Raw genomic sequence first — 57185 nt, 5'->3', positions numbered from 1 at the left:
GCGGTCGATATGCAGGGGCGAGGAGGTGCGGGTTTCCACGCCGGTGAGCATGGCATCGGCCCAGTCGTAGTCCCGGATCTTGCGACCGAAGGCCGGCAGGGCCTCGCGCATGGCCTCGGTGGCATAGGCGGGCAGGGCGTGGGTCAGGTCGGTGAGCGTCACGCCCGGACGGTACGAAGGGGACACCTCGCCGAGACGGGTGGACGGGCGCTGGGCCAGAAAGTCCCCCACGGTCTGGGCCGGGGCCTTGTAGCAGCTGCCTCCGAGCACGTAGGCCTGGCTTTCCAGAATGCGCTGCAGCGCAATGCCGGCAAGCGGGTGGGCGGGCGTGCGGGCATCGCCCACGCCATCGCGCTCCAGCACGGAAGCGGGCAGGGCTTCGGCCTGTGCCAGAGCCTCGTGGGCCGGGATGTCGGTGCGCAGCACGGGAAAGTCGGCCGGGGTGATGCCGACGACCATGCCGGCGTTGGCATTGCGCTCGGCGCGGCTGTACTGGCTCATGCCGTTGGTGACCACGCGGCCCGGTTCGCTGGTGGCGGCCACCACGGTGCCGCCGGGACACATGCAGAAGCTATAGACGGCGCGGCCGTTGGCGGCGTGATGGACCAGCTTGTAGTCGGCGGCACCGAGCAGCGGATGGCCGGCATGCACGCCCCAGCGGGCGCGGTCGATGAGGCCCTGGGGATGTTCGATGCGGAAGCCGACCGAGAAGGGCTTGGCATGCATGGGCACGCCCTGCTCGTGGAGCATGGTGAAGGTGTCGCGTGCGCTGTGGCCCAGGGCCATGACGGCCTGCCGTGCGGGCAGCTCATAGGCACTGCCCGTGGATGCGTCGAGCACCTGCAGGGCACGCAGGCTGCCGTCGGCAGCGGTCACGAGGCCGGTGACGCGCTGCTCGAACCGGATTTCGCCGCCGAGGCGCTCGATGTCGTGGCGGATGTTCTCCACCACCTTGACGAGCCGGAAGGTGCCGATGTGGGGGCGGGCGACGTAGAGAATGTCCTCGGGAGCTCCGGCGCGGACGAATTCCTCCATCACCTTGCGGCCGAGGTGGCGCGGGTCCTTGATCTGGCTGTAGAGCTTGCCGTCGCTGAAGGTGCCGGCGCCGCCTTCGCCGAACTGTACGTTGCTCTCGGGCGTGAGCTCCTGGCGGCGCCACAGTCCCCAGGTGTCCTGCGTGCGCTGGCGCACGGTCCGGCCGCGTTCGAGCACGATGGGGCGCAGGCCCATCTGGGCCAGACACAGCGCGGCGAGCATGCCGCAGGGGCCGAAGCCCACCACCACCGGCCGGTCCTGCAGCGCGGCCGGCGCCGTCACGGGCATGTGCCACGTCATGTCGGGAGTGGGCTGCACGTGCGCATGAGAGGCAAGGCGGGCCAGCACCGTGGCCTCGTCCTCGGGGCTGTCGGCCGCGAGGGCCACGTCGAGGATGTAGACCTTCTGCAGGTGCTTCTTGCGCGCGTCGAAGCTGCGCTTGTGCACCTGCACGGTGGCAAGGGCCGTGGCAGGCAGGGCGAGCACGGCAGCGGCAGCGTCGCGGAGCGCGGCGTCGTCCGCGTCGAGGGGAAGACGGATTTCGGAGAGTCGGATCATGGCAATGCGGCCCGTGTCGATCGGGCAGGGCAAAGCAAATGATGATGGCACAGGCCTATCGTTTTGTCACGCGCTGAGGGATAATCTGCCGCCGTGAAGCCCGCCAGACCGCCGCTGGTGCCATCGTGGAAACACGGCACTGGAGGAACGTCCGGACTGCACAGGACAGCGCAGGAGGTAACACCTCTCCACCGAAGGCCGCAAGGCGCAAGGTGAGGATCAGAGCAACAGAGACGAGTCCGGGCTTCGGCCCGGGGTGAAACGGGCAATCTCTGCGCGCAGCAATGCCAAGTAGGCCAGCGTCGATGTGGTTCCGCAGAGCTGGCGGGTAGGCAGCACCGAGCCGGTGGGGTGACCCCCGGCCCAGATGAATGGCGGTCACGCGCGGGGCAACTCGCGTGCACAGAATCCGGCTTATCGGCGGGCTTCACTTCTTCGTTTTTTCTTTTTTCCCGTTCCGGGCCCGAGGGGGCGGAACGGTTTGTTGTTCCCGGAGCGGCCTGACGCGGCTGCTTTCCCGGCATCGAGGTTGCGCATGGCAGTCCCCGGTGGGGCAGGAACGGCCGGTCTTCCTATTCCGGCTGGGGCCGCCCCTTCTTCTTCCGATTCTTCCCTTTCATTCCATGATGCTGTTCCGCCGCAGCCATCCGTGTCGGGTCTGCAGGTGGCGGTTCTGCTCTTGGTGTTCGGGCTGGCGTGGCTGGCTGTGCTGGGGGGCACGGCGCTGGTGCCGCCCATGGACAACATCGAGCAGCTCGACTGGGTGCGCTTGCTGCAGTGGGGCTACTACAAGCATCCCCCGCTGCCCACGGCGCTGCTCTGGCCCTGGGTGCAGCTGTTCGGGCTGAACGGCTGGGTGACCTATGTGCTGGGCACCGTGGTCACCCTGCTGGCGCTGGGGCTGCTGTGGCGGATGCTGCGGGACATGGCGGGCAGCCGCCTTGCCACGCTGGCCCTGCTCGCGGTGCTGTGCATCACCTTCTATGCCGGACGCCTGTACTACTACAACCACAACACGGTGCTGCTGCTGGGCACGGTGGCCAGCGCGGCCTGTGCGTGGCAGGCCTTCGGCGGGACGGGGCGGCGCCTGGGCTGGTGGCTGCTGCTCGGGCTTGCGCTGGGCATCACGGCGCTGGGCAAGTACCAGATCGGCCTGAGCGTGCTGAGCCTGATCGCCTTCGCGCTGCATGAGCGCTCCTGGCGCAGGCCGGAGCAGCTGCGCGGGCTGCTGCTGGCTGGCGGGGTGTCGGCTCTGGTGTTCGTGCCCCATGTGCTGTGGCTGGTGCGTTCGCACGGCGAAGCGATGGACTATGCGCTGAGCACGTCGGTCGCGGCCACGGCCTATGGCTGGCGCAGCGTGGGCGAGAGCCTGCGCTGGCTGGCCGACCAGCTCTTCAACCGGGCGCTGGGGGCGTGGCTGCTGCTCGGCATCGGCGTCTGGCGCTGGCGCCGGACCCGTTCGGCCGAGGCGCCACGACAGATGGTCACCGTCCAGGAAGGTGCCGAGCCTGCCGGGGACGATGCCCTGGCGCGGGCGCGCGTCTTTCTGCTGCTGTGGGGGGCGTTGCCGCTGGGGCTGATGGAATGCATGGGGCTGGTGCTGGGCAGCGACCTGCAGCTGCACTGGGGCGTGGCCTACCTGCCGCTCCTGGTGCCGGCCGTGATGCTGTGCTGGCGTGGGGTGAACTGGAGCGCCGTGCTGGCCCAGCCGGCCGTGATGCGCAGCTTCGTGGTGCTGCAGGTGCTGCTGCTGACGCACACGGTGCTCACCTCTTCCTTCGGCCCCGAGCGGCTGCGCAGCAGGCACTGGCGCACCTTCGATGCGCCCCGGGTGGCGGCGGCCCTGGCCGGCCCGGCCCGGCAGGCGCTGGGACATCCGGTGGCTGTGCTCATCGGTGACAGCGGGGTGGCTGGTGCCCTGGCGCTGCAGCTGCCCGAGCGCCCCCTCGTACTCATCGGCAACAACTACACCTGGAGTGTCTGGGTGCCGCGAGACCGCGTGGCCCGCTGCGGCGCCGTGCTCATCGAGACGGGTGACCGCCAGTGGGACAACACGCCGCGCAGCGCCTCGGCCGAGGAGGCCCACGCGGAGCTGACGCAGGACTCCCACCCGGTCACCAAGCCGGTGCAGGCGGTGACTGGCACGGTGAGACAGCCGGGCGGCAGTATCCCTTCGGTGACGTGGACCGTGATTCCACCGACCCTCCCCGGGGGCTGCCCTGCGCTATGATGCAGGGCCTGGAGGCCCGTGACTGGCTGGTGCCCGTGCGGGTGCCCCGGGTGCATTCCTGCGTGCAGGCCCGGACCGGTCGGTCCCTGTGACCGTCATGCGATTCCGTTTTTCCTGCCGGCGTCCGACCATGCCCACCGCTACTCCTTCCTCCCTTTCTGCCTCTGCACGCGAGGCTGCCGTCCGGCGCCAGACCATCTCCTGCATCGTGCCGGCCTACAACGAGGCCGAGAACCTGCCCCGGCTGGTGCCGCTGGTGGCGCAGGCGCTCGAAGCCACCGGCCATCCGTTCGAGATCATCGTGGTCAACGACGGCAGCGCGGACGACACCTCGACCGTGCTCGCCGGGCTGTGCGAGATCCATGCACCGCTGCGGGCGCTCGACCTGTCGCGCAACTTCGGCAAGGAGGCCGCGCTCACCGCCGGGCTCGATGCGGCCCGGGGCGATGCCGTCATTCTCATGGACGCCGACCTGCAGCACAGCCCGGATCTCATCGGCCAGATGCTGCAGCACTGGTACGAGGGCGCCGAGGTGGTGTATGCCGTGCGCCGCAACCGCCAGGACGAGGGACTCTTCAAGCGTCTCGGAACGCGGCTCTTCTATGGCATGGTCAACCGGGGGGCACGCTTCCGCATCCCGCCCGATGCGGGCGATTTCCGGCTCATGGACCGCCGGGTGGTGGCCGCACTGCGCCGTCTGCCCGAGCGCAACCGCTTCATGAAGGGGCTCTATGCCTGGGCGGGATTCCGCCACGTGGCGCTGCCCTACACCCCGCAGGAGCGGCATGCCGGCCGAACCCACTACAGCAAGTGGCGGCTGCTCAACCTCGCGCTCGACGGGCTCACCGCCTTTTCCACCTGGCCGCTGCGGGTGGTGACGGGCACGGGCGTGCTGTCGGCCGTGGTGGCTTTCCTCTACGGAGCCTGGGTGGTGTTCGACTACTTCATGTGGGGCAACCGGGTGTCGGGCTGGAGCACGCTCATCGTGTGCATCCTGCTGTTCTCGGGGCTGCAGATGATCTTTCTGGGCATGCTGGGCGAATACATCGGCCGCATCTTCGAGGAGGTCAAGCGCCGTCCCGTCTACATCGTGGCCGAGGAGGCCGGTCTGGGACTGCCGCGCCGCCGCCAGCGTGCCAGCGTGGCCGATCTCACCGGAGCCAATACGGCGCAGCCCGATCTGCCCGACGAGCTGCCTCCGGGCGTGACCTGGCAATAGGGGCGCGACCGGCGGGGAGGAATATGCAGGGGACGAAGGGTCGCCCCCTGCGATCAGGAGGCCGTGCCCCGGAAGGCCCAGAGCTTGCTGAGCACGTAGGTGCCGACGGCCACGCCCACCAGCACCAGCGCGAGCAGCACGTCATAGCGCCACGGCGAATAGCGCAGTGCGAACGCATAGGCCAGCTCGTTGAGGGCAAAGCCCGAGGCCGACAGCAGAAAGAAACGCGGCAGTGCGTGCCGCCAGTGTGTCTGCTGATGGGCGAAGGTCCAGACGTAGTGCCCTCCGAACGACACGCCGAAGGCCGTGAGCCAGCCGAGCACATTGGCCACCAGCGGGCGCATGCCGGTGCCGTCCACCAGCAGTTTCACCACCGCAAAATGCACGGCCGCAGCTGCGCAGCCGGTGATGATGAAGCGCAGGGGAGGGGGCAGGGCGGGCATGGCCGCCATTGTAGTCGGCCCGCCGCCGGCAGCCCGTGCCACAATGGGCCGCAGTACCGCCCGCCGATTTGCCTGCATGACTGCTTCTGCCCAGCCCCTTTCCCCCGATTCGATGCCTGTGTCGCGCAGGGTGTGCCTGTGCGTCGACGATTTTGGGCTGCATCCCGCCATCAACCAGGCGGTGCTGGCGCTCGTGGATCGGGGCCGGATCGGGGCCACCAGCGCCATGGTCGACGGCGTGGCATGGACCGAGGGCGCGGCCGCGCTGCGCCAGGTGCCTGCGGCCACGCTCGACGTGGGGCTGCATCTCGACCTCACCGAACCGCAGACACGCCCCGGCCTCCTGCCGCGCCGGCCGCTGCGCCAACTGATTCTGGCCAGCTACGGCGCCCGGCTCGATGGCCGCCTGCTGCGGCGCGAGATCGCGCGGCAGCTCGACGCCTTCGAGTCCACCCTGCGCCGGCCACCGGCGTATGTGGATGGCCACCAGCATGTGCACCAGCTGCCGCAGGTGCGCGATGCACTCCTGGAGGTGCTTGCCATGCACTACGCGCCCGGCGAGCGGCCCTGGCTGCGCCACACCCAGCCGCTGGCGACCCCCAGCGGAGGGGTGGGCAACCGGTTCAAGGCCTGGGTGATCGCGGCACTCGGGTCGGTGCCGCTGCAGGCCATGGCGCGGCGGCAAGGCTTTCCCATGAGCCATGCGCTGGCCGGGGTGTACGACTTCTCGGGCGGCGTGGACGCCTACCAGCGCCTGCTGCGCGACTGGCTCGTGCATGCCGAGGCGGGGGATGTGCTGATGTGCCATCCTGCCGTGGATGCCGTGCCGGCCGATCCCATCGCCACGGCCCGGGTGGTCGAGTTCCATGTGCTCGCCTCCGACTGGATGGGCGAGCTGCTGTCGCGGGAGCGCATTCGGCTCGCTCCCCTGTCGCCCTGGCTGCGCGAGCACGCGGCCTTGCGCGCCGCGCTCGATGCGCCGGCGGCCGAGCCCGAAGAGGCCGACATCCATACGCGCATCTGAACCTGTCGCCCGCTCTGCGTCTCTGCGGGGCTCTGTGCGTGTCAGGCCGAAGGTGCCCGTCCGGTCATGCGCAGGTGTTCCACATGCGCGAGCAGCGAGCGGCGTGCCAGCGGCCACAGCGTGGCGGGCGTGTCGGAGTAGGCATGGGCCACCCAGTCGTCGAGCGAGCCGGAGGGCGACCCCTGCATGGCGGCGAGCACCCGAGCCTCGCGGGCCAGGCGGTGCGCCCGCAGCCCTGCGATGACGGCCCGGGCGTGCTGCATGGCATAGCCGTGCGCGGGCAGGATGAATTCCAGCCCGTGGCGGACGCAGGCCGCGTCGAGCCGTTCGAGCGAGGCGAGGTAGTCCCCCATGGCCCCATCGGGCGGATCGACGATGGTGGTGCTGCCGTTGAGGATGTGGTCGCCGCTGAACAGCAGGCCATCTTCCTCCAGCGCCAGACACACGTGGTTGGCCGTGTGCCCCGGGGTGTGCAGCGCCGTCAGGGTGTGGGTGGTGCCGTCGGGTTCGTACAGCACCAGTGCGGCGCCGTCGGTCAGCTCCTCGTCGGGCACGAAGTGGCTGTCGAGCCGGGCGTGGGGGCCGTGGTGCAGCCCCAGCACCGGGGGGCGGTGGTGAGCGCCGGCACGCGCCGCGCTCAGTGTCTGCAGCACAAAGGCGCCGGGGCTGTGATCCGGATGCGAATGGGTGCACACGATGAAGCGCACATCGCCGCCCGTGGCTGCCAGGATGCGGCCCAGGTGCTCGCCGTCAGCGGGCCCCGGGTCGATCACCGCAAACCCGCTCGCGGCCGTGCCCACCAGATAGGTGTTGGTGCCGGGGCCGGTCATCACGCCGGCGTTGGGCGCCGTCAGCCGCAGCACGTTGCGTAGCAGGGGCACCGGGTGTTCATGCTGCCAGACGATGCTGTGGGCTACCTGCCCGTAGGGCGTCACCAGCCCCAGCTCCCCGTAGGCGAGATCCTCGTTGACCAGCCGCACCTCGTGTCCAGCCGCATCCAGGGCGCCGCGCGGGCAGTATTGCCACAGAGGGTGGCCAGCGGCACAGGCGTCGAGCATCGCATCCACCGACGGCTGCGCCGCCAGGCGCTCCAGCGTGCGGACCGTGGGAAACATCATCGGGAACTGCCCCTGCGCATGCAGTGCCACGGCCTCGGCCGGGCGGACCCAGCGGATGTCGACCTGCTCGTGGGCGTCGGCGTGCGGGGTCTGGTCACGGGGCATGCGCGCCACCAGAAACGGGGTGTCGAAGCGCTTGGGCAGATCCAGGGGCGCCAGCCAGCGGGCGAGCACGCGCACCGCATCGGCGGCGGGGTGCAGCCCCAGCGAGACGCAGGCGGCATGGAAGGTGGCGGCATCGCTGCGCCGGCCGATGGCGGCTTCGAGCGCCGTGACATCCGCCTGCGTGGCGGGGGAGCCGTCGGCGCGGTGGGCCAGCAGCACCCCCACTTCCTCGTAGCTCTCGCGCAGTGCCGCCAGGGCCCAGACCCGGGCCTCGCCCTGCTGGTCGTCGCGGAAGCGGGCCCCATCGGGGGCTTCGCTGGCCGCCTCGTCGGCGCTTTCCACCGCACCGCCGGGAAAGACATACAGGCTGGCCGCGAATCCGGCCTGTCCCGAGCGGCGGGTCATCAGCACCTCGGGGCCCTCCGGCCCGTCACGGAACAGCAGCACGGTGGCCGCAAGGCGGGGCGTGACGGTGGAAAGGGGAGGGTGGAGCAGCTGGCTGGAACGGGGCATGGGCAGAAAACGGCAGCGGGCGCCAGCACGTCGGGCAACCGGGCCATGCCGGATTGCACCGGGGGCAGGGGGCATGGCGGGCCTGCCCGGGCGGGGTCATTTTGTCATAATGCCCCCATGCGCATACCCTTTACCAAGATGCAGGGGGCAGGCAACGACTTCGTGGTGCTGGACGAGACCCGCGCCCCGCTTGGCCTGCAGCCCGAGCATTACCGTTTCCTGGCCGATCGGCGCTTCGGTGTCGGCGCGGACCAGATCCTGTCCGTGCGTCCCCCCGTCGGGGAGGGCGCCGATTTTGCCTACGTCATCCACAACGCGGACGGCGGCGAGGTCGAGCACTGCGGCAACGGCGCGCGCTGCTTTGTGCGCTTCGTGCGCGAGCAGGGCCTCACCGACAGGGACACCATCACCGTGCAGGTGCGCCGCGGCACCATCGTGCTGCATGCCCTGCCCGATGGCGAGGTCACCGTGGATATGGGCGCGCCCGTGTTCGACCTGCCCGCGCTGCCCTTCGAGCCGGGCACCCTGCCCAGCCGGCAGCAGGGCGAGGCCACGCTGTGGCGTCTGCCTCTGGCCGATGCCGAAGCCCAGGCCGGCGCCCCGGTCGAGGTGGCGCTGGTGTCCATGGGCAACCCCCATGCCGTGCTCGTGGTGCCGGACGTGATGGCCGCCCCCGTGCATCGGCTGGGCGCCGCCATCCAGGCGCTGCCGGCCTTTCCCGCAAGCGTCAACGCGGGCTTCATGCAGATCCTCGATCGCGGCCATATCCGGCTGCGCGTCTACGAACGTGGCTCGGGCGAGACACTGGCCTGCGGCACGGGGGCCTGTGCCGCCGTGGTGGCCGGCATCCGCGAAGGCCTGCTTGCCTCCCGCGTGCAGGTCGATGCCCTCGGCGGCACCCTGTACATCGCATGGCAGGGCGCCGGTACGCCGGTGCGCATGACGGGCCCGGCCACCACCGTGTTCCACGGCGAGATCGACCTGCCGAAGCACCCGCCGCAGCTCCCCGGCATTCCTGCTGCCTGAATCCAGCCCGTCGGCCGCCCGGTGTGCGGCGCCGACAGGCTTCCTCCACTGTCTTCCCCGACTCCATGCAACCTCATGAACTGGCGCCCCTGACCGAGCGCGACATTGCCGAATACCTCATCCAGAACCCGGGCTTCTTCGAGCGCAACGCCGAGCTGCTCGCTGCCGTGCAGCTCGGCAGCTCCCACGGCCGCCGGGTGGTCAACCTGCAGGAACGACAGGCCGAGATGCTGCGCGAGAAGATCAAGGTGCTCGAACACCGCCTTGTGGACATGATCCGCCACGGCAGCGACAACAGCATCACCACCAACCGCCTGCTCAACTGGACGGTCCAGCTCCTGCTCGAACACGACCCCGCTGCCCTGCCCGAAGCCATCTGTGCGGCCATGATCGACGACTTCCGCGTGCCGCAGGCAGCCCTGCGCGTCTGGAACGTGGCCAGCCCCTATGCCGGCCTGCCCTTCACCCAGGGCGTGAGCGGCGATTCGCGCAGCTTTGCCTCGTCTCTCACCTCGCCCTACTGCGGCATGCATGTGGGCGTGGAAGCCGTCAAGTGGCTGCCGGAACCCACCCAGGCGGCCTCGCTGGCCCTCATTCCGCTGCGTCCGGCCGGCAAGTCCACGGCGCCTGCCTTCGGCCTTCTGGTGCTGGCTTCGCCCGATTCGCAGCGCTATCAGGACGACATGGCCACCGACTTCCTCGAACGCATCGGGGAGCTGGCCAGCGCCGCACTCTCGCGCCTGATGATCGAGCCGCCCGTCCTTCGCGATTCCCTGGCCGATCCTGTTCCCCACACCCCGGCATGACCGATTCTGCAGCCGCTCCTGCCCCCGCGGCGCCAGCGCCCGACCCTCTGGTGCTGCGCTATCTGGAGCATGTGCGCTCGGGCAAGCGGCTGGCGGCGCGCACCGTCACCCTCTACGGTGAAGACCTCGCGCGCCTGCAGGCCCAGGCAGCCGGGGCGGGCCTCCCGCTGGATGCCGTGCAGACGGCCCACGTGCGCCGCTGGCTGGCCACGCTGCGCAGCGCCGGCTACAGCCCGCGCGGACTGGCCCGCATCCTCTCGGGCTGGCGCGGCTTCTACCGCTGGCTGGTGCAGGAACGTCTCATTGCCCACAACCCCGTGCAGGACGTGCGTGCTCCCCGCGCCGGCAAGCCCCTGCCCAAGGCCCTGTCCGTCGACGACGCCATGCGGCTTGCCGACCATCGCGGCAACGCCACTCCCGATCCCCGCCACCCCGATGCCGCCTGGCTGGAGCTGCGCGACCGCTGCCTGGTCGAGCTCCTTTACGGCAGCGGCCTGCGGGTGAGCGAGCTCGTCGGACTCGACATCCACCCCGGCCCGGAGGCCCGTGGCTGGTGCGATCTCGACGCCGCCGAGGTGCACGTGCTCGGCAAGGGCGGCAAGTGGCGCACCGTGCCGCTCGGCCACCAGGAGCTCGAAGCCCTGAAGCCGTGGCTCGACGCGCGGGCCCTGCTGCCCGTGGCCCGCGCCACGCCCGCCCTGCTCATCGGGCGCCGGGGCACCCGGCTGACCCCCCAGTCGGTGTGGCAGCGCCTCCAGGCCCGCAGCCGTGCCGCCGGGCTCGATGCCCCCGTGCACCCGCACATGCTGCGCCACAGCTTCGCCAGCCACCTGCTTCAGTCCAGCGGCGACCTGCGTGCCGTGCAGGAGCTGCTCGGCCATGCCCACATCGGCACCACCCAGATTTACACCCGGCTCGATTTCCAGCATCTGGCCAAGGTGTACGATGCGGCGCATCCCCGGGCTCACGGCAAGAAATCCGGTTCCTGACCCGTTCCGGCCGGCTGCCCCCCGCAAGAGCGGGCGCCCGCCCGTGCTGGAAAAACCGGCACGCGCCCCCATGTACCCGGCAGTCTCCCGCATCGGGCGGTGCGCATCCGTGCGTGCATCCAGGCGCCGGGCATCGCAGCTTTTTTTCAGGACTCCATTTCCATGGCACTCATTCCCGCCACCATCGTTACCGGCTTCCTGGGCGCCGGCAAGACCACACTGCTCAAGCGCGTGCTCACCGAGGCCCATGGTCAGAAAATCGCCGTCATCGAGAACGAGTTCGGCGCCGAGAACATCGACAACGACATCCTCGTCTCCGACACCAACGAGCAGATCATCCAGATGAGCAACGGCTGCGTGTGCTGCACCATCCGCGAGGACTTGCGCAACACCCTGCAGCTCCTGGCTGCCAAGCGCCGCAAGGACATGGTCAAGTTCGACCGCGTCATCATCGAAACCACCGGCGTCGCCGACCCCGGCCCGGTGGCCCAGACCTTCTTCATGGACGACGAGATCGCCGAGAACTACCTGCTCGACTCCATCATCACCCTCGTCGATGCCAAGCACGCCATGCAGCAGCTCGACGAGCGCCTCGAAGCGCAGCGGCAGGTCGGGTTCGCCGACCAGATCTTCATCAGCAAGGCCGACCTCGTGAGCAAGGACGACCTGCGTGCCCTGCAGGAACGCCTGCACGCCATGAACCCCCGCGCCACCCAGAAGATCGTGCATTTCGGCCAGGTCCCTCTGGGCGATGTGCTCGACCTGCGCGGCTTCAACCTCAATTCCACGCTGGACCTCGACCCCGACTTCCTCGCCGAGGAAGAGCCCCATGACCACGCGCACGACCATGCCCATGACAGCTGCTGCGGGCACGACCATGGTCATGACCACGACCACGGCGCGTGCTGCGGCCATGACCACGAGGCGCACGACCACGCGTCGCACGCAGCCGACTGCGATCATCACCATGCCGAGGGCGAAGCCTGCAACCACCATGGCCATGGGCACGCCCATCACCACCATTTCGACGACGACGTCAAGAGCTTCGTCTACCGTGCCACGCGCCCCTTCGATCCCGTCAAGCTCGAAGACTTCCTCGGAGCCATCGTCCAGATCTACGGCCCCAAGATGTACCGCTACAAGGGCGTGCTCGACATGAAGGGCACCAGCCGCAAGGTGATCTTCCAGGGCGTGCACCAGCTCATGGGCAGCGACCTGGGCCCCGAGTGGGGCAAGGACGAGCCGCGCTCCAGCAAGATGGTGTTCATCGGCGTCGACCTTCCGCGCGAAATTCTGGAACAGGGCCTCGACCAGTGCTGCGTCTGACAAGACGCGGCGCGCGTGGCCCCGTTTCCTGAAGCGGCTGCCCGCCCTGCCGCGCACTGCTCCCTTGACCGGGGTGGTGCGGCAGCGGGGGCAAGCGTAAAAAATTCCCTTTTCTGCGACAAAACACCTACAATCCGTGCGCTTCCCGAGAGCGAACGAGGGTAAATTGAGAACTTCGCGTCGATCGTGAACCGTCCAGATGGCGGTCCATGGCGTCCGGACTTTCAGGGGAGCCCTGCAGATTCCTTCGTGCCTTTCCCATCCTCCTTTTCGGGGACAGAGAGCAGCCAGGGGAATCCGTCATCTGCCCGCATGTTCGTTCCAGGATCGTGCCCGCCTGTCCGGGGCATGGAAACCGCCGCTGCGCCGTGTGCGCGTGCATCCTTTTTTCCTTGATACGACCCAGACCGACATGACCGCCGCGACTACTCCCAAGAAAGACACCAAACTGGCCAACAACTGGAAGAAGAAGCCGCCCCAGGAGCTCTCCGATGCCGAAGTGCTGGCCATGCCCGAGTCCGAGTACATGAACGATGTGCAGCTCGCGTTCTTCCGCCACCGCCTGCAGCAGCTGCGTGCCGACATCCTGAACAACGCCGGCGCCACCGCCGAGCACCTGCGTCAGGATGCCGTGGTCGTGCCCGACCCGGCCGACCGTGCCACCATCGAGGAAGAGCACGCTCTCGAACTGCGCACCCGTGACCGCGAGCGCAAGCTGCTCAAGAAGATCGACCAGTCCATCGCACAGATCGATTCGGGCGACTACGGCTACTGCACCGAGACGGGCGAGCCCATCGGCATCGGTCGCCTGCTGGCGCGCCCCACGGCCACCCTGTCGCTCGAAGCCCAGCAGCGCCGCGAACTCAAGCAGAAAATGTTTGGAGACTGATTCCCCGCTGCGCCGCCGTTCGCGGGCGGGGGGATGTCCACACCGATCCTGATACACCCATGTCGCAGCCCGCAGAAAAGCTTCCCTTCTTCAACAAGCTCGCCCGCTTCGTGGCCAACCCCACGACGGACTGGAAGGCACTCGATACCCTCCCGGCCGCCGATGCGGCCGGAGCCACAGCCGGCGCCGAGGAAATCACCGCCGAGGAGCTGGCCCAGCTTCACCGCCAGCGGCGCCGCTACAACCGCAAGGTGCGCGAGCGCGAATTCGATGCCCTGCGGCAGCTGCGTTCCGGCGGGACCGAGGCGGCCCAGCCGGGAGCCGACCTCAACAGCACGCTGCTGCTGCGCCCCTCGTCCAGCGGGGCAGCCAGTGCCCTCATGACGGACACGCCCGAGAGCAGCAACTTCGATGTGAGCCAGATCAACAGCATCGAACAGCAGATGACCGACCAGTGGTGGAACAAGAACGGTCCCCTCTCCGTACCACCGCCCGACAGCACCCTCAAGACCCAGATCATGATCAAGGACAAGGTCGACCTCCTGCCCGATCTGGCGCTGGGGGATGAGTCGGTGGTGCCCTTCGAGACCGTGGACATGCCGGAGGGCAGCCAGCCGGCCACTTTCGCGCGCAAGCCGGCCGCGCCCGATGCCTTCCATTCCATCCAGGGCACCAGCAACCCGGAAGGCAGCGGCGCCTCGATCGATTCGGAACTGGCCCCCGATACCCAGCCTGGCCTGATCCAGAGCATCCCCTCGATGGACCTCGGGGTCCCTCTCATCGATGCGCTCGTTCCCGTGGGCGACAGCCGCATGGACGAAGTGGCCTCCGACAGCCGCTTCGACGAAGCCCTGCAGGCCCTTCCGCTCGAAGACCTCGCCGGCGGCGAGCCCCGTGCCATCACGCGGGTCGATGCCCTCAGCGACACCCTCAACGAGCCTGCCATCCTCTTCTCGCAGGGGCAGGATGGGGCAGCGGAAACCCGCCTGCGCGATCTGGTGGCGCAACTGCCGCAGGGGCAGGGCGGAACCAGTGCCATTGCCGACGAGGAGCCCGACGCCCTGCTCGCGCTTCTCGACCTCTACCGCGCCACCGCTCAGGAGGAAAAGTTCGATGCCACCTGTCTGGAGCTGGTGCAGCGCTTCGGCCGCTCCGCGCCCCAGTATGCCGGTGACGATCCGTGGCTGAGCCAGATCGGCGGCACCACGTCCTTCATGGGCGTGACCCGCATTGCCCAGGAGCTCTCCGGGCACGCCTGCTGGAAGGCACCGGCCACCATCGATGTGCCCGACCTGCTGTCCCTGCAGCAGGTGCTGGCAGCCGACGCCGATGCCCTGATCGACTGGCGCGGGCTGCAGGCCCTGACACCCATGGCCCTGCCAGTGCTGCTGGTGGTGCTGCGCGAGCTTGCAGGGCGCCGCATGCGGCTGGTGATGTGGGGACTGCCGCAGCTGGTGCAGCACCTGGAGCAGGGCTGCGCCGCAGCAGACCGCACCACCCAGAGCCTGAGCTGGATGCTGCGTCTGGAGCTGCTCCGCATCACCGGCGCGCAGGAAGCCTTCGATGCCCAGGCGCTCGACTACTGCATCGCCCTGGAGGAATCCCCGCCTTCGTGGACGCCTGCCCGCTGCACCTATGTCGATGCGGATGCCATCGACTGGCAGATGGCGGGTGCCGCGTCGGCCCTCACCGTCTCTCCCGCGAGCAGCCTGCCGCCCCAGGGGGTGAGCAAGGGTCAGCTGGCCCACCCGTTCGAGTGGAAGGGAGCCTTTACCGGCAGCATCCAGCCCCTGCTGCAGGTTCTGCAGGAATCCGTCGGCTCTCAGGGCTGCACCATCGACTGCAGCGCCCTGGAGCGCATGGACTATGCGGCTGCAGCCGAACTCCTCGCCTGGCTGCTTGTGCGCAAGCCCGAAGACGGGGCGATCCGCTTCATCCAGGTGCAGCGGCTCGTGGCCGTGTTCTGGCGCATCATGGGCATCACCGGCCAGGCGCAGGTGGAACTGCGGCGCGACTGAAGCGACCGAAGGAGGCGAGCGGCCTGTCGCGCGACGCTGCCCCGGGGGTGGGGCGCAGTGTCGGCGTGTCTTGCGGGTGAGACATCCTGTCTTGCAATGGCTGCAGCTGCCCTCATCTGCCGGAACTGTCTTCTTTTTCAGTGCGCGGCAGCCGCTGCCGCGCCCGAGCCGCATGGAACAATTTCACGGAACCACCATTCTGAGTGTCCGGCGCCAGACGCCCGAAGGCGTGCAGGTCGCCATCGGTGGGGACGGCCAGGTCACCCTGGGCCACATCGTCGTCAAGGGCACGGCCCGCAAGGTGCGCAAGCTGCATCATGGGCAGGTGCTGGCCGGGTTTGCCGGCGCCACGGCCGATGCCTTCACGCTCTTCGAGCGCTTCGAGGCCAAGCTCGACAAGTACCAGGGCAATCTGGCACGCGCCGCCGTGGAGCTGACCAAGGAATGGCGCACCGATCGCGTGCTGCGCAAGCTCGAAGCCATGCTCGCCGTGGCCGACCGCACCTCGTCCTACATCATCACCGGCAATGGCGATGTGCTCGAACCCGAACACGGCATCGTGGCCATCGGGTCGGGCGGCGCCTATGCCCAGTCTGCCGCCAAGGCGCTGCTCGACCATACCGATCTGTCCGCCGAGGAAGTGGTGCGCAAGTCGCTCGCCATCGCGGGCGAGCTGTGCATCTACACCAACATGCACCACACCATCGAGGTGCTCTGAGTCCCCGCCGCCCGGTTCCTGCCTGATCTGCGCACTTTGGCGCGGGGGCAGGGGAGGCGGGCGGACGCTTTTCCGATTCTTTTCTGCGCCCCGTGGCGCCCGTATGCCATGTCGTCCATGACTCCCCAGGAAATCGTTTCCGAACTCGACCGCCACATCGTGGGCCAGAACGCAGCCAAGCGTGCCGTGGCCATCGCCCTGCGCAACCGCTGGCGGCGCCAGCAGGTCGACGCCAGCCTGCGCGCCGAGATCACGCCCAAGAACATTCTCATGATCGGCCCGACCGGTGTCGGCAAGACCGAGATTGCCCGTCGCCTGGCCCGGCTGGCCGATGCGCCCTTCATCAAGGTCGAGGCCACCAAATTCACCGAGGTCGGCTATGTGGGCAAGGATGTCGACTCCATCATCCGCGATCTGGTCGAAGTCTCGGTCAAGCAGACCCGCGAGGCGGCCATGCGCCGCATGCGTGTGCGGGCCGAGGACGCCGCCGAAGAGCGCATTCTCGATGCTCTCCTGCCGCCGGCCCGTTCCGCCTCGGGCGAACCGATCGCCACTCTGTCCGGGGACAGCGCCACCCGCCAGGCTTTCCGCAAGAAGCTGCGCGAAGGCCAGCTCGATGACAAGGAGATCGAGATCGACCTCGCCGACGCAGCCCCCACCATGCAGGTCATGGGGCCCGCTGGCATGGAGGAGATGACCGAGCAGCTGCGCGGCATCCTCGGCTCGATGGGGCAGGAGCGTCGCCGCACGCGCCGGGTGCGCATCGCCGATGCCCTGCGCCAGCTCGTCGACGAGGAGGCGGCCAAGCTCGTCAATGAAGAGGAGATCCGTGCCCAGGCCGTGGACAATGCCGAACAGAACGGCATCGTCTTCCTCGACGAGATCGACAAGGTGGCCGGCAGCGCCGAGCGCAGCGGGGCCGACGTCTCGCGCCAGGGGGTACAGCGCGACCTGCTGCCGCTGGTCGAGGGCACCACGGTGCACACCAAGCACGGCATGATCCGCACCGACCACATTCTGTTCGTCGCTTCGGGGGCCTTTCACCTCTCCAAGCCGAGCGACCTGATCCCGGAGCTGCAGGGGCGCTTTCCCATTCGCGTGGAGCTGCAGAGCCTGTCGGAGGCCGATTTCGAGGCCATTCTCACCCAGACCCAGGCCTCGCTCATCAAGCAGTACCAGGCCCTTCTCGCCACGGAAGGGGTGACGCTGGAGTTCGCACCCGAGGCCATCACCTGCCTTGCGCGCATCGCCGCCGATGTCAACGAACGCACCGAGGACATCGGTGCCCGCCGCCTGGCCACCGTGATGGAGCGCCTGCTCGACGAGGTGAGCTTCGATGCCGCACAGCGCCAGGGGCAGACGCTGACCATCGACGCCGCCTATGTCCAGGAGCGTCTGGGCGCGCTCAGCCAGAACGAGGATCTCTCCCGTTTCATCCTCTGAGGCCGGGGCCGGATGGCATTCCGGCCCTTCTCCTGAGCCGGGATGCCGGCGAACAGGTGTGCACTTTTGCATCAATTCGTGCTGCAGTGCATGCAGGCACGGGACGTTCACGCTCAAGCATTACATCCATAGGACAATTTAAGTTGTTATTTTTGAAGGTTTTTTGGGTTCACAAGCCTTCAGGATGGATGCTAACTGCTTGATTTCATTCGAAAAACATCTAAGCGCCGGTTTGTGAAGCAGATTGTTTCCTGCTACAGTGTCGAAAAGTGGGGAATGGTGGTAAAAACTGCCCTTTCCCTTACGTCCAGACTGTCTTTCCAGGAAACCCCAGCGTGTTCGAAGGCGCCTCGTCCCTCTCGGTGGATGCCAAAGGCCGGATTGCGATACCTACCAAGTACCGCGCCGACCTGATGGATGCTGCCCAGGGCCAGCTGCACATCACCCGGCATTTCCAGGAAGACTGCCTGCTGCTCTTTCCGGAGTCCGAATGGGTGCAGTTCCGCACGCGGGTGGCCCAGTGGCCTGCCTCTGCCGCCTGGCAGAAGCGCATCGTGCTCGGCAATGCCGTGGCACTCGACATGGATGGCGCCACCGGGCGCATCCTGCTGTCGCCCGAGCTGCGCGAGGCCGCCATGATGGGGCGCGAAGCCCTGCTTCTGGGCAACGGCAGCCACTTCGAGCTCTGGGACAAGGCACTGTATGCGGCCAAGGAGGCCCAGGCCCGTCAGCAGCCGCTGCCGGATGCCTTGCAGGATTTCGTGTTCTGAAAGGTCTGAGGAAGTGAGCTGGAAGCACACCACAGTCATGCTGCGGGAGGCGGTCGACGCCCTCGTGCACGACCCCCATGGCACCTACGTGGACGGCACCTTTGGCCGGGGCGGGCACAGCCGCGCCATCCTGGAGGAGCTCGACAGCGACGGTCGCCTGATCGCCTTTGACAAGGACCCCGAGGCCATCGCCAGCGCCCACGCGATCGAGGACGAGCGGTTCTCGATCCGGCATGCCAGTTTCACCGCCATGGCCGAGCTGCCCGCAGCCAGCGTCGATGGCGTGCTGCTCGATCTGGGTGTGAGTTCCCCCCAGATCGACAACCCTGCCCGGGGATTTTCCTTCCGCAACGACGGGCCCCTCGACATGCGCATGGACCCCACGCGTGGCGAGAGCGTGGCCGATTGGCTCGAAAGTGCGGAAACGGACCAGATTGCGGAGGTGATTCGTGACTACGGAGAAGAGCGGTTTGCTGGGCAGATTGCAAAGGCGATTGTGGCTCGCCGACAGGAGCTTGGCCCTCTTGCCACCACCGCGGAGCTCGCGCAGCTCGTGGCTGGTGCGGTCCGGACCCGCGAGCCGGGGCAGGACCCCGCCACGCGCACCTTTCAGGCATTTCGGATTTTTATCAACGCCGAACTGGAAGACCTGCAGCAGACCCTGAAGCACACCCTGCGCATCCTGCGTCCTGGGGGCACGCTGGTGGTCATCAGCTTCCATTCGCTGGAGGACCGCATCGTCAAGCAGTTCATGGTGCAGCATTCGCGCGAGGTGTATGACCGGCGCCTGCCGGCGGCCTTTGCCACCGCGCCCGCTCCCATGCCCCTCACAGACGTGCAGCGCGTGCGCCCCACCGCCGACGAGGTGGCGGGCAATCCGCGCTCGCGCAGCGCCATCCTGCGCTGCGCCGTCCGCACCGAGGTGCCTGCATGATGCGGCTGGTTCTGCTTCTGCTGGCGGCTGTGCTCGGCAGCGCGTTCTATCTGGTGCATCTGCGCTACGAGTCGCGCACGCTCTACACTGCGCTCGACAAGGCGCAGACCTCGGCGCGCAAGCTCGAAACCGAGCGCGATACCCTGGAGGTGGAAAAACGCGCCCAGACGGCCGCCCTGCGGGTGCAGGGCATCGCCCATGACCAGCTCGGCATGCGGGAATCCACGCCCGACATCACCCAGTACGTGACCGTGCGCGACGGCGAGGTCAAGGTCAGCACGCCGGTGGCAACCGAAGGCACTGCCTCCGCACCCGTGGCTGCAGCAGGCCGGAGGGTGGCGCCATGAAGTGGATCACCCGTCAGGAGCGCCACGAAAAGGCCCTGCAGAAGAGCCTCAAGGGCGTCACCAGTGCCAAGGGAGTGCGCGACAACGCCGTGGGGGTCAATCCGCTGCTCACCAGCCGCACCCCCGTATGGCGCAGCCGCCTGCTGGTGGCCGGGCTGGCGCTCGGGTTCACCGGGCTGGTGGCGCGTGCGGCCTATGTCCAGATTTTCGACAACGCCTTCTTCCTGCGGCAGGGGCAGGTGCGCTATGCCCGTACCATCGAGATGCCGGCCAACCGCGGGCGCATCCTGGACCGCAACGGGCTCATCCTGGCGTCGAGCGTGCCGGCGCAGAGCATCTTCGCCTTTCCGTCCGAAATCGACCGCGAGGGCGATGCCGCCAAGCTGCACCGCATGGCGCAGCTGCTGGGCATGAGCGACCAGGAGCTCGGCACCCGGCTCGGCAGCGCCAAGAACTTCGTGTATGTGAAGCGTCAGGTCGACGAAGGGGTGGCCGAGCAGATCGCGGCCCTGGGCATCAAGGGCATCGACCATCGCAAGGAATACCGCCGCCAGTACCCCGAGGGCGAGGCGGTCTCGCACATCGTGGGCTTCACCGACGTGGAAGACAAGGGTCAGGAGGGGATCGAGCGCACCTTCGACCAGCAGCTTGCCGGCAAGCCCGGATCGCGCCGCGTCATCCGCGACCGCCTGGGGCGCGTGATCGAGGGCGTGGGCGAGCAGGTGCCTCCGGTCGACGGCAGGGACATCCGTCTCACCATCGACAGCAAGATCCAGTACTTTGCCTGGCAGAAGCTGCGGGATGCCGTCAAGGCGCAGGATGCCAAAGGGGGCAGCGTGGTGGTGCTCGACGTGCGCACGGGCGAGATCCTGGCGCTCGCCAACTATCCGAGCTACGACCCCAACGACCGGCGCGACCTCACCGGCGAGCAGCTGCGCAACCGCGCGCTCACCGATACCTACGAGCCCGGCTCCATCATCAAGCCGCTGACGGTGGCCCTGGCCCTGCAGGAGCGCAAGGTCACCCCCAACACCATCATCGAGACCAGCCCGGGGCGTCTGACCATCGCCGGTGCCACCATCGGCGACACCCACAACTACGGCACCCTGACCGTCGAGGGCGTGGTGCAGAAGTCGAGCAACGTGGGCACGGTCAAGATTTCCGAGCGTCTCGAAGCCCACGACATGTGGGACAACTTCATGAACATGGGTCTGGGCCAGAAGCCCGACCTGCCGTTCCCCGGCATCGGACGGGGCCGCGTGCGGCCCTGGAAAGCCTGGCGTCCGATCGAGAAGGCCACCATGGCCTATGGCTACGGGCTGTCCGCCAGCCTGTTCCAGATGGCGCGTGCCTACAGCGTGTTTGCCCATGACGGCGTGATGATGCCCATCACGCTGGTGCAGGACAACATGGCCGACGCCAGCGGCCGCCTCCATCCCGTCGACAAGTCGCGTGGCGTGCGTGTCTACAGCCCGGCCGTGGCGCGGGAGATCCTGCACACCTTGCACCTCGTGACCCTGCCCGGCGGCACGGCCCAGCAGGCCCAGACCGTGGGCTATTCGGTCGGCGGCAAGACCGGGACGGCGCGCAAGCTCGACGGCACCCGCTATTCGACCAGCCGTTACCGTGGCTCCTTTGTGGGCATCGCTCCGATCGAGGCTCCCCGCATCGTGGTGGGCGTGATGATCGACGAACCCAAGAGCAGCATCTACGGGGGCCTCACGGCGGCGCCCGTGTTCAGTGACGTGGTGCAGCAGACCCTGCGCATCCTGGGCGTGCAGCCCGACATGTCGGTGCGTCCCGGCGTCATCACCGATGAACCGGAGGAATCCCTGTGAGCACCCCGATGCTGCCCCTTCTGAGCACCCCGGCCGAAGCCGCCGCCTGGCTGCGCGCGCACGGCAGCCGCCTGCAGACGGACAGCCGCAGGCTGGAAGCGGGCGACCTGTTCGTGGCCTGGCCCGGCGCCGCCCATGATGCGCGCGTGCACGTGCTGGCCGCGCTGCAGCACGGAGCGGCGGCCTGCCTGGTCGAGGCCGATGGCATGGACGCCTTCGACTTCGCTCGCCCTGCAGCGGCGGATGTCGCAGCAGGGCGTGTGGCGGCCTATGCCGGGCTCAAGTCCGCCACGGGCCCGATCGCTGCCGCGTTCTACGACACGCCCTCGCGTCGGCTCGACGTGGTGGCCGTGACCGGTACCAATGGCAAGACCACCAGCGCCTGGTGGCTGGCCCAGGCCCTCTCGCATGGTGCCCGGGGCTGTGGCCTCGTGGGCACCCTGGGCGTGGGCCGCTTCGTGGGTGGGCAGGCCGAGCTGCGCTATACCGGCATGACCACTCCCGACCCCGTGCTGCTGCAGCGCGAGCTGCACCATTTCGTCGACGAGGAACTGGGGGCCTGCGTGATGGAGGCTTCCTCCATCGGCATTGCCGAGCACCGGCTCGACGGCACGGCGATCCGCGTGGCGGTGTTCACCAACTTCACGCAGGACCACCTGGACTACCACGGCACCATGGAAGCCTACTGGCAGGCCAAGCGGGCCCTGTTCGACTGGCCCGGCCTGCAGGCTGCGGTGGTCAATCTCGATGATGCCCACGGCACCCTGCTGGCGCAGGAGCTGCAGGGAGGGGCGCTCGATCTCTGGACCCTGTCGTGCCTGCCGCCGGCGGCTGGTGCGGCTCCGGCGCGTCTGCAGGCCAGCGGCGTGCGCTATGGCGACCACGGGCTGGCGTTCGAGGTGACCGAGGCCGGGGGGGGCATCGCCTCCATGTCCACGGCCACCATCGGACAGTACAACGTCTCCAATCTGCTCGGGGTGCTGGGCACGCTGCGCGCCCTGGGCGTGCCGCTGGCCGAGGCGGCACGGGCCTGCGAAGGGCTGCTGCCGGTGCCGGGCCGCATGGAATGTCTCACCCTGCCCGGGCAGCCGCTCGTGGCCGTGGACTTTGCCCACACGCCCGATGCGATCGACAAGGCCCTCGAAGCCCTGCGCCCGCTCGCCCGCCAGCGCGGAGGGCGCCTGTGGTGCGTGTTCGGCTGCGGAGGGGACCGCGATCCGGTCAAGCGGCCGCTCATGGCACAGGCTGCCGAGCGCCAGGCCGACCGTGTGGTCGTTACCAGCGACAACCCGCGCAGCGAGGCCCCCGAGCGCATCGTGGCACAGGTGGTGGCCGGTCTGGCCGCGCCTGCACAGGCCTGCGTCGAGGTCGATCGCGCCCGCGCCATTGCCCTCGCCATCGCCGGAGCCGACCGTGCCGACGTGGTGCTCGTGGCCGGCAAGGGACACGAGGATTATCAGGAAATACACGGGGTACGCACCCCGTTCAAGGATCAGGAGCACGTGCGCATGGCACTGCAGAACCGGGCTGCGGCCCGCGCGGAGGGCGTCGCATGAACACGCCCATGCATATGACACTGGCCCAGGCGGCCCAATGGCTGTCCGACGCCACCGTGGTGGGCGATGGTGCCGTCACGGTCGACCGGGTGCATACCGACACACGCACCCTGCAGCCGGGCGACCTGTTCGTCGCGCTGCGGGGCGAGCGCTTCGATGCGCATGATTTTCTGGCGCAGGCCCGCGCGGCCGGGGCCACGGCCGCCCTGTGCGAGCGTGCCCACCTGGCTGCGCTGGGCTGGCAGGGCATCGAGGTGGCCGACAGCCGCCGCGCCCTTGGCGAGCTGGCCGCTGGCTGGCGCCGCCAGTTCGTTCTGCCGCTCATTGCCGTCACCGGCAGCAACGGCAAGACCACCACCACCCAGATGATCGCCAGCATCCTGCATGCGGCTGCGGGCGAGGCGGCGCTGGCCACGCAGGGCAATCTCAACAACGACATCGGTGTGCCGCTCACGCTGCTGCGGCTGCGTCCGTCCCACCGGCTGGCGGTGGTGGAGCTGGGCATGAACCACCCCGGCGAAATGGCGGTGCTTGCCGCCATGGCGCAGCCCACCGTGGCACTGGTCAACAATGCCCAGCGCGAGCACCAGGAATTCATGGGCACGGTCGAGGCCGTGGCCCGCGAGAACGGCGAATCGATCGCCGCACTGCCTGCCGACGGCGTGGCGGTCTATCCGGCCGACGAACCCTATACCGGCATCTGGAAGACACTGGCGGGTGCCCGCCGCAGCCTGACCTTCGAGGCCGACGCGGCGAGCGGTGCCGATGTGCACGCCGTCGAGGCCGTCTGGCAGGACGCGGCCTGGCAGGTCCGTGCGGCCACGCCGCAGGGGCTGCTGCACTTCCGCCTGCAGGTGGCGGGACGCCACAACGTGCGCAATGCGCTGGCCGCCACGGCCTGTGCGCTGGCTGCCGGTGTGCCGCTGTCCGCGATTGCGGCCGGGCTCGACGGCTTCGCTGCCGTGCAGGGCCGCTCGCGGGTGGTGGCGGCCCGCTTCGGCGGGCACGCGCTCACCGTGGTGGACGACACCTACAATGCCAACCCCGATTCGGTGCGCGCCGCCATCGACGTGCTCGCCGAGCTGCCCGGGCCGCGCGTGCTCGTGCTCGGCGACATGGGGGAAGTGGGCGATCAGGGGCCGGCCTTCCATGCCGAGATCGGCGCCTATGCGGCCACCCGGGGCATCGACCACGTGCTCACGCTCGGCGCCCTGGCGCGCCATGCGGCAGCCGCCTGCCCCGGAGCCCGCGCCTGTGGCGACGATGCCGAGGCAGGACTGTCCGTGCTGCTCGACGCGCTTCGTGGACTGCTGCCCGGCTGCGCGAGTGTGCTCGTCAAGGGCTCCCGCTTCATGCGCATGGAGCGCGTGCTCGCCGTCTTCGATCAACCCGCCCAGCACAAGGATGCCCCATGCTGCCTGCACTGACCCAATGGCTCATGGAGCACTACCCGCAGTTCGGTTTTCTGCGGGTGTTCCAGTACCTCACCTTCCGCGCCGTCATGGCCGCCATGACCTCGCTGATCATGGGCCTGCTCTCCGGGCCCTGGGTGATCCGCAAGCTGCGCGAGCTCAAGATCGGCCAGCCGGTGCGCGGCTACGCCATGGAGACACACCTCTCCAAGTCGGGCACCCCGACCATGGGCGGGGTGCTCATCCTGCTGTCGATTGCCCTGTCCACGCTGCTGTGGTTCGAGTGGAGCAACCGCTTCGTGTGGATCGTGATGGTCGTCACCTTCGGCTTCGGGGCCATCGGCTGGGCCGATGACTGGCGCAAGGTCGTGCACAAGGACCCCGAGGGCATGCCCTCCCGCGAAAAGTTCATGTGGCAGTCGATCATCGGGCTGGCGGCGGCGCTGTACCTGGTGTTCAGCATTTCCGAGACCAGCAACGCGCGTGTGCTCCAGCTCGTGATCGACTGGGTGCGTTCGGGCTTCGCCATCGACCTGCCACCCAAGGCGGGCCTCATGGTGCCCTTCTTCAAGGAGGTGAGCTATCCCCTGGGCGTCTGGGGCTTCGTGGCGCTCACCTTCTTCGTCATCGTCGGCGCGAGCAATGCTGTCAACCTCACCGACGGGCTCGACGGGCTCGCCATCATGCCTGTGGTCATGGTGGGCTCGGCGCTTGGCGTCTTTGCCTACGTCACCGGCAGCAAGCTGTATTCGACCTACCTGTTCTTCCCCTACATCCCGGGCTCGGGCGAGCTGCTGGTGTTCTGCGCGGCCATGATGGGCGCGGGGCTGGCCTTCCTGTGGTTCAACACCCATCCGGCCCAGGTCTTCATGGGCGATGTGGGCGCGCTCGCGCTCGGCGGGGCGCTCGGCACCATCGCAGTCATCGTGCGGCAGGAGATCGTGCTCGGGATCATGGGCGGCATCTTCGTCGTCGAGGCGCTCTCGGTGATGCTGCAGGTGGGCTACTTCAAGTACACCAAGAAACGCTACGGCGTGGGGCAGCGGCTCTTCAAGATGGCGCCGCTGCACCACCATTTCGAGAAAAAGGGCTGGCGTGAGACGCAGGTGGTGGTCCGCTTCTGGATCATCACCATGCTGCTGTGCCTCGCCGGCCTGTCCACACTCAAGCTGAGGTAAGGGAAGAACGCCATGCAGGGCCATACCCTCGATCAACAACCGGTGCTCGTGCTCGGCCTGGGCATCTCGGGCCTTGCCATGGCGCGCTGGTGCGCGCGGGTGGGTGCGCGGGTCACCGTGGCCGACAGCCGCGAGGCACCGCCCCATCTGGAGCGCCTGCGCGCCGAGCTGCCGGAGGTGCAGTTCATTGCCGGAGCCTTCGACGCTGCGCTGCTGGCTTCCACGGGAGCCCGCGCGGTGTTCGTGAGCCCGGGCCTGTCGCCCGCAGTCGCTGCCCCCGTGGTCGATCCTGCCCGTGCGCAGGGGCTGTGGGTGGGTGGTGAGCTCGACCTGTTCGCCCAGGCCCTGCGCCTGCTCGACGAGCAGCAGGGCTATGCCCCCCGGGTGATCGGCATCACCGGCACCAACGGCAAGACCACCGTCACCTCGCTCACCAGCCAGCTGCTCGAACGCGCAGGCTTCACGGTGGGCATGGCCGGCAACATCGGTCCCAGCCTGCTCGATACCCTGGCCGCCGCGCTCGACGCGCAGGCGCTGCCGCAGGCGTGGGTGCTGGAACTGTCGAGCTTCCAGCTCAACGACTGCACCTGGTTCGAGCCCACGGCCGCCACCATTCTCAACATCACGCAGGACCACCTCGACTGGCACGGCAGCATGGAGGCCTACACACAGGCCAAGGCCCATGTGTTCGGCCACGCCGGGGCGGCCGTGCTCAATCGGGACGATCCGCTCGTCATGGGCCTGCTGCCGCAGCTCGTGCCTGCGGTTTCCGGCAAGGGGGCCGCGCCCGCGCGTGCCTGGTGCAGCTTCGGGGCCGATCTGCCACGGCGCCCGGGTGACTGGGGGCTCGAAGAGGTCAACGGCATGGTGTGGCTGGTGCGTGCCGAGGCCGCCGAAGAGGCCGGCACGCCGCGGCGTGGCCGGGCCGGTGCCCCGCAGTCCGCCGAGGTCGAGCTGCGCATGCAGCGCCTCATGCCCGCCGATGCGCTGCGCATCCGGGGACGGCACAACGCCTGCAACGCGCTCGCGGCCCTGGCACTGGCCACTCTGGCGGGGGCAGAGCTCGCCCCCATGCTGTTCGGCCTGCGCGAGTACCGGGGGGAGCCCCATCGCGTCGAGCCGGTCGGCATGATCGGCGAGGTCGAGTACTTCGACGACAGCAAGGGCACCAACGTGGGAGCCACGCTGGCTGCTCTGGGCGGACTCGGTGCCGATCGGCGGCTGGTCGTGATTCTGGGCGGGCTGGGCAAGGGGCAGGACTTTTCGCCTCTGGCTCCTGCCGTGCGGCGGACCTGCCGGGCCGTGGTGCTGCTCGGGCGTGATGCGCCGATCATCGAGGCGGCCCTGCGCGACTGCGGCGTGCCGCTGCGGCATGCGGCCGACATGCCCGCTGCCGTGGCCGAGGCCGCAGCAGCGGCCCAGCCCGGCGACGCCGTGCTGCTGTCGCCTGCCTGTGCGAGTTTCGACATGTTCACGGGCTACGCCCAGCGCGCCGAAGTCTTCCGTGCCGCCGTGGCGGTGCAGGCCGAGGCGGCCGGCACTCCGCTGGAGGGAGTGGCATGACCACCGCTGTGCCCGGGCAAGCTGCCTCTCTCGGTTCGCGCGTCAAGGAGCGCCTGCGCCAGCTCTGGCCCCACGAGCTGCCGTTCGGTCATCTCCACCGCGACCAGGACGGCATTCCCGTGCGCATGCCCGAGGCCGGCTACGGACGCAGCCGCACCACGCACCTGTCGGTGTCGCGGCTCGGCATCGACGCCGCGCTGCTGTGGGTGATCGTGGGCCTGCTGCTCTGGGGAATGGTCATGGTCTACTCGGCCTCCATCGCCATGCCGGACAACCCGCGCTTTGCCAACTACACCTCCACGCACTTCCTGTCGCGCCACATGTTCTCGCTGCTCATGGGCACGGTGGCGGCGCTGCTGGCGTTCCAGGTGCCCATGAGCGTCTGGGAGAAGTGGGCGCCCTGGCTGTTTCTGGTTTCGATCCTGCTGCTTGTCGCCGTGCTGGTGCCGGGCATCGGCAAGGGGGTGAACGGCGCACGGCGCTGGATCGCCCTCGGCATCATGAATTTCCAGCCTTCCGAGCTCGCCAAGTTCTCGGTCCTGATGTATGCGGCCGACTACATCCGCCGCAAGATGGACGTGCAGGAGCGCGAGCGGCACATGGGGGATGTGGAGCGCTTCGTGCGGGCCGTGGCGCCCATGGCCTTCGCCGTGGGCATCGTGGGCGTGCTGCTGCTGGCCGAGCCGGACATGGGAGCCTTTCTCGTGATCGCCGTGGTGGCCATGGGCATCCTCTTCCTCGGCGGGGTCAATGCCCGCATGTTCTTCCTGATCGCGGCCATCCTGGTGGGGGTGTTCGCGCTCATGATCGCCACCTCTCCCTGGCGGCGCGAGCGGGTGTTTGCCTATCTCGACCCCTGGTCGCTCGACCACGCCATGGGCAAGGGCTACCAGCTCTCGCACGCCCTCATCGCCGTGGGGCGGGGCGAGCTGTTCGGGCGCGGCCTGGGCAGCAGCGTCGAGAAGCTGCACTGGCTGCCCGAGGCACACACCGACTTTCTGATGGCCGTGATCGGCGAGGAATTCGGGTTCGTGGGCATCGTGTTCCTGATCGTGGTGTTCTTCTGGCTCACGCGCCGCATCGTGGAGATCGGCCGGCAGGCCATCGCGCTCGACCGCACCTTCGCCGGACTGGTGGCCCAGGGCGTCGGGCTCTGGATGGGCTTCCAGGCCCTCATCAACATCGGCGTGAACCTCGGCGCGCTGCCCACCAAGGGACTGACGCTGCCGCTCATGAGCTATGGCGGCTCGGCCGTGCTCATGAACCTCATCGCGCTCGCGGTGGTGCTGCGCATCGACTATGAAAACCGCACCCTCATGAAAGGAGGTGCCGTGTGAACGCACCCGTACCTTCCCCCGCCCGGACGCGCACGGCGCTGGTCATGGCCGGCGGCACCGGCGGGCATATCTTTCCGGGCCTCGCCGTCGCCGAAGCGCTGCGCGCACGCGGCTGGACCGTGCACTGGCTCGGTGGCCCTGACAGCATGGAAAGCCGGCTCGTGCCCGCGCGCGGATTTGCCTTTGAAACCGTCGCCTTCGGCGGCGTGCGGGGCAAGGGTCTGGGCACGCTGCTGCGCCTGCCCCTGCGGCTGCTGCACGCCATCTCGGCAAGCCGTGCCGTGCTGCGCCGCGTCCGGCCCGACGTGGTCATCGGCCTCGGAGGCTACATCACGGCGCCGGCCGGCGTGGCTGCCGCCCTGCAGGGCACGCCGGTGGTGCTGCACGAGCAGAATTCCGTTCCCGGCATGGCCAACCGCCTGCTGGCGCGGGTGGCACGGCGCGTGTTCACAGCGTTCCCTGATGTGCTTGCGGCCACGGCTTCCGCCCCCGAAGGGCGGCAGGGCAAGGTGCAGTGGGTGGGCAACCCCCTGCGCGAGCCGTTCCTGCACCAGCCGGCTCCTGCCGCGCGCTTTGCCGGTCGCACCGGGCCGCTCAAGCTGCTGGTGGTCGGGGGCAGCCTGGGCGCCAAGGCCCTCAACGACACCGTGCCGCTCGCGCTCGCGCGCATCGATGCAGCCCACCGTCCGCTGGTGGCGCACCAGAGCGGCGCCCGGCAGATCGACGCGCTGCGTGCTGCCTATGAGGCCGCCGGCGTCGAGGCGGCGCTGCTGCCCTTCATCGACGACACGGCCCAGGCCTATGCCGAGGCCGACGTGATCGTCTGCCGTGCCGGGGCAAGCACCGTGACCGAAATTGCTGCCGTGGGCGCAGCGGCCGTCTTCGTGCCGTTTCCGCACGCGGTGGATGACCACCAGACCACCAACGCCCGCTATCTCGTGGATCAGGGCGGGGGCTGGCTGGTGCCCCAGGACCGGCTCACGCCCGAGTGGCTGGCTGGATTTCTGACAGACGTGACCCGCGACCAGCTGCTGGAGCGGGCCCAGAAGGCCAAGAACATGGAAAAACTGCATGCCACCGATTGCGTGGTGGCTGCCTGCGAGGAGCTCACTGCATGAAACACGCCGTCAAGCACATTCACTTCGTGGGGATCGGGGGCTCGGGCATGAGCGGCATTGCCGAAGTGCTGCTCAACCTCGGCTACACCGTCTCCGGTTCCGACCTGGCGGACAACGCCACCACGCGCCGCCTGGCTTCGCTGGGCATCCACACCTATGTGGGCCATGCGGCCGAGCACATTGCCGGAGCCGATGCCGTGGTCACCTCCACGGCGGTCAAGGCCGACAACCCCGAAGTCGTGGCAGCCCGCGAGCGGCGCGTGCCGGTGGTGCCCCGTGCCATCATGCTTGCCGAGCTCATGCGGCTGCGCAAGGGCATCGCCATCGCCGGCACCCACGGCAAGACCACCACCACCAGCCTGGTGGCCAGCGTGCTGGCCGAAGCCGGGCTCGACCCCACCTTCGTCATCGGCGGCCGCCTCAACAGTGCGGGCGCCAATGCGCGTCTGGGCAGCGGCGACTACATCGTGGCCGAGGCCGACGAGTCCGACGCCTCCTTCCTCAACCTCTCGCCCATCATGGCCGTCGTCACCAACATCGACGCCGACCACATGGACACCTACGGGCACAGCTTCGCCAACCTCAAGAAGGCCTTCGTCGACTTCCTGCACCGCATGCCGTTCTACGGACGCGCCATGCTGTGCATCGACAGCCCGGCCGTGCGCGAGATCGTGCCTCAGGTGACCTGCCCCGTCACCACCTACGGCATGGCGGTCGATGCCCATATCCGCGCCATCAACGTGCGTGCCGAGGGCAGCCAGATGCACTTCACCGTGCTGCGCCGCAACGAGGACGGCACCTCCTATGCCCCCGATCTCGACGTGCGCCTCAACCTGGCGGGCGTGCACAACGTGCTCAATGCGCTCGCGGCCATCGGCGTGGCCCATGCGCTCGCGATTCCCGATGCCGCCCTGCTCAAGGCGCTGGCCGAGTTCAAGGGGGTGGGGCGCCGCTTCCAGCACTACGGCCCGCTGGCCAGCAGCGACGGGGGCAGCTTCCTCGTCATCGACGACTACGGCCATCACCCGGTCGAAATGGCTGCCACCATTGCCGCCGCGCGCGGAGCCTACCCGGGGCGCCGCCTCGTGCTGGCGTTCCAGCCGCACCGCTACACACGCACCCGGGACTGCTTCGAGGACTTCCTCAAGGTGCTCGGGCAGGCCGACATGGTGCTGCTGGCCGATGTCTACGCCGCAGGCGAGGAGCCCATCGTGGCCGCCGACGGCAGGGCGCTCATGCGGGGCCTGCGGGTCGCGGGGCAGGTCGAGCCGGTGTTCGTCGAGCACATTGCCGACATGCCCGACACCATCCGCCGCGTGGCGCGCGATGGCGACGTGGTGCTCTGCATGGGAGCTGGTTCCATCGGCAGCGTGCCGGCCCGTCTCGTGGCACTCAATGAAGAAAAGGCAGCCTGATCATGTCTCTGCAACGTACCGTGTCCCTTCCCGTCATCCAGCCCGCAGCGCTCGGCAAGGTCGCCGTGCTCATGGGCGGGCGCTCCGCCGAGCGTGACATTTCCCTCATGTCCGGGCAGGGCGTGCTCGGCGCCCTGCGCAGCCGGGGTGTCGATGCCCATCCCTTCGATCCGGCCGAGCGAGACCTTGCCGACCTGCGCCGCGAAGGCTTCCAGCGCTGCTTCATCGCCCTGCATGGCCGCTATGGCGAGGATGGCACCGTGCAGGGAGCGCTCGAACTCCTGGGCATCCCCTACACCGGCCCCGGCGTCATGGCCTCGGCGGTGGGCATGGACAAGATCATGTCCAAGCGCATCTGGATCGCCGAGGAGCTCTCCACGCCCCGCTACCTGCAGTCCCCTTCGCGCCAGCTCGCCGGTGAGGCCGAGCGCAGCGCCTTCGTGCGCCAGGCCATCGAGCGTCTTGGGCTGCCGATGATCGTCAAGGCCCCGCACGAGGGGTCGTCCATCGGGGTGTTCAAGGTACACACCGCCGAGGAGGCCTACGAGGCCGCAGCCAAGGTCGCCCACATGGACGGCGCCGTGCTGTGCGAGAACCTCATCGTGGGCGAGGAGCTGACCTGCCCGGTGATCGGCACCGGCAGCCAGGCCCGTGCCCTGCCGGTGGTGCGCATCGTTGCCCCCGACGGCAACTACGACTACCAGCAGAAGTACTTCACCGACGACGTGCGCTACCTCTGCCCGAGCGATCTGCCGCCCGAGCAGGAGGCGGCCATCCAGGACATGGCCGTCAAGGCCTACCAGGCGCTGGGCTGCCGGGGCTGGAGCCGTGTGGACGTGATGGTGCGCGGCAGCGACAGCCAGCCCTTCCTGCTGGAGATCAACACCGCACCCGGCATGACCAGCCACTCCCTCGTGCCCATGTCGGCGCGCGTGTCCGGCATTCCCTATGACGAGCTCTGCCTGCAGATCCTCGCCTCGGCCAGCCTCGACAGCGGGGCCATCGCGCCCTGATGCCATTCCCTTCACGGTTGCCTGCATGACCCGCACCCCTTCGCCCTCCGCTCCCGTGTCCAGCCCCGTGGACGCCCGCCTGATGAACGCAGCCGCCTCGCTGCTCATCGGGCTGGTGGTCGTGGGCGCGCTCGGCGTGGCGGGCTGGCGTCTCATGCGGCTGCCCGTGTTCTCGCTCACCGGCATCGAAGTCACGGGCGACACCGAGCACAGCACTGCGGCGGCCGTGCGCAACCAGGTGCTGCCGCAGCTGCGGGGCAATTTCTTCACCATCCGGCTCGAAGACGTGCAGTCGGCCTTCCAGTCCCTGCCGTGGGTGCGTGCCGCCGTGGTGCGGCGCGAGTTCCCCAACCGGCTCGCCGTGCGCATCCAGGAGCAGAAGGAAGCAGCCTTCTGGGGCGACGACGAGGAGGGCTACCGCCTCCTCAACGAGCAGGGCGACATTTTCGATGCCGACCCCGACGAGGCCTCCAGCCAGAACCTGCCCGAGCTCGCAGGACCGGACGCCGAATCGGCTGCCGTGCTCGCCATGTACCGGCGGCTCAACCCCGTCCTCGCCCCGCTGCATGCCGAGGCCAAGGGGCTGCGGCTCGACCGCCGTGGCTACTGGACCCTGAGCGTGGGCGACGCCACCCAGATCAACCTCGGGTCGGGCACGCCCGAGGAGCTCACGGCACGGCTGGCACAGTTCGTGCTCACCATCCCGCCGGTGGCCGCGCGCTACGGGCGGGTGTTTTCCGACGTGGAATACGCCGACTTGCGCTACAAGACCGGCTACGCCATCCGACTCAAGGGCATCGGCACGCTGGACAGCTCCACCCCCCAGACCCCCGGCGTTCCGCCCGTCCCGGGCAAGAAAGCGAAGACGTAAACCATGGCTAAAGAACTCAAGGATCTCGTCGTAGGCCTCGACATCGGCACCAGCAAGATCATGGTGGTCGTGGCCGAGGTATTGCCCGATGGCGCCCTCAAGGTGCTCGGCATGGGCATTGCGCCGAGCAACGGCATGAAGCGCGGCGTGGTCGTCAACATCGAGGCCTGCGTGCAGAGCATCCAGCAGGCTGTGCGCGAAGCCGAGATGATGGCCGCGTGCAAGATCACGCGCGTGATCACCGGCATCACCGGCAGCCACATCCGCGGCCGCAACTCGGTCGGCATGGTGGCCGTGCGCGACCACGACGTCTCTCCCTCCGATGTGGCCAAGGTGCTCGAAACGGCACGGGCCATCAACATCAGCACCGACCAGCGGCTGCTGCTCATCGAGCCGCAGGAATTCGTGATCGACGGGCAGGAGGTCAAGGAGCCGATCGGCATGAGCGGCATCCGGCTGGAGGCCAAGGTCCACATCGTCACCTGCGCGCAGAGCGCGGCCGAGAACATCCTCAAGTGCGTGCGGCGCTGTGGGCTGGAGGTGGACCACCTCATGATCAATCCGCTCGCCAGCAGCCTCTCGGTGCTCACCCAGGACGAGCGCGAACTCGGCGTGGTGCTGGTCGACATTGGCGCGGGCACCACCGACATTGCCGTCTTTGCCGGCGGCGCCATCCGCCACACGGCCGTGCTGCCGGTGGCAGGCGAACTCATCACCAGCGACATTGCCATGGCGCTGCGCACCCCGACCGAGGATGCCGAGGACATCAAGCTGCAGAACGGCTGTGCCAAGCAGCTCCTCGCCGATCCCGAAACCCACATCGAGGTGGCCAGCCTCAGTGGCCGTCCGCCGCGCCTGCTCAGCAAGCAGGTGCTCGCCGGCGTGATCGAGCCCCGCGTGGAGGAAATCTTCTCCCTCGTGCAAAAGGAAGTGCAGGCTTCCGGCTTCGAGCACTTGGTGTCCTCCGGCGTGGTCATCACCGGCGGCAGCGCCATGATGCCGGGCATGGTCGAGCTGGGCGAGGACATCTTTCTCAAGCCGGTGCGCATCGGCACGCCCAACTACGACGGCGCCCTGGCGGACATGGTCACGCAGGCCCGTGCCTCCGTCGTCATGGGCATGCTCGAAGACGCCCGCCAGACCCTGCAGCGTGGCGGCTACCCCGCCAGCCGCAAGAGCGACTCGACCGTCAAGGGATGGTTCGGGCGCATCCGGGATTTCATCGTGGGGAACTTCTGATGCGCACACCGTGCCCTGTCGGCTTCCCCCTCCCTCACGTTCACGCCTCCGTGCCGCCATGCGGCCGCGGGTGCATGCGTCACACACGACGCGGAAAGGAGCAGCCATTGTTCATACGCTGACCGCCGGCCGGCTCCTGCCCGCATGTCCGCCCTCTGGCGGGAAGCGGGTCCAGGGCCACTGACCCGGCATACCCCTTCACAGAGTTTTCTTTTTTCCCTACAGGCATTTTTTCCCCGATTCATTGCAGAGCAAGGAGAGCATGATGGCAATCGAAATGATCGAACCCGATGAGTTGTTCCACGCAGGCACCCAGATCAAGGTCATGGGTGTGGGCGGCGGCGGCGGCAACGCCGTGCAGCACATGATTGACCGTGGTGTCCAGGGCGTGGAGTTCATCTGCGCCAACACCGACGCCCAGGCCCTGAGCCGCAGCACCGCAGACCGCGTGATCCAGCTCGGCACCACCGGGCTGGGCGCCGGCAGCAAGCCCGAAAAGGGCCGTGACTGTGCCGAGGTGGCCGAGCAGGAAATCCGCACCGCCATCGAAGGCGCCCACATGCTGTTCCTGACGGCCGGTATGGGCGGCGGCACCGGCACCGGCGCGGCTCCCGTCATCGCCCGCATCGCGCGCGACATGGGCATCCTGACCGTGGGCGTGGTCACCAAGCCGTTCGAGTGGGAAGGCGGCCGCCGCATGACCAATGCGGACTCGGGCGTCTCCGAGCTCGAAGCCAACGTCGACTCCCTGATCGTGGTGCTCAACGAGAAGCTGCAGGAAGTCCTGGGCGATGACGTCACCCAGGAAGAGGCCTTTGCCCATGCCAACGACGTGCTCAAGAACGCCGTGGGCGGCATCGCCGAAATCATCAACGTGCCCGGCCACGTCAACGTCGACTTCGAAGACGTCAAGACCGTCATGGGCGAGCCCGGCAAGGCCATGATGGGCACGGCCACCGCCACCGGTCCCGACCGCGCCCGCATCGCCGCCGAGCAGGCCGTGGCCTGCCCGCTGCTCGAAGGCATCGACCTGTCCGGCGCCAAGGGCGTGCTGGTGCTCATCACCGCTGCGCAGGGCAGCCTCAAGCTGCGCGAGTCGCAGCTGGCCATGAACACCATCCGTGCCTATGCGTCGCCCGATGCCCATGTCATCTACGGGACGGCCTACGACAGCACCATGGGCGACGAGCTGCGCGTCACCGTGGTGGCCACCGGCCTGAGCGGCCAGACGGCCCGTGCCCGCATGGCCATTCCTGCCATGCAGGTCCTTGCCCGCACCGGCACCGACGACCGTCCGATGTATGCCCATGGCGCTGCCTTCCAGCAGCCCGCTGCACCGGCTGCGCCCATGCCCGTCATGACCAACGTGTCCCCCTCGGGCACCGTGGGCGGCGCCAGCGTCTGGGGAACCGGCCGCAGCGAACGCAGCCAGGCCACCGAGCGCGTCAACCAGCTCTCCTCCAGCGGGCTCGACGACTACGAGATCCCGGCCTTCCTGCGCAAGCAGGCTGACTGAGGCCGAGGCAGCGCACGTCTTGCGGCGGCGCTGCACCCTCTGTGCCGTGCTCCCGGCTTCTTCATGCGGAGTCGGGGTGTCGGCAGTCCCCGCCGTGCGTCCTGTGGGATGCGCCGGGGCCATCTCCTGCGCCTGATGCCTTGGGGGCATGTGGGCACGGGAGACCTTGCTCTCCTTCGGACACGCAGGTTCTGCCTGCCTGTGTGTCCGCCTTTTCATTGCGCTGGCCTGTTCGGTCGAGTGTCCCTGTCGGGCACTTGCGGGCAGGACAGCCGGTCCGCAGGATGGGATGCGCCCACCACCCGGTGTGCCCGTCTGCGGCGCAGGGGATCCGCCCGGTCTTCGGGTGGCCATCTGCCAGCCCCTTCTACAATCGACCCATGCTTGAACAACGCACCATCCAGACCCTGACCAAGGCGGTCGGCGTGGGCCTGCACAGCGGGCTGCGGGTCGAACTCACCCTGCGCCCGGCCCCGATCGACACCGGCATCGTGTTTCGTCGCGTCGATCTGCCCGAACCGGTCGAGATTCCGGTATCGGCCGAGGCCGTGACCGACACCCGCATGGCATCGACCATCTCGGCGGGCGGCGTCAAGGTGCACACCGTGGAACACCTCATGTCGGCCTGCGCGGGGCTCGGGCTCGACAACCTCTACATCGACATCACGGCCGAGGAAGTGCCCATACTCGATGGGTCGGCCTCGTCTTTCGTGTACCTGCTGCAGAGCGCCGGCATCGTCAAGCAGCGCGCAGCCAAGAAGTTCATCCGCGTCACCCGGCCGGTGGAGGTGCGCGAGGGCGAGGGGGCCCAGGGCAAGTGGGCACGGCTCGATCCCTTCCACGGCTACAAACTGCGCTTCGAGATCGATTTTGCCCATCCGGCGGTCGATGCCACGGGCCAGAGCGTCGAGTTCGACCTGTCCACGGGGGTCTACACGCGCGACATTGCCCGTGCCCGCACCTTCGGCTTCACCCGCGATGTGGAGATGATGCGCAACCATGGCCTCGCCATCGGCGGGAGTCTCGACAACGCCATCGTGATGGACGACTACCGCGTGCTCAATGCCGACGGGCTGCGCTACGACGACGAATTCGTCAAGCACAAGATTCTGGACGCCATGGGCGACCTGTACCTCGTCGGCCACCCCCTGCTGGCGGCCTACAGCGCCTACCGCAGCGGCCATGCCCTCAACAATCTGCTGCTGCGCGCCCTGCTCAAGGAAGGGGCCTACGAGATCGTCACTTTCGAGCATGCTCGCCAGGCCCCCAAGGGCTTTGCCGATCTGGCCATGCAGTGGTGAGGCGGCAGGCCTGTCTGCCCCCTTTCCGTCGATCCGCGCGCATCTTCCTCCGGTCTGGCATCGCATCCCATGGGCATCGTCCGCTCTCTGCTGTTTTTCATGCTGGTGCTGAGTGCCGGCACCATGGGGCTGGGCCTGCTCACCGGGCAGGTGCGCTTCCTGCGGCAGGGCCAGCGCCTGTTCCAGTGGACGCTGGTGGTGCTGGCGCTTTTCTTTGCCGTGCTGGTGGCCCAGCATCTGTAAGTCCGCACGCAGCCCATCGCCGGCCGTGACCAGCGGTGCAGAGCGTGACTGCGGAAGGGGGCGTTCTTGCCCGCCGCGCAGGCTTCAGTAGCTGCGGCCGGCCTTGTAGAGGGCGTGGGCCTTGCGGTGCAGGGGGGCGGCTTCGGCCAGACGGGCCATGGCCGATCCGGCATGGGCGTGGGTGATGGCCAGACCGAGTGCATCGGCGGCATCGGTGCCGGGCAGGCCGCTGAGGTTGAGCAGGCGCCGCACCATTTCCTGAATCTGCGACTTGGCCGCCCGTCCGTGGCCTGCCACGGCTTTCTTCATCTGCAGGGCGGTGTATTCGGCCACCGGCAGTCCCTGCGAGACCAGGGCGGCCAGACAGGCGCCGCGGGCCTGGCCGAGCAGCAGGGTGGCCTGTGGATCGACGTTGACGAACACGATTTCGAGCGAGGCCACGTCCGGGCGGTACACCTGCACGGCCTCGCTCACGCCCTCGAACAGCAGCCGGATGCGGGCCGGCAGATCGCCGCGCTGGGGCATGTCGTCGGCCTGCTTCTTGGTGACGGTGCGCACCGTGCCGCTGGCCACATAGCGCAGGCGGGGGCCATCGGCCTCGATCACGCCGAAGCCGGTGGTCCGCAGGCCGGGGTCGATGCCGAGGATGCGCATGGCAGGGCTCTCCAGGGCGTCAGCGCGGGATTTCGACATCGCCCTCGCGTGCGGCGATGACGCCGCTGCGGGATGCCAGATAGCCGGAATCCAGGTTCTGCTCGAAGTAGCGGGGCCGGGGCAGCATGACGGCCAGCCGTGCCGCCTCGCGCGCGGTGAGGGCGCTGGCGGGCTTGTGGAAGTAGTAGCGTGCGGCGGCCTCGGCCCCGAACACGCCTTCGCCCCATTCAACGTTGTTGAGATAGATTTCGAGAATGCGGCGCTTGCCCAGCAGGATTTCGAGGTACTTGGTCAGCACCAGCTCCTGGCCCTTGCGGAACAGGTTGCGCTCGGTGGAGAGCAGCAGGTTCTTGGCCAGTTGCTGGCTGATGGTGGAGCCGCCCGCGATCTTGGGGGCCGGCACGGCGGGGGCCGAGGCGCCGCTGCCGCTGGCCGTGGCGCGCAGGCGTTCGCTCACCGGGCGGCCGTGCTTTTCGAGGCGCTCGATCTTCTTCTGGGCGCGTTCCTGGATCTGGCGCAGGCGGGCTTCGGCACGCTGGCGCTGGGCTTCGTTGCGGGCTTCGGCTTCGGCGTTGCGCGCGCGGGCTTCGCGGATGGCGTCCCACTCGATGCCGTCGTGGTTCACGAAGTCGCTGTCTTCCGAGGCGACCACGGCGCGCTTGAGGTTGTCGGAGAGCTGCTCATAGGGCACCCACTGCTGGGCCCAGGACCATTTGCCGTCCCCGATGACGCGCAGCACCTCGGAACGCTGCAGGGCGGTGGATTCGGGGTCGACCACGCGCATGAGGGCAATGCGTGCCAGAAAGTAGACCTGCAGCAGCACGGCGGCCAGCACGATCCAGCCGAGGTTGCGTCCCAGCCGGCGCATCATGGCCGGAGCTCCCCGTCCAGCGTGGCGCGCAGTTCCGCAAGCACGGGGCCGGTATCGGGGCGCACACCGCGCCACAGCGCAAAGGCTTCGGCTGCCTGTTCGACCAGCATGCCCAGGCCGTCGCGCACCGTGGCGCCGAGCCCGGCAGCAGCATCGAGGAAGGGGGCAGCGGCGGGACCGTACATCATGTCGTACACCAGCGCTCCCGGCACCAGACAGGCAGGGCGCAGACGCAGCGGCGCTCCGCCAAGGCTGGTGCTGGTGGCGTTGACGATCACGTCGAAGGAAGCCGGCAGGGGCGATGCGGGATCGGTGGGACCGGCGGTCACGGCATCGAGCCCGGAGAGGGTGAGGGCCACCTCGTGTCGGGCGGCGACCTGCGCGTGCTGGACGACCAGGCGGTCGGCCTTGCCGAGGCTGCGGTTGGCGACGACGATGGCTGCGGGCCGCTCGGCGATCAGGGCGCCGAGCACGCCGGCCGAGGCGCCGCCCGCCCCCAGCACGAGGATGCGGCGTCCCGCCAGCGGCAGGGCGGCGTTGTGGGTGATGTCGCGCACCAGACCGGCGCCGTCGGTGTTGTCGGCATGGAGCGTGACGCTCCCCTGGGGCGTGTGGCGCCACATGAGCGTGTTGGCTGCCTGCGCCAGTGTGGCGCGTTCGCTGTGCGTGGTGGCGAGGGCGTGGGCCTCGAACTTGAACGGCACCGTGACGTTGACGCAGCCATAGCCTTCGAGGTGCAGGCGGTCGAGCGTGGCGGCAAAGCCGTCGAGCGGGCTGTCGATGGCCGTGTAGGTGAGGTCCTGTCCGGTCTGCCGCGCAAAGGCGGCGTGGATCCAGGGAGAGCGGCTGTGCCCGATCGGGTGGCCGATCACGCCATAGCGTGCCGGAACGGCAGGGTGTCGGGGGGGAAAGGAGTCGGAAGGCGTCTGGAGGGCGGACATGGGCGTCCTTTCGGGACTGTCACGGAGCAGGCGCGGCAGCAGGCGCATTGGCCTGCGGCAGCTTGGGCGGGGCCGACAGGGCCGCCGCTGCGGCCGGCGTGCTGACGAAGTTGGCCTGCAGCGTGTTGTTGTGGGCGAAGTTGAAGCGCGACACGATGACCAGCTCGTCGGTGAAGTGGCGCAGCTCCTTGCCGAACTTGTCGAACGGGCCGGCCGAGATGGCAATGGCGCGGGCCTGGCGGTCGAGGGTGCGGTTGCCGGAGGACTGCATCACCGTGGCGTCGAGTACGCGCCCGTCGTGGTTGACCGTGAGCATCAGGATGAGCTGGCCGTAGAGCTTCTGTCCGGCCTGCTCGGGGAAGTTGGAGGTGCCCTTGTCCTCGATCTTCTGCTTGAGGGTGTCGTAGTACAGGGCCTGCACACCCTTCATGGTGGCGGGGCTGATGTAGCGCTTGCGGGGGCGGGCGTTTTCCTCGCGGATGCGGCGGTCGATCTCGGCGAGCAGGCGCGAGAGCTGCTGGCGCTTGAGCTGCTGTTCCTTCTCGGCCGGCGTGGTGGCCGGGTGGGCCGGATCGGGGGCGGGCAGGTGGGCGATCTGCTGCTTGACCTGAGCGAGCAGGGCCATCTGCTGCTGCTGCATGGCGTCGATCTGGGCCTGTGCGGCCTGCAGGTCGTTGCCGTAGGAGTCCATGGCCGAAGGCGGCAGGGGGCTGGTCGCCATTCCGGTGGACTCTCCGCCGCCCGCCAGGTTGCTCTGTGCAATGGCCTGGGCCTTTTCGGGCGCCTCGTCGGACTTGGCGTTGACCAGGATCACTTCGAGCGGGGTGTCCTCGAACACGCGGTTGAAGCCCTCTGGATCGACGAATCGGACCGTGAGCAGCACAGCGTGCAGCAGCACCGAGGCGCCCAGGGCGATCGCCAGCGGGTTCATGCGGGAAAGGGCAGCCTTCATGCGGGGGTGTCGGAAAAAACCGGGGAAATAGGGATGATAAGGGATCGGGGCCGGGCGGACACAGGTGCAGGAGCGGTCGCGGCACGGGCGATGCGTGCCCGTGCTGCTGCGGCGCTGCGTTCAGCCGGCCGAAGCGCCGCTGTCGTCGGCAGCGGGATCGTTGACGTCCATGGCAATGGACAGCGGGCCTGCCGCCAGGGCGTCGTCCTCGCTCTCGCCGTCGCCGGCTTCCTCTTCCTCGCCCAGACGGGCGCCCGGTGCCTGCAGGTCGTCGAGCCGGGTGGTGACCACGCCGGTGACGTCGAGGGCCATGAGGTTGACCGTGCCCAGCCGCACGCGGACCTGGGCGTTGCGCGGCAGGCCATCGGTGCCGATGACCGAGATGACGAGGGGCAGGTCGTTGGCCCGCACCAGGCCGTCCTTGATCACGCTGGCATTGAGCTCCATCATGTCGTGGCGCAGGATGTGCTGCAGCGTCCAGAACCGTTCCATGCTGGCCTGATAGGCGTTGTAGCCGGAATAGGCGGTGTCGAAGGCCGAGAGGATGCCGAACAGGGCGGCATCCTTGGGCTTGAAGGGGGCGGCCAGCGCCGCCGTGGTGCCGTGCCGGATGGCGGCGATGAGCTGCCACTGGTTGACCAGATCGACATAGCGCCGCAGCGGAGAGGTGCTCCATGCATAGCAGGGCACGCCGATGCCGGCGTGGGGCAGGGCCTTGGTGCTCATGCGCACCTTGACGCCCGGGGCCAGGGCGGCCTGGCTGCGGTAGATGCCCGGCACGCCGTGGTCGGCCAGCAGCCTGCCCCAGTGGTGGTTCACCAGGATCATGGCCTCGGAGACGATCAGGTCGAGCGGCGCGCCGCGCTGGCGCACGGTGATGCGCACCTCCTCCTCGCCAGTGGGGGCGGTGTCCTTGAGGGCATCGTCGCGCAGCAGGCGGAAGGTGTAGTCGGGGCGGTTGAAGTTCTCGGGCTTGCCGCGCACCATCTCGCGGCCGGCCTTGAGCGTCTGTGCGAGCCGCCACAGGAACCCCAGGGCGGCGCGGTGGCGCTGCAGGTCGGGGCGTTCGGCGGGCGTGTCGGCAGGAGCGGCCAGCCATTCGGGCGTGACCAGCGGGTCGAGCACGTCGAGCCGCAGGTTGTCGGCAATCGGCACGCGCTCCACCTGGCTGCGGGTGTCGAGCAGGGCCAGGGTGGATTCGTCGTAGGTGGCGTAGAACGACAGGGCCGGGCGGGGCTGTCCCTCGCCGAGCGTGTAGTGGCGCACCACCTCGTCGGGCAGCATGGTGATCTTGTAGCCCGGCATGTAGACGGTAGAGAGCCGGTGGCGGGCCACGTTGTCGATGGCGTCGCCGGGCTGCACGGCCAGGCCGGGCGCCGCGATGTGCACGCCCAGCGTGACGCGGCCGGTGCCGAGTCCGGTCACGGACAGGGCATCGTCGATCTCGGTGGTGCTGGAGTCGTCGATCGAGAAGGCCTGCACGTCGGCGAGCGGCAGCCCGGAGTCGTCGATCCCGGGCGGGGTCAGCGTCGGGAAGCCGGTGCCGTGCGGGAAGAACTCGAACAGGAAGCGCTGCCAGTGGAACTCGTAGGGCGACGCAATGGCGCCCGCGCGCTGCAGCAGCTCCAGGGGCGGGAGCTGGGCCTGGCGAGCGGCCTGCACCACGGCCTTGTATTCGGGGGCGTTCTTGTCGGGGCGGAACAGAATGCGGTAGAGCTGCTCGCGCACCGGGGCCGGAGTGGCGCCGGCCACCAGCTCGGCAGCCCAGTCGTCGATCTGGGCCTGGATGCGCGCCTTCTTCTCGATGGCGGCAAGGGCCTGCTGCACGATCTCGGCCGGCGCCTTGCGGAAGCGGCCCTTGGCCCCTCCGGCGCGACGGAAGTAGTGCGGTGCCTCGAACAGCGCGAACAGCGTGGCCGCCTGCTGCACGGTGGTGGGAGGGTCCTGGAAGTATTCGCGCGCGACGTCGATGAAGCTGAATTCCTGCTCGTCGGGGGCGAATTCCCACAGCAGCTGCACATCCACCTCGCCCGCCATGGCACGGGCCTCGGTGAGCAGGGCGGCCGGGGCGGGCTTGTCGAACGTGAGCACGATGTGGGCCGTCTTGGCCTTGACGCGCTTGCCGCTGTCGAGCTCGATCTGGGCGCTGGTGTCGGTCTGGGAGAGGATGCGGCCGGCGTGGTATTTGCCGGCGTCTTCGAACAATGCAAACATGGGGCGGTATTGTCCCATGTTTGGTGCGGCGGCAGGGCTATCCGCCTTCCTGCCGGCGGGCCAGATCCTGGAGGGTCATCTTGCGGCCCGCAATGCCGAGCTTGCGGCGTGCGTTCTGGATGATTTCGCGGATGTAGTGCACGCTCAGGTGCAGGTCGGCGGCGATGGTCTTGGGCGCCTGGCCGCGCACGTTGCGCAGGCACACGTCGAGCTCGCGCCGGGTGAGGGGAGTCAGGCCCGCATGGTCCTGCGACACGGTGCGGGGCAGATGGGCCTCCTGCCAGCGGTGCAGCGGGCCCGGCAGCTCGAACTTGGCCCGCTCGCATTCGGCCGAGGAAAACGGGGTGTCGTCCGTCAGCCGGTACAGCGTGGCCCAGGCCAGGCCGTAGCTGCTCTCCAGTCCGGCGAGCATGAAGTGGCGAATGCCGTGGCGCACCAGATAGTCGTGCACGATGGCGCGGCTCAGGTCAGCTGAGGCGCGTCGACCGGCTGGAGACAGAGACGCTGCATCCGGTTCGGCGGGAGCGTAGTCGGCCGTGGAGACGGCCTGGGGCTCCCAGGGACAGTCCAGAAAGAACTGGGCCACCGAGTCATGTCGGGCGACGGCGTCGTATTCGGCGACGAAGCTGGCGGGGAGCCCCTGGAGGTGCAGGATGTCGTCGATGTGCACCAGGCCCTCGCAGGTGCGGTGTCCCCGGCCGATGAGCAGGGCATCGAAGGGAATGCGGCCGGCAATGGCGTGGGCAACGGGAGCGAGCATGCGGTCAATCGAAAGAAGAATTTCGTCAGGTGTGATGGATTCAAGTGTAAGTATGAAGCGGTCAATGCCATCAGGCATTGAAACATTTTGCATCGATCTGTGAAATGAGACTTCCACAGCACCCATGCCAGGAGGCCACGCCGTGGTGCGCCTGCATGATATGTGGCGGCGCAACATGGGTGGGCAGGGGCTTTCCCGCAACGAGGGGAACGGGAGAGCCCCCCGCAGTGCAGCGCAGGGCGGGAAGGGAGGCCGAAGGCGGTCAGGGCCGTGCGCCCAGGCCCAGAAAGTCCATCACCCGTGGCAGGTGCCGTGCGTAGTCGCTGATCGCATGGTCGCCGCCGGGCAGCACATGCAGCTCGGCCCGGGCATGGCGTGCGGCCATTTCGCGCCAGTCGAGCACTTCGTCGCCCTGGCAGATGAGGGCACAGGCCGGCGCCAGCGTGCCTTCGGTCGCGCGACGGTGCTCGTCTGCGCGGGTCTCCCGGTCGATGGTCTGCAGCTCCCCGATGTATGCGGGCTGGAAGTAGAAACGCTCCTCGGGCGCGTGCCAGAAGGTCTGTTCCCCCAGGTAGCGGGCGAGGTCGCGGGCCGGATCGACGGCAGGGTTGAGCAGCACCGCCCGCCATCCGCGCCGCGCTGCCACAGCGGCGGCATAGAAGCCCCCCAGCGAGGAGCCCATGACGGCGCTGTGCGGCTGCGGCCAGTCGGCTGTGGCCGCGAGCAGCTGGGCCATGGCCTCGGCAGGCGACGGGGGGAGCTGGGGGCACAGCCACGTCACGTCGGGGTGGTGGCGTAGCATCCAGTCATGCGTCAGGGTGGCCTTGGCCGAGCGGGGCGAGGAGCGGAACCCGTGCAGGTACAGCACATGGGTGATGTCGGGCAACGCGGTCACGGGGGCTGCCATGCTCATGCCCAGGGCCAGTGCTTGTGGGCGCGGTTGCCCGGCGGGCGCGAGAAGCCGAGCTTCCACTGCTGCACGGTGGTGGCGGGCAGGCCCAGGGGCAGACGCAGGAGGCGGCGATCCCGTGCCACCAGCGCCGTGACTTCGCGCAGGCCGGAGGGGCCGGGCGGAGGCAGCAGGGCCTCCACGTCGGCCAGTGTGGCCACGCGCCACGCGCCATGGCTGCCGGGCAGGGGATCGGGCAGCTCCACTCCGAGCCACTCGTCGCCCGGGGCCAGGCCGGCGGCTTCGGCCACGCCCCCGCGCAGCACGGTCTGGATCTGGATGCCGGCCGGGCTTTCCTGACAGCGCAGGCCCCACTGGCGCGGCAGCGACGCCGCGCTGCGCAGAATCCGCACGCCGTGCAGGGAGAGCAGCTTCTCGACCGGCAGTTCGGCCGTGCCGTGGACCCACTGGCGCAGTTCGCGCGCGAAGCTGCGGCCGCCCACGGTTTCCAGCGCGTCGGCCACGTCGGCTTCGGTGAGGCCCTTCTGCGTGTGGCCCTGCGGGCAGCAGCGCTGCCAGAGCAGGCGCATCACGTCGTCGAGCGAGGCATGGCCTTCCTCGCGCAGGGTGAGGTCCAGGCACAGGGCGACCAGGGCGCCCTTGGTGTAGTAGCTCACGGTGGCGTTGGGGGTGTGCTCGTCCGGGCGGTAGTACTTGATCCAGGCATCGCGGCTGGCGTCGGCCACGCTCTGCACATGGCGTCCGGGGGTGGCGCGCACCTGCTCGATGGCCCGGTCGAGCTGGCGCAGGTAGGTGGCCGCGTCGATGCAGCCGGCGCGCAGCAGGAGCAGGTCGTCGTAGTAGCTCGTGATGCCCTCGAAGAACCACAGCAAGCTGGTGTAGCTTTCCTGCGTGTAGTCGTAGGGCAGCAGATCGGCCGGGCGCAGGCGCTTGACGTTCCAGGCGTGGAAATACTCGTGGCTGATGAGCCCGAGCAGGGTGGTGTAGTCGTCGCCGGGGCGTACGCCGGGTCGCGGCAGGGTCTTGCGGCTGGCAATCAGGGCCGTGCTGGTGCCGTGCTCCAGCCCGCCGTAGCCGTCCTGCACGGTGTGGAGCAGGAACAGGTAATGGTCGAAGGGAGCCATGCCGGGCGAGGGCTGGGCATCGGCGTCCGGTGGTGTGCCGCCGTGCCAGAACCGCATTTCCGCCTCGCAGATGCGGCGCGTATCGGCGAGCAGGCGGTCTGCATCGAACGAGGGCGGCGGCTGGCTGATGACGAGACGGTGGGGAATGCCGTGGGCCGTGAAGCTCCCGCTCCAGAAGCGGCCCAGCTCCACGGGGCTGTCGGCCAGCGTGTCGTAGTCCGGGGCCGCATAGCATCCCAGGCCGCGGGCATCCACCTCCTGCGCCGGCAGGGCGGTGGCCAGTTCCCACCCGGCCGGGGCCTCGGTCAGGGCCAGGACGTGGGGCAGGTGGGCATGCCCCTCGGCCTGCACGCACACGGCCGCCGGGTTGAAAAAGCAGCGCTCGGCATCGAGCCAGGCGGCGCGCACCGAGGCATCGTGCGCATACACGACATAGTGCACCTCCAGCGGCACCCCGGCCCGGCAGCTGACCTGCCAGCGGTGCTTGTCGAGTGTCGTCACCGGGCAGGCGCGCCCACTCTGGCGGGCCGTCATGCCCTGCACATGGCGGGCGAATTCGCGCACGAGGTAGCTGCCGGGAATCCAGACCGGCAGCATCAGCGTCTGGGTGGCCGATGGCTGCGCGATGGTGAGCGTGACCTGGAGCAGGTGCGTGTGCGGCTCGGGCAGGGCCACCGCATAGTGCAGGGCGGCGACAGCGGGCCCGGAGACCTGCGCGGAAGGGGAGGAGGGTGCAGACATGGGGCAAGAATACCCGACTTCCCTGCATCGAACGGCCGTCCCCGGCATGCACCCCGGGTGCAGAAGCCGCAGGAACCCCATGCGGTGCACAGGGCTGTGGAGCGAGGACTTACAGCGAGCCGGCAGCGCCCACCAGGCAGCTCAGCACGGCCACCACGGTGACGTGAAAGCGCAGGTTGATCCATTCGCTGAGCCCGGCGTGCTCCCAGGTGCGGTCGTCGACGACATAGCACAGCACGAACATGAAGGCCAGAAAGGGCAGTCCGGCCGAGGGCTCCATGAGCGCCCCGAACCAGCCGAAGAAAGCGGCCACGGCGCCCCAGATGAAGTGCAGCTTGGGTGCCTTGACGCCCGAGCGCAGCCCGATGCCCCAGTGCACGCCGCCTAGAAAGGACACCACGATGCCCGCATAGCTCGTCATGGCCACGGCCACGAACCCGTGCACTTCGTGATGCACCAGCCACATGAGGACAGCCATGCCCATCAGCGGGATGGTGCCCAGGTAGGTCATGGAGCGGATGAAGGTGCGACTGTGTTCTGGCAGCATGCCGAGGAGTTCCGGAAATCGGGCGGCGCTCACCCGGACAGAAGCTGCTGCCGGCGCCAGCGGAAGCCGATCCGGTGGAGGGGCCGCACGGTGCGGCGGTGGGCGTCAAAGGTTGACAATTTGCTGAATGAATTCAACCACGCCATTGTGGGACAAAAGCCGGGCAGCGGATCGTCCGGGGGCAGCCCCCCGCCAGAAAATCGTCAGAAACCAGTCCGGGGCTGGCGTTTATTTGCTTTCATCCAACAGTTTCTCGAGTTCTGCCGCCGGCACGGCTCCCGGCACCCGCTTGCCGTTGGGGAACACCAGTCCGGGCGTGCCGGTGATGTGGTGCTTCTGGCCAAAGGCCACATTGCGCGACAGTGCGCCAGTGTCGCAGGTGGCCTGGGCCGGGGCCACGCGGCGCAGCATCCAGTCGTCCCAGGCGCGGTTGCGGTCCCGTGCGCACCAGATGTTCTGCGACTTGGTGGCCGAGTCCGGCCCCAGGATCGGCATCAGGAAGGTATAGACGGTGACGTTGTTCACCTTGGCCAGCTCGGCCTCGAAACGGTGGCAGTAGGGACAGTTGGGGTCCTCGAACACCGCAAGCTGGCGCGCGCCGGTGCCGCGCTTGGTCACGATGGCATCCGTCAGGGGCAGGCTCTTGAAGTCGACGGCCGTGAGCGCGTCCACGCGGGCCTGGGTCAGGTCCTTGCGGGCGCGGGTGTCGAGCAGCGAGCCGCGGATCAGGTAGTCGCCCTTGGCATCGGTGTAGAAGATGTCGGCGTCGCCCACCCGCAGCTCGTAGAGCCCCGGCATGGGCGTGGAGCGGATTTCGTCGATGCGCGGGAGCTGGGGCACGCGCTCGGCCAGCGTCTGGCGCAGGGTGGCCTGCGTCTTGGCATCGAGTTCGGCGGCAGGGGCGTCGGTTGCCGTCGAGGCATCGCCCGCGGGCTTGTTGTGGCAGGCAGTGAGCAGCACGGCCGACAGGGCCAGTGCGGTGAGGCGGGGGAGGGCAATCATGGAAACCGACACGAAAGAAAAAGAGCCCCGGCACGCGCCGGGCAGAAGGAGAAGCCCCACGCGCCATTCCGCAGCCTTCCGGATTCGGATCTGCGCACGGAGCGGCAGCGGGGCGGCACAGGAGGGCATGAAATCGCGCGCGAGCTGGCGATGGCTGCAGCGAGAAATGGATCACCCATCAGTCCACGGCAGGATGCGGACACACGGTCTGTGCCCGCACAGCCATGTCATGCCTGCACCACTGTACCCCATCCGCTCGGGGGATCTGTTGCGCGGTTCGCCGCGCGGTCGCCTGCGGGGGCAGGCCAACGGCAGGGCGTGGCCTCAGCCCATGGCGCGCCGGGCGATGAACTGCTTGAGCGGGCCGCTGCGGTCGAACAGGGAGAGCCCCAGATTGCGCAGCTGGCGTGCTGCGCCGCTGTTGTGGGCAAAAAGCTGCTGGATGCCGTCCATGCCCGCCACCAGCGGGGCGATTTCGGCCTTGCGGGTGCGCTCGTACTGGCGCAGCAGGTGCATGTCGCCCGGGCCCCGCCAGTAGGGCCGTTCGCCGACCAGCGCGCCCAGCAGCTCCGCATCCGCGAGGCCGAGGTTCAGCCCCTGGCCCGCCAGCGGATGCACGCTGTGCGCGGCATCTCCGGCCAGCACCCAGCTGCCGGCGGCCTTGCCGTCCGCTGACGTGCGCAGGCCTGCCCAGCGCCGGGCCAGACCCAGCTGCAGCGGCCATGCCATGCGGCGCGCCACGGACACCACGTCCGGCGCCGCAGCCGTGGCCGCAGCGGCGGAGGAACCATCCGCTTCCGGCTGCAGGTGGGAGGCCAGCTGCAGCGCGGCGGCAAATCCGTCGTCATCGAGTGCCAGCAGGTCGTCCACGCGCTCGCGGTCCACCGACCACACCACCGCCACCTCCTGCCCCTGCGGGCCGCCCAGCGGCAGAAAGGCCAGAATCTCGCCCATGCTGCCGGTGTGGCTGAACCACTGCCACGCCACCCCGCCATGCGGCGCATCGAGCGTGGCGCGGGTGGCAATGGCGGTCTGGCGGTAGGGCGTCACGTCGTAATCCACGCCCAGCTCGGCCCGGGTGGCGCTGTGCTTGCCCTCGCAGACCACCGTCAGCGCCGTGCGCACGCGGCCTGCCTCGTCGGCAGAGAGCACATCGAGCCCGCTCTGGTACTGGCAGGCCTGCTGCAGCATGTGCTCCAGCGCGGGCACGTCCACGATCCAGGTCATCGCGTGTTCGCCCATGGCCTCCGCCTCGAAGCGGGTATGGCCGCCGCCATCGCCTGTCACCCGCATCTCGCGCACGGGAGTGGCCAGCTCGGGTGCCGGCCAGCACTTCAGCCCGGCCAGCAGGCGCTGCGAGCGGTGGTTGAGCGCATAGGCGCGGATGTCGGGCAGGGAGCTGGCCGGAGCGGGCGACTCCACCAGTCCCACGCGCAGGCGGTGCCGGGCGAGCAGAAGGGCCAGCGTGCGGCCCACGATGCCGCTGCCGCGGATGCAGATGTCATAGGTGCTGTAAGCCATGGTGCCAGAGGGCGTCGCGCCGCCCCGCAGTTGAAAGGGATTCATTGTAGGACGCGCACCACCCGCTCCCCCTCCCCCCGGCATGCCCCCTTCGGTAAAATGCCGGATCAACCAGGCCCGCGAGCCGGGCCTCCTGCCGGGGCGTCCGGCCCCTGCATCGGCATGGCCCGGGTGGCTTCGGCTCCCGGCAGAGACCGTGCCGCCCGTGCGCCCCTTCCCGCCCGCGCCACTGCCCCCCCTCTTTTTCATCAGGAAATCTCCATGAGCCTCAAATGCGGCATCGTCGGCCTGCCCAACGTCGGCAAGTCCACCCTCTTCAACGCACTCACCAAGGCCGGCATCGCCGCCGAGAACTACCCCTTCTGCACCATCGAGCCCAACGTCGGCGTGGTGGAAGTGCCCGATCCCCGCCTGCAGCAGCTCGCCGACATCATCCACCCCGAGCGCATCGTGCCCGCCATCGTCGAGTTCGTGGACATCGCGGGCCTGGTGGCTGGCGCCAGCAAGGGCGAAGGTCTGGGCAACCAGTTCCTGGCCCACATCCGCGAAACCGATGCCATCGTCAACGTCGTGCGCTGCTTCGAGGACCCCAACGTGATCCACGTTGCCGGCAAGGTCGACCCCATCGCCGACATCGAAGTCATCCAGACCGAGCTGTGCCTCGCCGACCTGGGTACCGTCGAAAAGACCCTGCAGCGCTCCATCAAGGCCGCCAAGAGCGGCAACGACAAGGAAGCCGCCGCCATGGTCAAGGTGCTCGAACTCGTGCAGGCCGGCCTGCTCGAAGGCCGCCCCGCGCGCATCCTGTCGCTCACCGACGAACAGAAGGCCCTGCTCAAGCCGCTGTGCCTCATCACCGCCAAGCCCGCCATGTTCGTCGGCAACGTGGCCGAGGACGGCTTCGAGAACAACCCCCTGCTCGACCGCCTGCGCGACTTCGCCAAGGCCCACGGAGATGCCCCCGTCGTGGCCATCTGCGCCAAGATCGAGGCCGAACTCGCCGAAATGAGCGACGAAGACCGTATCCTCTTCCTGCAGGAACTCGGCCAGGACGAACCCGGCCTCAATCGCCTCATCCGTGCCGGCTTCCGCCTGCTCGGCCTGCAGACCTACTTCACCGCCGGCGTCAAGGAAGTCCGCGCCTGGACCATCCCCATCGGCGCCACCGCCCCCCAGGCCGCCGGCGTCATCCACGGCGACTTCGAGCGCGGCTTCATCCGAGCCCAGACCATCGCCTTCGAAGACTTCATCCAGTGCAAGGGCGAACAGGGCGCCAAGGACGCCGGCAAGATGCGCGCCGAAGGCAAGGACTACATCGTCAAGGATGGGGATGTGATGAACTTTTTGTTCAATGTGTGATTCGAGCAAACCATTTCAGGCGATTGCACATGCTTACAGGTGCATCACTGAAAACGACGCAAAGCCCCGTGGATACGGGGCTTTTTCATTTCAGATCGTTGCATGCAACGACGCTTGATAGCGCTGCGCAAGTGAATACGGGCGTGTATATGGATCTTGCACCGGACTGATGAAGGTGTACCAATGAGGACTTTCCGACACCCCAGCCGCCCGATACGCCAATCGAAATGGGTTGTCCGTTCGCCTGCTGCAGAAGCTTTGCGCAGGCATCCGCAACAACGCCGAAATTCAAGTAGTCCGTGGTTGTTTCGTTGTCATGCCACATGTGCTCCCCCCTGAAAATCGAGTGCTTATAGTTGCCCGCCTACACCTTTGAACTTCTCAACAAAGGCAGCGATCTTCTGGAAGACAGTCTGCTTCTTGGTCAGAAATTGCGGGTTCAATGGGCTCATCTTGGGCAGAACCGCGTTGAGCTCAGTGCCGTTCTCGCTGGCAAACTCGCGCTTGAGTGAGGTGGTGATATAGCGCCGGGCAGCCTCGGGGTTCAGATTTTCGGAGCTGATCAGCTCCTGCGCTTCGCGCTGCTGCTCCGCTTGAGCAAACTTGAAGAACGCATCGATCACGCTGGCCTTGTCGCCGATCTGGTCGAGATCGGTCTGGTTGATGAAGTCGACCACCAGACTCTCCTTGGCGCGCTGGCCGAGACTGGCACGTATCACGCGCCGCATTTCCTCCACCAGCTCTGCCTTGCTCTTGATCTTCTTGTTGTGCTCGAAGATCAGCTCCAGGATGTAATCCAGATTGATCTCCTGCGAAGTGAGCAGATCCACCTCAAAGACCACGTCATCCCAGTCGATAGTCGATTTTGCCGTGTCGGCTGAGGATTTTTCCCGGCGCAGCCAGTCGCGCACATCGTTGTAGGTCGAGCGATAGTCCTGAATCTTCCGTTCAGCAGGCATGGTGATGGCCTGCAGGGCGGCCAGATCGGCATCGTCCAGATAGTGCTGGGCCTTGAACGCCTCCACTGCCGCAGGGTCGTTCAGATCGACGGCCTGCATGGCCTTCAGGCTGGCGAACTCGTCGAAGTTCTGCAGCACGTTTTCCACGCGCAGATATTCCCCGAACAGCTTCACGAAAGCTTTCTTGTCAGCCTCCTTTTCAATGGCAGCGGGGTCTGGAAAGCGCGTTTCCAGCTCTTTCACCACCTCCTCAAAGCCTCGCCTCGCCTCGCCGGTGGTCACATCGGTGAAGCCTTCCATGTATTCCCGGTAGCTTTTTTCCAGCACTACGTTTCTGGTGTGCTTGTCACCGAACAGGGTAATGGCATCGATGGTCGCCTGTTCCAGGTCGCGGAAGGTGACGATGTTGCCAAAGGTCTTGGTGGCGTCGAAGATGCGGTTGGTGCGCGAGTAAGCCTGCATCAGGCCATGGAAGCGCAGGTTCTTGTCGACAAACAGCGTGTTGAGCGTGGGGGCATCAAAGCCGGTCAGGAACATGCCTACCACGATCAGCAGGTCGACCTCCTTGGCCTTCACCTGCTTGGCCAGATCGCGGTAGTAGTTCTGGAAGCCGTTGCTATTCACGCTGAAGTTGGTCTTGAACAGCGCGTTGTAGTCGGCAATGGCCGCGCTCAGGAACTCCTTGGCACTACTGTTCATGGCAGACACATCAAAACTCTCGTCCTGGATGTCGCCAATCGCGTCCTGCTCTTCGTTGGCGGCGAACGAGAAGATGGTCGCCACTTTCAGCGGCTTTTGGCTGCTCTTTTGCAGTTCCCGGAAGCACTCGTAGTACAGCTTGGCAGCATCCACACTGCTGACGGCAAACATGGCGTTGAAGCCCTTGTTGCCCGCATGCAGGCGGTGGGTTTTCTGCCGGAAGTTGTTCAGGATGTACTGGGTGACCTCGCGGATGCGATCCGGGTGCAGCAGGGCCTGCTTGTTCTCGGCTGCGCTCAGCTTCTTCTCGTCCTTCTCGGTCTCGATGGCCTTGAACTGTGGGCGCACATCGTTGTAGTCCACCTTGAACTTCAGCACCTTCTCGTCACGGATGGCATCGGTGATTACATAGGAATGCAGCTCACGGCCAAACACGCTGGCCGTGGTCTCTGCGCCCAACGCGTTCTCCGGGAAGATGGGCGTGCCGGTGAAGCCGAACTGGCAGAACTTCTTGAACTTCTTCTTCAGGTTCTTCTGGGCTTCGCCAAATTGGCTGCGGTGGCACTCATCGAAGATGAAGACCACCTGCTTGCCATAGATGGGCAGGTCCGCCTCGCTCTTCATCAGGTTGTTGAGCTTCTGGATGGTGGTGACGACGATCTTGTTGTCGTCCTTCTCCAGGTTGCGCTTCAGGCCTGCCGTGCTGTCCGAGCCATTGACGCTGTCCGGCGAGAACCGTTGGTATTCCTTCATGGTCTGGTAGTCCAGATCCTTCCGGTCCACCACGAAGAATACCTTGTCGATGAAGTCCAGCTCGGTGGCCAGGCGCGCCGCCTTGAAGCTGGTCAGCGTCTTGCCGCTGCCGGTGGTGTGCCAGATGAAGCCACCACTTTCCGTCTTGCTCCAGTTTTTGGCCTGATGGCTGCTCTTGATCTTCCACAGAATGCGTTCCGTGGCCGCGATCTGGTAGGGGCGCATCACCAGCAGCGTGTTGCTGACGTCGAACACCGAGTAGTGCAGCAGCACGTTGAGCAGCGTGTGTTTCTGAAAGAAGGTGGCCGTGAAGTCCTTCAAGTCCTTGATCAGCGTGTTGTCCGCCTTCGCCCAGTTCATGGTGAAGTCGAAGCTGTTTTTGTTGCGCGCCGTGGTGTTGGCAAAGTAGCGGCTGTCGGTGCCGTTGGAGATCACAAACAGCTGCAAATACTTGAACAGGGAATGCTCGCTGTTGAAGCTCTCCTTGCTGTAACGATGCACCTGGTTGAAGGCTTCGCGAATGGCCACGCCGCGCTTCTTCAATTCCACCTGCACCAGCGGCAGGCCATTGACCAGAATCGTCACGTCATAGCGGTTGGCGTGACTGCCGGTCTGCTCAAACTGTTTGATCACCTGCACTTTGTTGCGGGCGATGTTTTTCTTGTCCAGCAGGTAGATGTTCTGAATGCGGCCGTCGTCAAAGACAAAATCGTGGATGTAGTCGTCGTGAATCTTGCGGGTTTTCTCGACGATGCCATCACTGGGTTTATCCAGCCAAGTCTCGACAAAACGCAGCCACTCGCCATCCAAAAACTGCACCTTGTTCAAGGCTTCAAGCTGCACGCGCACATTGGCCAGTAGCTTTTCTGGCGTGTTCAGGCTGGGCAGGTATTCGTAGCCCTGATTGACCAGATCTTGGATAAGCTCGTGCTCCAGATCGCCTTCGCTCTGGTAGCCCTCCGCCACCTTCCAGTCCGGGTTGTATTTGTCCAGAACGATGAAATGCTTGGATTCGGCGATGGTTTTGTAATCCGTCATTGTTTCGCGCCCTTGTTTTTCAGCAGTTTTTTCACGGCGCGATCAAAATCCGATTCGATGCGTTGCTGTTTGTTGAACTTCTCGTACTCGGCCATGGCCTTGGCGTCGGCCTGCTGGCGTCGGCCTGCTGGCGTCGGCCTGCTGGCGCTGGACGCAGCCATAGCCCTCCAGAATTCGGTACTCATTGAAGGCCAGGAATTTGTCCACGCTGTCGGCAAAGCCTTCCATGGTGAAGGTATTGCGCCGCTCGATGATGCCTTCGATGTAATCGAAAAATGCCGCAACCGCCCGTTCTAGTTTTTTGATGTCGGCTTCAGCCAGGTAGTTTTTCGCCACCAGCACATCGGATTTCAAGACCCGCCCATCCGGTGCGTTTTTGTACGTCTTCAAGCCCATCAGTGGTTTGCCGGCGTCGGCATTCAGGGCAATGAGCTCTGCGGACGTGTGGCCGGTAATCGCGTAGTGGAATTTGTCTTGCACATGGGCGTAGAACAGGCGCGTGGTTTCCGACTTCGGGTCGTAGTCGATGCTGCACTCGGCGAAAATGTCGGTGATCTGCTGATAGATTCGCCGCTCGCTGGCGCGGATGGATCGCACCCGCTCCAGCAGTTCGCGAAAGTAGTCCTTGCCAAAGTAGCGGCCATTTTTCAGGCGCTCATCATCCATGGCAAAGCCTTTGATGATGTATTGCCGGATCAGTGCGGTGGCCCAGATGCGGAACTGCGTGGCCTGCGCCGAGTTCACCCGGTAGCCGACGGAAATCACCGCATCCAGGTTGTAGTACTTCACCCGCTGAACCTGGGTCAGGCCGTCGATCGCGCCGTGGGCAGTGGTATGTTCCAAAATGGAACTGACCACATCTTCCTGCAACTCATTGCTTTCAAAGATGTTTTTCAGGTGCTTGGTGATGGCCGGGCGCTGCACGCCGAACAGTTGGGCCATCCGTTCCTGCGTCAGCCAGATGCTTTCATCGCGCAGCAGCACCTCCACCTTGATCGCGCCATTCGGGGCGGTGTAGAGCAGGAATTCCGTGGTTTGGTCGTGCAATGTGAGCGGGTGTTTAGGCATGGCTGTGTCCCTTTACGCACTGGCGGCCAAAGCGGTTTCTGGCTTGGGGAAGCTCAGCAGCAAGTCGCGGTAATACGCGTATTGCTTCTGGCGCAACTCGATTTCGCGCGGCAAGCCTTCGGTGAGGGAGTGGGTCAGGGCGTCGAATTTGTCGAGGATGGCGACGATGCGGGCTTGTTTATCCAATGGCGGCACAGGAATTTTCAGCTTTCTCAAATCACCCATTGGCAAACTGACCACCGGATTTCCCACAATTTTCTTGCTGTAATCTTTAACCGTCTCGCTGGAATTCAATAGATGAGCAAGGTACCTCGGCAAAATTTTCTCTTGGACCGGCTTAATGACATAAACACCTTCTTTGATATTCCAATTTTCTGGTTTATCTTCAATCACAGCCGTGCGCCCGACTGTTCCTGTGCCTGAAAACAGTACATCGCCAGCATCCAAATTGGAGCGACCATTAATCAACTTCAATGCTTTCTCATTTACCCTGTCAGTTTTTTCAAGAAACGTAACTTTACCGTTCTGAATCTCACGAACAGTCACGTAATATCCTTGGGCATCCGGCGTGTTTAACTGAAAGTTCTGTCGCGGGTTTAGTCCTGTTTTTAGTGAGTAGATAACCTCCGCCAACGTCTTCCACTGCACTTCCCCTTCTTCAAAACTCAACAACTGATCGCGGTAGTAGTTGTATTGTTTTTTGCGGGCTGTCAGTTCGGCTGTCAGTTCGGCTGTCAGTTCGGCTGTCAGTTCGGCGAATGCGTCCAGTATGCGGACGATTTCGGCTTGGATTTCAAGGGATTTTTTGGGGTTGTCTGGGCAGGGGATGGGAATTAGCAAAGGCGCTACATCACGAGGATATACGTGAGGCACTCCACCACCGCTCTTTAGCTCATGCAACTGCTGTTGCATTCCTTGAAGCCAATAGAAACAGTATTTCGGCAGCAAACCGTTGTTAGGCTTCACGGTGAATGCATCGGATACAAAGATCGGCTGCTCCCACCAACTAACAAACCCTGCATACGCCCCAGATCCTGCTATGACGATAGTTTGCCCAGTGCGGTTGCTGGCATTGTGAAAATATGCAGGCGTGCGCCCCCCGGCGATCACAGGGATTTCACCCGGAGTTACATCTTTCTGCGTAATTGAAGTGCCGCGCTTAATTTCAGATACTTCGCCCAAGGGCGTTTCTACAGCACCCTCGCCATTCAAGAGATTTTCCAAGAATTCCACGCCACTCATGCCTCCAGCTCCCCGCCTTCAATCTCCGCCACGATGGCGTCAATGTCCTTGCGCAGTTGGTCAATCTTGGCCACGGTGGTCTTCAACTCGGCATTGAGCTGGGCAATGTCCACCACCTCGCGGGTGTCCTTGGCTTCCACATAGCTGCTGACCGACAGGTTGTAGTCGTTGGCGGCCACCTTCTCATAGGGCGCACACAGGGCAAAGTAATCCACATCCGCCTTGCTGTCGAACACGGCCATGATCTGGTCGATGTGCGCGTCCAGCAGCACGTTGTTGTTGGTCTCTTTCTTGAACAGGCCGCTGGCGTCGATGAACTGGGTGGTGGTGTCGGTCTTGTGCTTGGACAGCACCAGGATGTTCACCGCGATGGTGGTGCCAAAGAACAGGTTGGGCGCCAGCGAAATTACGCTCTCCACATAGTTGTTGTCCACCAGGTACCGGCGAATCTTCTGCTCGGCCCCGCCCCGGTAGAAGATGCCCGGGAAGCAGACGATGGCCGCGCGGCCCTTGCTGGAGAGGTAGCTGAGCGCGTGCAGCACAAAAGCAAAGTCGGCCTTGGACTTGGGCGCCAGCACGCCGGCGGGGGCGAAGCGGTCGTCATTGATCAGCGTGGGGTCGTCGCTGCCAATCCACTTCACCGAGTACGGGGGGTTGGAGACGATGGCGTCAAAGGGCTTGTCGTAGGCGAACTGCGGGTCTTCCAGCGTGTCGCCCAG

Annotated in this window: 48 protein-coding genes and 1 other RNA gene (2 of these 49 cut by a window edge); 30 read left to right on the top strand and 19 right to left on the bottom strand. The window is 67.2% G+C overall.

Annotated features, from left to right (window positions below; translation table 11 throughout):
* On the bottom strand, positions 1–1593 hold the 5' portion of the coding sequence (locus ACE3P9_RS04365; protein ID WP_374492044.1) for an NAD(P)/FAD-dependent oxidoreductase. It extends 153 nt beyond the left edge of the window; 1593 of the gene's 1746 nt are visible here — the first part of the coding sequence; the start codon lies at positions 1591–1593; its stop codon lies off the left edge, out of view.
* 95 nt (positions 1594–1688) lie between these two features.
* Between ACE3P9_RS04365 and rnpB the strand changes: the two genes are divergently transcribed.
* The 3 genes from rnpB to ACE3P9_RS04350 all read left to right on the top strand — a co-directional run bounded on the left by rnpB (position 1689) and on the right by ACE3P9_RS04350 (position 5042).
* An RNA gene (gene rnpB, locus ACE3P9_RS04360) (RNase P RNA component class A) lies at positions 1689–2026 on the top strand.
* A gap of 216 nt (positions 2027–2242) precedes the next feature.
* Positions 2243–3823, top strand: a complete 1581-nt coding sequence (locus tag ACE3P9_RS04355; protein ID WP_374492043.1) for a glycosyltransferase family 39 protein — start codon at positions 2243–2245, stop codon at positions 3821–3823.
* A 97-nt stretch (positions 3824–3920) separates the two neighbouring features.
* Positions 3921–5042, top strand: a complete 1122-nt coding sequence (locus tag ACE3P9_RS04350; protein ID WP_374492042.1) for a glycosyltransferase family 2 protein — start codon at positions 3921–3923, stop codon at positions 5040–5042.
* A gap of 53 nt (positions 5043–5095) precedes the next feature.
* On the opposite strand, the gene ACE3P9_RS04345 is transcribed toward ACE3P9_RS04350, so the two are convergent.
* Positions 5096–5485 (bottom strand): GtrA family protein, encoded by a 390-nt coding sequence (locus ACE3P9_RS04345; RefSeq protein ID WP_374492041.1) that lies wholly within the window; start codon positions 5483–5485, stop codon positions 5096–5098.
* A gap of 76 nt (positions 5486–5561) precedes the next feature.
* On the opposite strand from ACE3P9_RS04345, the gene ACE3P9_RS04340 reads away from it, so the two are divergent.
* The gene (locus ACE3P9_RS04340; RefSeq protein ID WP_374492040.1) at positions 5562–6509 is read left to right on the top strand and encodes a ChbG/HpnK family deacetylase; all 948 of its coding nucleotides are present in this window, start codon (positions 5562–5564) and stop codon (positions 6507–6509) included.
* Positions 6510–6550: 41 nt separating this feature from the next.
* On the opposite strand, the gene ACE3P9_RS04335 is transcribed toward ACE3P9_RS04340, so the two are convergent.
* Positions 6551–8245 (bottom strand): MBL fold metallo-hydrolase, encoded by a 1695-nt coding sequence (locus ACE3P9_RS04335; RefSeq protein WP_374492039.1) that lies wholly within the window; start codon positions 8243–8245, stop codon positions 6551–6553.
* A 117-nt stretch (positions 8246–8362) separates the two neighbouring features.
* Between ACE3P9_RS04335 and dapF the strand changes: the two genes are divergently transcribed.
* The 25 genes from dapF (at position 8363) to ACE3P9_RS04210 (ending at position 37111) form a co-directional block, all read left to right on the top strand.
* The gene (dapF, locus tag ACE3P9_RS04330; protein WP_374492038.1) at positions 8363–9271 is read left to right on the top strand and encodes a diaminopimelate epimerase; all 909 of its coding nucleotides are present in this window, start codon (positions 8363–8365) and stop codon (positions 9269–9271) included.
* A gap of 65 nt (positions 9272–9336) precedes the next feature.
* Positions 9337–10077, top strand: a complete 741-nt coding sequence (locus ACE3P9_RS04325) for a DUF484 family protein (protein WP_374492037.1) — start codon at positions 9337–9339, stop codon at positions 10075–10077.
* The gene (locus ACE3P9_RS04320) at positions 10074–11066 is read left to right on the top strand and encodes a tyrosine recombinase XerC (protein WP_374492036.1); all 993 of its coding nucleotides are present in this window, start codon (positions 10074–10076) and stop codon (positions 11064–11066) included. The genes ACE3P9_RS04325 and ACE3P9_RS04320 overlap by 4 nt, the downstream gene beginning before the upstream one ends.
* A 162-nt stretch (positions 11067–11228) precedes the next feature.
* On the top strand, positions 11229–12392 hold the full coding sequence (locus ACE3P9_RS04315) for a GTP-binding protein (protein ID WP_374492035.1): 1164 nt from the start codon (positions 11229–11231) through the stop codon (positions 12390–12392).
* A gap of 412 nt (positions 12393–12804) precedes the next feature.
* Positions 12805–13281 carry an RNA polymerase-binding protein DksA gene (gene dksA / locus ACE3P9_RS04310; protein WP_374492034.1) on the top strand — a complete coding sequence of 159 codons (477 nt, stop codon included), beginning with the start codon at positions 12805–12807 and terminating at the stop codon, positions 13279–13281.
* A gap of 59 nt (positions 13282–13340) precedes the next feature.
* Positions 13341–15299: a hypothetical protein gene (locus tag ACE3P9_RS04305; protein ID WP_374492033.1), complete on the top strand. Its 1959-nt coding sequence runs from the start codon at positions 13341–13343 to the stop codon at positions 15297–15299.
* A gap of 172 nt (positions 15300–15471) precedes the next feature.
* Entirely contained in the window at positions 15472–16017 is a 546-nt protein-coding gene (hslV, locus tag ACE3P9_RS04300; protein WP_374492032.1) for an ATP-dependent protease subunit HslV, read from the top strand.
* 108 nt (positions 16018–16125) lie between these two features.
* The gene (gene hslU / locus ACE3P9_RS04295; RefSeq protein ID WP_374492031.1) at positions 16126–17460 is read left to right on the top strand and encodes an ATP-dependent protease ATPase subunit HslU; all 1335 of its coding nucleotides are present in this window, start codon (positions 16126–16128) and stop codon (positions 17458–17460) included.
* Positions 17461–17795: 335 nt separating this feature from the next.
* Positions 17796–18230, top strand: coding sequence for a division/cell wall cluster transcriptional repressor MraZ (locus ACE3P9_RS04290; RefSeq protein WP_374492030.1), 435 nt, complete (start codon positions 17796–17798; stop codon positions 18228–18230).
* Positions 18231–18243: 13 nt separating this feature from the next.
* A complete protein-coding gene (gene rsmH / locus ACE3P9_RS04285; protein WP_374492029.1) occupies positions 18244–19164 on the top strand; it encodes a 16S rRNA (cytosine(1402)-N(4))-methyltransferase RsmH in 921 nt (306 codons plus the stop codon).
* The gene (ftsL, locus tag ACE3P9_RS04280) at positions 19161–19511 is read left to right on the top strand and encodes a cell division protein FtsL (protein WP_374492028.1); all 351 of its coding nucleotides are present in this window, start codon (positions 19161–19163) and stop codon (positions 19509–19511) included. Before rsmH ends, ftsL begins: the two co-directional genes overlap by 4 nt.
* On the top strand, positions 19508–21349 hold the full coding sequence (locus ACE3P9_RS04275; RefSeq protein ID WP_374492027.1) for a peptidoglycan D,D-transpeptidase FtsI family protein: 1842 nt from the start codon (positions 19508–19510) through the stop codon (positions 21347–21349). The genes ftsL and ACE3P9_RS04275 overlap by 4 nt, the downstream gene beginning before the upstream one ends.
* Positions 21350–21357: 8 nt before the next feature.
* Positions 21358–22905 (top strand): UDP-N-acetylmuramoyl-L-alanyl-D-glutamate--2,6-diaminopimelate ligase, encoded by a 1548-nt coding sequence (locus tag ACE3P9_RS04270; protein ID WP_374492026.1) that lies wholly within the window; start codon positions 21358–21360, stop codon positions 22903–22905.
* Between the two features lie 8 nt (positions 22906–22913).
* Positions 22914–24332, top strand: coding sequence for a UDP-N-acetylmuramoyl-tripeptide--D-alanyl-D-alanine ligase (murF, locus tag ACE3P9_RS04265; RefSeq protein WP_374492025.1), 1419 nt, complete (start codon positions 22914–22916; stop codon positions 24330–24332).
* Positions 24317–25495 carry a phospho-N-acetylmuramoyl-pentapeptide-transferase gene (mraY, locus tag ACE3P9_RS04260; RefSeq protein ID WP_374492024.1) on the top strand — a complete coding sequence of 393 codons (1179 nt, stop codon included), beginning with the start codon at positions 24317–24319 and terminating at the stop codon, positions 25493–25495. Before murF ends, mraY begins: the two co-directional genes overlap by 16 nt.
* A gap of 12 nt (positions 25496–25507) precedes the next feature.
* Positions 25508–27058 carry a Mur ligase family protein gene (gene murD, locus ACE3P9_RS04255; protein WP_374492023.1) on the top strand — a complete coding sequence of 517 codons (1551 nt, stop codon included), beginning with the start codon at positions 25508–25510 and terminating at the stop codon, positions 27056–27058.
* On the top strand, positions 27055–28395 hold the full coding sequence (gene ftsW, locus ACE3P9_RS04250) for a putative lipid II flippase FtsW (protein WP_374492022.1): 1341 nt from the start codon (positions 27055–27057) through the stop codon (positions 28393–28395). The genes murD and ftsW overlap by 4 nt, the downstream gene beginning before the upstream one ends.
* Before the next feature lie 44 nt (positions 28396–28439).
* Entirely contained in the window at positions 28440–29513 is a 1074-nt protein-coding gene (gene murG, locus ACE3P9_RS04245) for an undecaprenyldiphospho-muramoylpentapeptide beta-N-acetylglucosaminyltransferase (protein ID WP_374492145.1), read from the top strand.
* Complete coding sequence (gene murC, locus ACE3P9_RS04240; protein ID WP_374492021.1) at positions 29510–30928, top strand: UDP-N-acetylmuramate--L-alanine ligase; 1419 nt, start codon at positions 29510–29512, stop codon at positions 30926–30928. Before murG ends, murC begins: the two co-directional genes overlap by 4 nt.
* Positions 30929–30930: 2 nt before the next feature.
* Positions 30931–31941, top strand: a complete 1011-nt coding sequence (locus ACE3P9_RS04235) for a D-alanine--D-alanine ligase (RefSeq protein WP_374492020.1) — start codon at positions 30931–30933, stop codon at positions 31939–31941.
* 25 nt (positions 31942–31966) lie between these two features.
* Positions 31967–32812, top strand: a complete 846-nt coding sequence (locus ACE3P9_RS04230; RefSeq protein WP_374492019.1) for a cell division protein FtsQ/DivIB — start codon at positions 31967–31969, stop codon at positions 32810–32812.
* Positions 32813–32815: 3 nt separating this feature from the next.
* Positions 32816–34051 carry a cell division protein FtsA gene (ftsA, locus tag ACE3P9_RS04225; RefSeq protein ID WP_374492017.1) on the top strand — a complete coding sequence of 412 codons (1236 nt, stop codon included), beginning with the start codon at positions 32816–32818 and terminating at the stop codon, positions 34049–34051.
* A gap of 265 nt (positions 34052–34316) precedes the next feature.
* Positions 34317–35567 (top strand): cell division protein FtsZ, encoded by a 1251-nt coding sequence (gene ftsZ, locus ACE3P9_RS04220; protein ID WP_374492144.1) that lies wholly within the window; start codon positions 34317–34319, stop codon positions 35565–35567.
* A gap of 380 nt (positions 35568–35947) precedes the next feature.
* On the top strand, positions 35948–36868 hold the full coding sequence (lpxC, locus tag ACE3P9_RS04215; protein ID WP_374492016.1) for a UDP-3-O-acyl-N-acetylglucosamine deacetylase: 921 nt from the start codon (positions 35948–35950) through the stop codon (positions 36866–36868).
* Positions 36869–36937: 69 nt separating this feature from the next.
* On the top strand, positions 36938–37111 hold the full coding sequence (locus tag ACE3P9_RS04210) for a hypothetical protein (protein ID WP_374492015.1): 174 nt from the start codon (positions 36938–36940) through the stop codon (positions 37109–37111).
* A gap of 84 nt (positions 37112–37195) precedes the next feature.
* Here ACE3P9_RS04210 and ruvC read toward each other — a convergent pair whose 3' ends face one another.
* From ruvC to ACE3P9_RS04155, 11 genes are all read right to left on the bottom strand, one after another.
* Complete coding sequence (gene ruvC / locus ACE3P9_RS04205) at positions 37196–37765, bottom strand: crossover junction endodeoxyribonuclease RuvC (protein WP_374492014.1); 570 nt, start codon at positions 37763–37765, stop codon at positions 37196–37198.
* A 19-nt stretch (positions 37766–37784) separates the two neighbouring features.
* The gene (locus tag ACE3P9_RS04200) at positions 37785–38633 is read right to left on the bottom strand and encodes a transglycosylase domain-containing protein (RefSeq protein ID WP_374492143.1); all 849 of its coding nucleotides are present in this window, start codon (positions 38631–38633) and stop codon (positions 37785–37787) included.
* Positions 38633–39577 carry a shikimate dehydrogenase gene (gene aroE / locus ACE3P9_RS04195; RefSeq protein ID WP_374492013.1) on the bottom strand — a complete coding sequence of 315 codons (945 nt, stop codon included), beginning with the start codon at positions 39575–39577 and terminating at the stop codon, positions 38633–38635. Before aroE ends, ACE3P9_RS04200 begins: the two co-directional genes overlap by 1 nt.
* Positions 39578–39596: 19 nt before the next feature.
* Positions 39597–40529, bottom strand: a complete 933-nt coding sequence (locus tag ACE3P9_RS04190) for an energy transducer TonB (RefSeq protein WP_374492012.1) — start codon at positions 40527–40529, stop codon at positions 39597–39599.
* A 120-nt stretch (positions 40530–40649) separates the two neighbouring features.
* A complete protein-coding gene (locus ACE3P9_RS04185; RefSeq protein ID WP_374492011.1) occupies positions 40650–42743 on the bottom strand; it encodes a ribonuclease catalytic domain-containing protein in 2094 nt (697 codons plus the stop codon).
* A 37-nt stretch (positions 42744–42780) separates the two neighbouring features.
* Complete coding sequence (locus ACE3P9_RS04180; RefSeq protein WP_374492010.1) at positions 42781–43503, bottom strand: hypothetical protein; 723 nt, start codon at positions 43501–43503, stop codon at positions 42781–42783.
* A gap of 262 nt (positions 43504–43765) precedes the next feature.
* A complete protein-coding gene (locus ACE3P9_RS04175; RefSeq protein ID WP_374492009.1) occupies positions 43766–44416 on the bottom strand; it encodes a YqiA/YcfP family alpha/beta fold hydrolase in 651 nt (216 codons plus the stop codon).
* Complete coding sequence (locus tag ACE3P9_RS04170) at positions 44413–46278, bottom strand: M61 family metallopeptidase (RefSeq protein WP_374492008.1); 1866 nt, start codon at positions 46276–46278, stop codon at positions 44413–44415. Before ACE3P9_RS04170 ends, ACE3P9_RS04175 begins: the two co-directional genes overlap by 4 nt.
* 109 nt (positions 46279–46387) lie before the next feature.
* A complete protein-coding gene (locus ACE3P9_RS04165; RefSeq protein ID WP_374492007.1) occupies positions 46388–46825 on the bottom strand; it encodes a DUF3429 domain-containing protein in 438 nt (145 codons plus the stop codon).
* A gap of 228 nt (positions 46826–47053) precedes the next feature.
* Complete coding sequence (locus ACE3P9_RS04160) at positions 47054–47827, bottom strand: DsbC family protein (protein ID WP_374492006.1); 774 nt, start codon at positions 47825–47827, stop codon at positions 47054–47056.
* Between the two features lie 324 nt (positions 47828–48151).
* Positions 48152–49348 (bottom strand): FAD-dependent monooxygenase, encoded by a 1197-nt coding sequence (locus ACE3P9_RS04155; protein WP_374492005.1) that lies wholly within the window; start codon positions 49346–49348, stop codon positions 48152–48154.
* Between the two features lie 261 nt (positions 49349–49609).
* On the opposite strand from ACE3P9_RS04155, the gene ychF reads away from it, so the two are divergent.
* A complete protein-coding gene (gene ychF, locus ACE3P9_RS04150) occupies positions 49610–50707 on the top strand; it encodes a redox-regulated ATPase YchF (RefSeq protein ID WP_374492004.1) in 1098 nt (365 codons plus the stop codon).
* Between the two features lie 85 nt (positions 50708–50792).
* Here the strand turns inward: ychF and ACE3P9_RS04145 are convergent, their stop codons facing one another.
* The 5 genes in view from ACE3P9_RS04145 to ACE3P9_RS04125 are tightly spaced (at most 42 nt apart) and all read right to left on the bottom strand, a layout consistent with a single transcriptional unit that may run on beyond the window.
* Positions 50793–51032 carry a P-loop NTPase fold protein gene (locus ACE3P9_RS04145; protein ID WP_374492003.1) on the bottom strand — a complete coding sequence of 80 codons (240 nt, stop codon included), beginning with the start codon at positions 51030–51032 and terminating at the stop codon, positions 50793–50795.
* A 25-nt stretch (positions 51033–51057) separates the two neighbouring features.
* Positions 51058–54156 (bottom strand): HsdR family type I site-specific deoxyribonuclease, encoded by a 3099-nt coding sequence (locus ACE3P9_RS04140; protein WP_374492002.1) that lies wholly within the window; start codon positions 54154–54156, stop codon positions 51058–51060.
* A 42-nt stretch (positions 54157–54198) separates the two neighbouring features.
* On the bottom strand, positions 54199–55224 hold the full coding sequence (rhuM, locus tag ACE3P9_RS04135) for a RhuM family protein (protein ID WP_374492001.1): 1026 nt from the start codon (positions 55222–55224) through the stop codon (positions 54199–54201).
* Positions 55225–55236: 12 nt separating this feature from the next.
* Positions 55237–56466 (bottom strand): restriction endonuclease subunit S, encoded by a 1230-nt coding sequence (locus ACE3P9_RS04130; RefSeq protein WP_374492000.1) that lies wholly within the window; start codon positions 56464–56466, stop codon positions 55237–55239.
* A protein-coding gene (locus ACE3P9_RS04125) for a type I restriction-modification system subunit M (RefSeq protein WP_374491999.1) crosses the window boundary here: on the bottom strand, positions 56463–57185 show its final stretch. 837 nt of this gene lie beyond the right edge of the window; 723 of the gene's 1560 nt are visible here — the last part of the coding sequence; its start codon lies beyond the right edge, outside the window; it ends in the stop codon at positions 56463–56465. The genes ACE3P9_RS04130 and ACE3P9_RS04125 overlap by 4 nt, the downstream gene beginning before the upstream one ends.

The sequence above is a fragment of the Allobrachymonas sp. genome (assembly GCF_041912815.1).
In the GTDB taxonomy this organism is placed as follows: domain Bacteria; phylum Pseudomonadota; class Gammaproteobacteria; order Burkholderiales; family Burkholderiaceae_C; genus Brachymonas.
The sequence above is the reverse complement of the archived record's forward strand: the minus strand, read 5'-3'. Positions and strand labels throughout refer to the sequence as shown.

What these genes read in the sequence shown, in the direction of transcription:
- ACE3P9_RS04350 (WP_374492042.1), top strand. Translation starts at nt 3,921, where the DNA reads ATGCGATTCCGTTTTTCCTGCCGGCGTCCGACCATGCCCACCGCTACT.
- ACE3P9_RS04345 (WP_374492041.1), bottom strand. Translation starts at nt 5,485, where the DNA reads ATGCCCGCCCTGCCCCCTCCCCTGCGCTTCATCATCACCGGCTGCGCA.
- ACE3P9_RS04340 (WP_374492040.1), top strand. Translation starts at nt 5,562, where the DNA reads ATGACTGCTTCTGCCCAGCCCCTTTCCCCCGATTCGATGCCTGTGTCG.
- ACE3P9_RS04335 (WP_374492039.1), bottom strand. Translation starts at nt 8,245, where the DNA reads ATGCCCCGTTCCAGCCAGCTGCTCCACCCTCCCCTTTCCACCGTCACG.
- dapF (WP_374492038.1), top strand. Translation starts at nt 8,363, where the DNA reads ATGCGCATACCCTTTACCAAGATGCAGGGGGCAGGCAACGACTTCGTG.
- ACE3P9_RS04325 (WP_374492037.1), top strand. Translation starts at nt 9,337, where the DNA reads ATGCAACCTCATGAACTGGCGCCCCTGACCGAGCGCGACATTGCCGAA.
- ACE3P9_RS04320 (WP_374492036.1), top strand. Translation starts at nt 10,074, where the DNA reads ATGACCGATTCTGCAGCCGCTCCTGCCCCCGCGGCGCCAGCGCCCGAC.
- ACE3P9_RS04315 (WP_374492035.1), top strand. Translation starts at nt 11,229, where the DNA reads ATGGCACTCATTCCCGCCACCATCGTTACCGGCTTCCTGGGCGCCGGC.
- dksA (WP_374492034.1), top strand. Translation starts at nt 12,805, where the DNA reads ATGACCGCCGCGACTACTCCCAAGAAAGACACCAAACTGGCCAACAAC.
- ACE3P9_RS04305 (WP_374492033.1), top strand. Translation starts at nt 13,341, where the DNA reads ATGTCGCAGCCCGCAGAAAAGCTTCCCTTCTTCAACAAGCTCGCCCGC.
- hslV (WP_374492032.1), top strand. Translation starts at nt 15,472, where the DNA reads ATGGAACAATTTCACGGAACCACCATTCTGAGTGTCCGGCGCCAGACG.
- hslU (WP_374492031.1), top strand. Translation starts at nt 16,126, where the DNA reads ATGTCGTCCATGACTCCCCAGGAAATCGTTTCCGAACTCGACCGCCAC.
- ftsL (WP_374492028.1), top strand. Translation starts at nt 19,161, where the DNA reads ATGATGCGGCTGGTTCTGCTTCTGCTGGCGGCTGTGCTCGGCAGCGCG.
- ACE3P9_RS04275 (WP_374492027.1), top strand. Translation starts at nt 19,508, where the DNA reads ATGAAGTGGATCACCCGTCAGGAGCGCCACGAAAAGGCCCTGCAGAAG.
- ACE3P9_RS04270 (WP_374492026.1), top strand. Translation starts at nt 21,358, where the DNA reads ATGCTGCCCCTTCTGAGCACCCCGGCCGAAGCCGCCGCCTGGCTGCGC.
- murF (WP_374492025.1), top strand. Translation starts at nt 22,914, where the DNA reads ATGCATATGACACTGGCCCAGGCGGCCCAATGGCTGTCCGACGCCACC.
- mraY (WP_374492024.1), top strand. Translation starts at nt 24,317, where the DNA reads ATGCTGCCTGCACTGACCCAATGGCTCATGGAGCACTACCCGCAGTTC.
- murD (WP_374492023.1), top strand. Translation starts at nt 25,508, where the DNA reads ATGCAGGGCCATACCCTCGATCAACAACCGGTGCTCGTGCTCGGCCTG.
- ftsW (WP_374492022.1), top strand. Translation starts at nt 27,055, where the DNA reads ATGACCACCGCTGTGCCCGGGCAAGCTGCCTCTCTCGGTTCGCGCGTC.
- murG (WP_374492145.1), top strand. Translation starts at nt 28,440, where the DNA reads ATGGCCGGCGGCACCGGCGGGCATATCTTTCCGGGCCTCGCCGTCGCC.
- murC (WP_374492021.1), top strand. Translation starts at nt 29,510, where the DNA reads ATGAAACACGCCGTCAAGCACATTCACTTCGTGGGGATCGGGGGCTCG.
- ACE3P9_RS04235 (WP_374492020.1), top strand. Translation starts at nt 30,931, where the DNA reads ATGTCTCTGCAACGTACCGTGTCCCTTCCCGTCATCCAGCCCGCAGCG.
- ACE3P9_RS04230 (WP_374492019.1), top strand. Translation starts at nt 31,967, where the DNA reads ATGACCCGCACCCCTTCGCCCTCCGCTCCCGTGTCCAGCCCCGTGGAC.
- ftsA (WP_374492017.1), top strand. Translation starts at nt 32,816, where the DNA reads ATGGCTAAAGAACTCAAGGATCTCGTCGTAGGCCTCGACATCGGCACC.
- ftsZ (WP_374492144.1), top strand. Translation starts at nt 34,317, where the DNA reads ATGGCAATCGAAATGATCGAACCCGATGAGTTGTTCCACGCAGGCACC.
- lpxC (WP_374492016.1), top strand. Translation starts at nt 35,948, where the DNA reads ATGCTTGAACAACGCACCATCCAGACCCTGACCAAGGCGGTCGGCGTG.
- ACE3P9_RS04210 (WP_374492015.1), top strand. Translation starts at nt 36,938, where the DNA reads ATGGGCATCGTCCGCTCTCTGCTGTTTTTCATGCTGGTGCTGAGTGCC.
- ruvC (WP_374492014.1), bottom strand. Translation starts at nt 37,765, where the DNA reads ATGCGCATCCTCGGCATCGACCCCGGCCTGCGGACCACCGGCTTCGGC.
- ACE3P9_RS04200 (WP_374492143.1), bottom strand. Translation starts at nt 38,633, where the DNA reads ATGCGCCGGCTGGGACGCAACCTCGGCTGGATCGTGCTGGCCGCCGTG.
- aroE (WP_374492013.1), bottom strand. Translation starts at nt 39,577, where the DNA reads ATGTCCGCCCTCCAGACGCCTTCCGACTCCTTTCCCCCCCGACACCCT.
- ACE3P9_RS04190 (WP_374492012.1), bottom strand. Translation starts at nt 40,529, where the DNA reads ATGAAGGCTGCCCTTTCCCGCATGAACCCGCTGGCGATCGCCCTGGGC.
- ACE3P9_RS04185 (WP_374492011.1), bottom strand. Translation starts at nt 42,743, where the DNA reads ATGTTTGCATTGTTCGAAGACGCCGGCAAATACCACGCCGGCCGCATC.
- ACE3P9_RS04180 (WP_374492010.1), bottom strand. Translation starts at nt 43,503, where the DNA reads ATGCTCGCTCCCGTTGCCCACGCCATTGCCGGCCGCATTCCCTTCGAT.
- ACE3P9_RS04175 (WP_374492009.1), bottom strand. Translation starts at nt 44,416, where the DNA reads ATGAGCATGGCAGCCCCCGTGACCGCGTTGCCCGACATCACCCATGTG.
- ACE3P9_RS04170 (WP_374492008.1), bottom strand. Translation starts at nt 46,278, where the DNA reads ATGTCTGCACCCTCCTCCCCTTCCGCGCAGGTCTCCGGGCCCGCTGTC.
- ACE3P9_RS04165 (WP_374492007.1), bottom strand. Translation starts at nt 46,825, where the DNA reads ATGCTGCCAGAACACAGTCGCACCTTCATCCGCTCCATGACCTACCTG.
- ACE3P9_RS04160 (WP_374492006.1), bottom strand. Translation starts at nt 47,827, where the DNA reads ATGATTGCCCTCCCCCGCCTCACCGCACTGGCCCTGTCGGCCGTGCTG.
- ACE3P9_RS04155 (WP_374492005.1), bottom strand. Translation starts at nt 49,348, where the DNA reads ATGGCTTACAGCACCTATGACATCTGCATCCGCGGCAGCGGCATCGTG.
- ychF (WP_374492004.1), top strand. Translation starts at nt 49,610, where the DNA reads ATGAGCCTCAAATGCGGCATCGTCGGCCTGCCCAACGTCGGCAAGTCC.
- ACE3P9_RS04145 (WP_374492003.1), bottom strand. Translation starts at nt 51,032, where the DNA reads ATGTGGCATGACAACGAAACAACCACGGACTACTTGAATTTCGGCGTT.
- ACE3P9_RS04140 (WP_374492002.1), bottom strand. Translation starts at nt 54,156, where the DNA reads ATGACGGATTACAAAACCATCGCCGAATCCAAGCATTTCATCGTTCTG.
- rhuM (WP_374492001.1), bottom strand. Translation starts at nt 55,224, where the DNA reads ATGCCTAAACACCCGCTCACATTGCACGACCAAACCACGGAATTCCTG.
- ACE3P9_RS04130 (WP_374492000.1), bottom strand. Translation starts at nt 56,466, where the DNA reads ATGAGTGGCGTGGAATTCTTGGAAAATCTCTTGAATGGCGAGGGTGCT.